The organism is Ahrensia kielensis DSM 5890, from assembly GCF_000374465.1.
GTDB classification, from domain to species: domain Bacteria; phylum Pseudomonadota; class Alphaproteobacteria; order Rhizobiales; family Rhizobiaceae; genus Ahrensia; species Ahrensia kielensis.
Map to the genome: position 1 here is coordinate 281,179 of NZ_KB894530.1, position 57,671 is coordinate 338,849.

Below are 57,671 nucleotides of genomic sequence, written 5' to 3' on the forward strand. Positions count from 1 at the left end.
GCGGTATGCGCAATCACCCGCTAACACCCATGACGGATGCAGATTTGCGGCGCTGGCTTAGCTACCAAACAAAATGGAATGTTGGGCATATCGCTCTGATGTCTTTTGTCAATGATTTATGCGCGTCAAAGCACCCGCTGGCGGGTTTCAACGTTACTGTGGCGCACATTGGTGGGAACGAGATCTGAAGACGTCGGTTAACAAACTCTGATACGCGGATTGGATACCGCATGACCGCATGTGCGTCTCGGGGCTATTCCTGTCTTACATCGGGCGTCAACTTATGTTGGCCACAAAGCGATGTCGGATATTCCCCTGCCGTGATCTCGTTCCCGCCAATAGGCGTGAAAGGTTGGACCGGCTAAGGCACTGGCATTGTCCTTCGGGCAATATCCCACATGAATGCTGACATTTCTCGGGCGATTGCCGTTGTTATCACTGTCTTCTTCTTACCGCGCTGGCTAAGCCGCCGATATCGCGCTGTCAGCCTTGATTGTGCCTTCCAAGCGATGTCCTGTATCTCAGGCGGTAGTTTTTGCAGGACGTAGAGCTTCCTTTCGCCGACTCGCGCTGGAAACCGATATGTCCAAGCTCCCTCCACCAGCGTGCGCCGGACCCTAGAATTGCCAGCTTTGGTGATCCCGCCACGTTTGGTCGTCTGACCCGTGGAATACTCACTGGGTACCAAGCCCAAATAGGCCATCAACTTGCGCGGATTTTCAAATCGGCGAACATCGCCAATCTCAGCCATAAATGTAACAGCACTGATCAGCGCAACACCGCGCAGTGCTTGTAATGCATCAACAACCGGTCCCAATTGCCAATTTGGAATTAACTGTTCGATACCGTCGGTTAGTCGGGCAACACGTTCGACAGCGTGACGCTCGGCCATAATCATTTCCTGTAAAGCGATCTGTTGCGCAGGGTGATCAAAGGACTGTTGTTGTAGCCACCGGCGATAACGCATTGTCCATGTCTTGGGTCGGTGATAAATTCGACCATGGCGCAGGAGAAAGGCCGAAATCAACTGGCGTTTGTGGCGCTGATCTTCAGCGGCACTTTCGCGTGCCCGCACCAAATCTCGCATGGCCTCGTGGGTCTCATCGGGTACCCAAACTGGTGTTAATTCCCCCGCCCTTAGAAGGCGCGCCAGACGCATCGCATCACGCCTGTCAGTTTTTATCCGTTCACCTGAACGCATCGGGATCAGGGACGGGGCAACCACGCAACAGGAAAACCCAAACGCCGTAATCTGCCGATACAGTCCATAACCTGTTGGCCCTGCCTCATAGCACATCTCAACTCGGTGGTATTGCGCGGCTAGCTTTTTGAGCAGCTTATCAACAGCATGGGGTGCAGTTGAAACAGTCCCCCAATCGCGTACTTCACCGTTCCGGCCTTCATCTGCAACTGAAACCGCCAGCGTATCCTTTGACGCATCAAGCCCAACGAAAACTACTTTTGATTTGTCTTCCATACCATGCCTCCAAGTTGAAGGGCAGCAGGATGCCAATCCCTCTCAAAGCCAGCATAAATCAATACAGCATCACGCCGCCGAAAAAAGACATGCAGTCTTACAGACCAAATACCATTGTCAGCGACAACGGCACGGAGTTCACCAGTATGGCTATCCTCAAATGGTCTCAGGAAACAAATGTCGAATGGCATTACATCCAGCCTGGCAAGCCAATGCAGAACGGCTTGGTCGAAAGCTTCAATGGCAGCTTCCGCGACGAGTGTCTCAATGAGACATTGTTTTCATCGCTCAGCCATGCCCGTCATCTCATCACCGAATGGAAGGAGGATTACAACCGGAACAGACCACGCTCATCACTGGGCAATCTCACGCCTCAAGAATACGCAACGAAAGTGACATTGCAAAAACAGGCCGCTTAAGGTCTAAGACAAACCGACGGATTCTCCAATAAATTGGAGGGGAAACGGGTCTCAGGTCAGACTCAAAAAGATCTTTGGCGCAATTTGTTGATCAAAACTCTGACTACAGCCTTGAATTGAGTGGCGTCTAACAGAATAACATAGCTCTTTGTGGTTTCCTGCGCATATGGAGAAACGTTCGTCGAAAACCAATCACCAAGTTCCTTTGCCGAAAGGCCGTTTTGAACAGCGAGATAGATTTCATAATAAATTGGATCGATCTGCTCATAGACTTTAGGTTTCAGATCGACGTCAAACTTCTTAAATTTCTCAATCATCCGTCCAAAGTAAATATCACGTGCAGTATTATTACTTAAGAAGCTTTCACGGGCCTTAACAAGAAGATATCCAATTTCACATATGGACCGTGCAACAAAATACGGCTTTATCCTTCTCCACCTAGGATGTGACTTCAAAATTTCTTCGGCTGCATCTACAGCCGTAAAAACGTCGTCTACGAGAGAAAGACTACCAGTGAGTGAGGCTTTTCGAACTCGGTAATAGAAATAAGGCGTCCAAACAGTTCCTATCTTTTGTGCCTGCACCAAAGTGTTCCAACTGAAAGGAATGTCTTCAGCGCCAGTCTCAATAAAACGAATAGCATTTTTAATAAGGAATTCTTTACTGTAAATTTTATCCCACACAGGGGTTCTAGAAAGAAGAACAATTGGCTTCTTGGTCCAGTGAAACCCTTTTGTATATTCAGCAAGCTCTCTTGGAAGGCCGCGTTCGGCCTTAACCAGATCATTAGCAGAAACCTCATAATACGTGCTAATTATTACATCTGCATTCAAGGCATAAGCGCGAGACACCATAGCATCAAGGAAGTTTGGCCCCATATAATCGTCGCCGTCCATAAAATGGATAAATCGGCCTCTCGCTTGATCAATAACATCGTTTCGCGATGCGCCAAGCCCACTATTCAGTTTTTGATAAAGCCTAACACGATCGTCTCGTTTCGCTATGGCTTCAACAAGTTCAGCAGTGTTATCTTTCGAACCATCGTCGATAACTATTACTTCGAAGGAGCGACCTTCCTGTGAAAGAACGCTCTCTACTGCTTGCTCAATAAATTCGGCTGAGTTGTATGCCGAAATGCCAACTGTTATATCAATCATGAAATCCTCAATAAGGCTTGTAGTATGTGAAAGATATACCAAAGGCCTTCACATAGACGCCGCGGCGAATTTTCTTATATTCAAAGAGGCGCGTGAAAAACTTCGAAACCGCGAGCCGTAGATTGAGCTTCTTCTTCGTGGATACTGCCGCATAACCAAATACACGAGAAACATGAGCAACGTCCACACCTTGCTTCTTTTTGATTGTTAAAAATACGTTAAATAGACGCTCGCCGAGAAATCCAAGTGCGCGCGATTGTAATTGGCCCTTACCGTATATTGGTTCTGAAAGTGCAATTTGGGGTCTGACCGCTTCAAGTATACTAAATGCCCACTCCATATACTCTTCGAATAGGTCCCACTTCATAACGTACATATGATTAAAGGTCGCGTAATGGCTCTGGAATGCTTCGTCAATTTCTCTTGGGTTATCCGATTTCTTTTTTGTTTCTTCTAACACTAGGTCAATATCACGACCTACATGGTAACAAAGGTATTGCTCGTAGAGACTGGTGCTCGACTTATAGCCATCTTGTGGATTACCAATTTCATCTAAAGGCGGCGCAATTATATCATGCTTGGCTACAGAGGATCGAATATTTTCATCCAACCAACCATAACGGACCCGAGTAACCAAATTAGCATCAGAGAAAGAATAATCTGAGTTTCCAATGGGCGGCCTCCCACTGAAATCCAAATATCTGCGATAGTGAAAGAATCCGACATAGTCTGTTTTTTGAGCGTTCTTCCACACCCAATACATAGCGGTCATTTCAGCGTATATCGCATTGAGATCAGAGATATTGTCGCCAGTGTTATCACCAAGTACCTCGAACTGGTCCAAACTTTTACTCTTACCGGCTTGGATTGGTACAAAAATATCAGATGGTGGAGCCCCAAAACGGTCGAAGCCAACAACATATATCTTGACTGATGGCATAGATGACATTTCAGATTGTCCCATTGTAAATTCACGATTCGTTAAAAATGAAATTCTAAACCGACCTCAAAAACAAAAGAGCAACTGCCATATCCATAGGGGGGAATTGTCTTGATGTAATTAGCAATCGCAAGGTCGGCATTCAATTTAGAGGAATTTTACTTTATCATTCAAGACAACAGATTTATAATACTTTCAAAACACGAGTCCAACAGTTTATTACAATTTCGAATTTATAGTTATTCTAATTGGTCGAAATTATGCAAGTACATTCTTGAATTATGTGACAAACCTCCCCAAAGGCAGCGTTCTAAGCAGTAAATGGTTGAGCATTTCCCATGCATATAAATATTTAGATCAATCGAAATAAGCAGTAGCGACCTCTTCAGCAGGGCCGTCCATCCGAATTGAACCATGCTCAAGCCAGATCAAACGCTCGCAATTATTTAATAGTAGATCACGAGAGTGGCTAGCAAGTATAAGAATATGAGCATTGCTTACGAGTTCAGACATTCTCTGTTCAGCTTTGGCTTTAAAGTCTTCATCTCCAGTAGATAACCATTCATCCATAATAAGAATTTCCGGTTTTATGGAAGTTGAAACCGAAAATGCCAAGCGCATTTGCATGCCGCTGGAATAAGTTCTGAACGGCATATCGAGAAACTCACCAAGACCAGAAAACTCAGCAATATTGTCATATTCTTGCTCTAATTGATGCCGACTAACGCCCATCATGGCAGCGCGAAGCCTTATGTTATCTCTGCCGGTCGCTTCTTGATCAATACCTAGTGATATGTTAATCAAAGAGACACATTCGCCCGATATAGTCGCTAAACCGCTATTAGGTATATATATACCCGATAAAACGCGAAGCAAAGTGGTCTTACCTGATCCATTATGTCCGATCAGCCCAACTCTCTCCCCATCATGTATCGACAACGTTATGTTATTCAAACCATTAATAACTAAACGTCCATCCTGCTCCTCATTTATGAAGCCGCCAGTTGTTGCTTGCAGAAATTTATTTTTTAGTGAGCGAGTTTTCGCATTATATATAGGAAATTGGACGCTCGCAGCATTGAGTTCGATATGGGGCATTGCACCTCCCTTAAAGCCAGTAGGTTATACGTTGTTGATAACGGTCAAAAAACACGAGAGCGAGAATCCAACCGAAAAAGGCCATAGATATACATACAATCCAGTTCACCATATCCGGTGTCTCACTTAGCATTGGCATGCGTACTACTTGAAGCAGATGATAAAACGGATTGAATTGTATAAGCAGTTGAGGCATACCGTCTGGTAATATGGAAGGCGCCCACATTATAGGTGTGGCGTAAAAACAGATTTGCATCACATTCTGGACGATCATTGGCACATCGCGAAAACGAGTGCAAACTATCGACAAGAAGATCGCCATCCATAAAACATTTACGATACCTATTATCATTCCTAGCGGAAGTAGAAAAACAGACATTGTCATTGGTTTCATAAAGAAGATTAAAATGAATGGGATAATAATTATATTGTGAGCCATAATGATGAGGTTACGCCATAATACACGAATGATATGAGTGCTAAATGGCATTTTAACTTGCAAAATCGTTGCACTAGCCTCTATGTAGCTCGCCCCTCCCTCCATGATAACACTCATAAAAAAGGTCCAAACAATTAAACCAGCAGCAACCTGCGGGAGAAACTCCTCCATCGGCATTCGAAACAAAGTTCCAAAAATGATGCCAAGAGCTACGATCATCACCGCCATATTTATAGTAATCCAAAAAGCACCTATACGCGATCGCCTGTACCTTTGCGATACATCTTGCCAACCGAAAACCAGCGCAATGTCTATTTTTTTTAAAGCATCACTTATATCGTTTATTGCTATTTTCATAAATTGTCCGCATACTGAATTTCATTAAAATTTCCTACACACCCTTCTCGCAAAACTCCTCAAAAAAAGTATAAATTCATTTTTATTACCCCTCGATAGAAGGCTGTATTTTCAATACTAATCTTCCCTTCCAAATGGATTATGAAAAATCAACAGAACATGATTCGTGTGGGATTTTTATCATGATGCGATCCTACTGCTGAAAATCTACATCTAATCCTCCTTGCCGGCATCAAACCGCTTACTTCAACCTATCTGGATCTTCTGTAAAAACATCGGCACTTTGGAAATCTTTTGCCATATGGTCTTTCCTGGAAACAATGGGCGCTAAATCGGATGGCCAGTTAATTTGAATTGTAGGGTCATCCCATCTAATTGTACGTTCAAATTCGGGAGCGTAATAATTTGTAGTTTTGTATAAAAACTCCGCTGTATCCGAAAGCGTTAAAAATCCATGCGCGAAACCCTCTGGTATCCAAACTTGTTTTTTGTTTTCACTTGACAATATTTGGCCAAACCAACTGCCAAAAGTAGGTGAAAATTTTCTGATGTCTACTACAACATCGTAAACCTCGCCTTGAATAACACGGACAAGTTTGCCCTGCGCTTTGGGACCGAGCTGATAATGAAGCCCCCTTAAAACGCCTTTTGTCGACTTTGAGTGATTATCTTGTACGAAGCGAACAGAGCCACCCACAGCCGATTCAAAATTTTGTTGGTTAAAGCTTTCAAAAAAAAAGCCTCGCTCATCGCCATATACACTAGGTTCAATAATCTTCACACCTGCCAACTCAGAATTAGTGAATCTCACGTTGAAACTCCTCGACAACTCGCAAGAGATATTTTCCATAAGCGTTTTTAAGCATCGGCTGAGCTAATTTCTCCAATTGAGCCGAGGTGATCCAACCTTGCTTAAATGCGATTTCCTCGGGACAAGCTATTTTTAAACCTTGACGATGCTCTATTGTTTGCACGAATTGCGATGCTTCGAGTAGGCTTTCATGGGTACCAGTATCAAGCCAAGCATAACCACGACTCATCTGCTCGACTGATAGCTGTCCTTGATCAAGGTATATTCTGTTAAGGTCAGTTATTTCGAGCTCCCCTCGGGATGAAGGCTTAACACGCTTTGCATATTCAGGCGCATGTTCGTCATAAAAATAAAGACCGGTAATAGCATAATTTGACTTGGGCTCTTCAGGCTTCTCTTCTAAGCTGATAGCTTGACCCATTTTATTGAAATCCACAACGCCATAGCGTTCGGGATCGAGGACACGGTAGGCAAAAATCGTTGCCCCACTCTTTTGGTTACTAGCGGCAGCGAGCCTGTCAGGTAATCTGTCACCGTAATAAACATTATCGCCTAGGATAAGTGTGGATGGAGATCCGCCTAAAAAACTTTCCCCAATTATCAATGCTTGAGCAAGTCCATCTGGTGATGGCTGAACAGCATATTGAATGTTAAGACCCCAATTAGTACCATCACCTAATAAATCTTTAAACATAGGTGTGTCTCTAGGAGTAGAAATCACTAAGATTTCACGTATGCCTGCAAGCATCAAAGTTGAAATTGGATAATAAATCATAGGCTTATCAAACACTGGGAGCAGCTGTTTTGAAACTGCTTGTGTCGCAGGATACAATCGAGTGCCGGACCCACCGGCAAGTATAATACCTTTACGCTTCATGTCGATTTAAAACTCCTTATAATTTGGTTGGCTACATCATAAAAGTCATCCGACCATTGAGGCAGATCGAAGCTAAGCGCTCGATCTAATTTTGATGTATTGAGCAAAGAGTTTGCAGGACGCGCAGCTAGCATGGGGTATTGAGAAGTCAGGATCGGATACACTGAATTTTCATTAGTCGCCAATGTTATATTTTCTGCGCTCGCAATCTGAATAAGTTTTATAGCGATCCCATACCAAGTAGTTTGTCCTTTAGGAACTAAATGATAAATACCTGAAGGCCAAGCATTTTTGTTTGTCGACTTTATGGCCTCAACGGTTACTTTCGAGATCAAATCGGTGCTTGTTGGAACACCATATTGATCATTAATAACATTAAGCGTTTCGCGTTCTCTTGCTAATCGTAAAATTGTTCTAGCGAAGTTTCCACCATCCGGACCAATAACCCATGATGTGCGAAAAATGAAGTGCCTGCAACCACTAGCTAATATGGTGTTTTCTCCGGCTAATTTGGATCGCCCATAAACATTTATAGGGTTTCTAAAATCTATTTCTGTATATGGTACCTTTTTCCTACCATCAAAGACATAATCCGTCGAAAAATGGATATACAATGCGTCCAGTCGCCTAGCTTCTTGTGATATAGTAGAAACTGCTTCTGCATTCACTGCAAAAGCAAGATCCTGCTCATTCTCAGCTTTATCAACGTCTGTATAGGCCGCCGCATTTACAATACAGTCCGGATTATAAACTTCAATAGCTTGCTTGATTGAGGCATTATCGGATAAATCCACCTCAGCGCGTGCGCATGCTTTGACATCACCCACACAAAGCAACTTACGCTTTAGTGTACAGCCAAGTTGTCCATTTGCGCCGAGCAGAAGAATTCTCATTTGTACTGCTTCTGGATCCAGCTTTGGTATTCTCCACTTCTAATATCTTCAACCCACTCTTGATTGCTGATATACCATTTCACTGTCTTTAGAATCCCGCTTTCAAACGTTTCTGATGGCCTCCACCCTAATTCATGTTCAATTTTACTTGCATCAATGGCATAACGGCGATCGTGACCAGGCCTATCTTTTACAAATTTGATAAGATCTTTATAGCTCTTTAGGGGAGTGTCCGCAGCGCAGGGGACTAATTCGTCCAGAATACCGCACAGAGAATGAACGATATCTATGTTAGATTTTTCATTAAGCCCACCAATATTGTAAACTTCCCCAAGTCTTCCTTTATCCAAAACAGAACATATCGCACTACAATGATCTTTTACATATAACCAGTCGCGAATCTGCAAACCGTCACCGTAAATTGGCAACGGTTGATGCCTCAGCGCGTTGTGTATGACCAGCGGTATTAGCTTTTCTGGGAACTGATAAGGACCATAATTATTTGAGCAATTTGTTGTCAAAACGGGCAATCCATAAGTATGATGGTATGCACGCACTAAATGATCAGAGGAGGCTTTACTTGCGCTATAAGGACTATTGGGTTCGTAACGACTTGTCTCTACAAATGGCGGCGCATTAGGCGTTAAAGAGCCATAAACCTCATCCGTTGAAACATGAAGAAATCGAAACTTGTCTTTTTCTTGTTCGGCTAAATTTTTCCAGTGGTTTCGCGAGGCCTCTAACAAACGCAAAGTACCAATTACGTTCGTCTGCATGAACACTTCGGGCCCATCTATAGAACGATCAACATGCGATTCGGCTGCAAAATTAATAACTGCACGTGGTGCGTGTTCAAGAAATATCTTTTGCAACAGTGATTGGTCTTCAATATCACCATGTATAAATATATGACGACCATCATCTTGCAGAGCAGAGATATTACCCATATTGCCAGCATAGGTTAATTTATCAAGATTAACGATCGTCTCGTCTGATTGGTCTAGCCAATTTATAGCGAAATTTGATCCAATGAAACCAGCCCCACCTGTTATTAATACGGTCATTTTTTCCCCTTAAGTGCCTACTTATAATTTATTAAATAATAACGCGAATAAAAGACCACAATTCCCTAGAAAACTCTGCCGGTGAATACCAGCTCTTTTTGCTAAGAATAGCCGTTTAAAAAACATGGAGCGGCGAGCCTCAATAAAATCTAACAGTCGCGTTTGGTTCACTTCAGTCAAGTACGCTTGATTGCACTCCAAGGCTTTTAAATTAACATCATTCCACAGCTTAAAGCGTCCACGGAAGACAGCGAAAGCACGCTGAATGCCTGCGCGCACGCCAACATTACTACCAACTATATTTTTTTCATGCTGCCTATATTTCACGTGTGAGGTTGAATCATAATAAACAATGCCGCCAGCTCCGCTAATAACTTGATAGCACCACCAATCGTGTGAAACAATTTTGTGCCCTTCCGAAAAAGTAACAATCAAATCACGAGCAGCCCTATTAAAAACCATCGTATTGCCACCGCTTATACTCTGCACCAACGCATTAGAAAAACTTGGACTTTTTTTATAAAGAGGAGATAAGACATTCATATTATTACCGGCACTATCCACACTTTCCGTACGTGAACAATAAAGCACAGGAATATCCGATTGGAACGTTTCGATTACTTCAACTGCTTTAGCAAGTTTATCCTCATCCCATATGTCATCTTGATCACTAAACGCAAAATATTTGACGCCATGGTATTTCCTGCGGAGTGCGCGAAGAAAATTTTGAGAGAAACCAACATTTGATTGTCTATTGTGGATCTTTAACATTTGCATTTGATCCCTCGTCAAATCTAAATCATCAATGACTAGAGGATTTCTTGAGCTATCATCGAAAATATGCAACTTAATATTTTTATATTTTTGTTTAACTATTGACTTAACTTGGTCTGATATAAAATCTGATCCTTCATAATAACCAAGTATAACAACCAAAGAAACATCATCTGTAGTCTCTCGTTCAATAGCCACATCTTCCAATTTAGTAGAACCTTACAAAAAATTACAATATGTGAGCGAATAACATATACAAGATGAGGCGTGATGTCATATTGTCTTTTGAACTTCAATAGAGAAATGAGCTGCCCCCAACTTTGGACCTCCCGGCTGGAGTATTTTCCGGGGTTAGTGCTCAAGCGTGAATTGGTTCGTTTGAGCGATTTATAAGCGAAATCGACGTTATATCGCCGATTAGACAGTATGGCCGAACATTTCTGGGGCCTGCACGCCAAGTCTCTAGTTTTTTGCGTGCGTCGTTAACAAAAGCATTCCATCCAGCCCGCTTCAAAATAAATGCGATTTGCGCTTCTGAAGACTTCGATGCGCTCATAGAATTCTCTATCTCGCTAAGCGGCGATTATAAATAAAAATATGTAGCTTTAAATGGTTCGATTAGGTGGAGACAAATCACGATTATCTTTCCATCCTAAAATAGTGGACACCAGAATTCTGAAATCTAACGGGAGTGTACGTAATTTAATGTACTCTTCATCTACTTTGGCTAGTAGCTCTGGATTTGACATATCAATATTCTGTACCTGTGCGTAGCCTGTAATTCCTGGAAGAACATCAAAAACGCCACGCTTCCAACGAGCACTTACAAGCTCCTGTTGAACCATTAAGCATGGCCTTGGTCCAATTAAACTCATATTTCCGCGCAAAATATTAAATATTTGCGGAAGCTCGTCAATTTTAGTTTTACGTAGAAATTTGCCAATCTTAGTCAGCGAGGAACCATTAATTTCGTGTGAGCCAACTTGTTTTGTGCCCTTGACCATCGTTCGAAATTTATAAAGTGAAAAAACTTTACCGCAACGACCAACGCGCTGCTGTACAAATATTCCCGTTCCCTCAGAGGTTAGCTTGACCGCTAGCCAGACGACTATCAATAACCACCAGAAAACAACGATAATACTAATAGAAAACCCAACATCAACGAAGCGACATACAATTGCGTAAAACAAATTTCCATCCTGCTGATCTGTCAGCAAAATCTCATTAGAGGCTTTTGAGTTTAATTCAGCATCGATACAATTAGCCAATTTGGTAATGTGAAGCGTTACCTTAAAACTAGCTAAAACGGAGACGATATAGCGGGCTAAGGGATACGGCAACGCATTCAAGAGGCTTAGCTTGCCCGCGAACCTCTCGCCGTGCACTATTGGCAAACGTATAATTGTGACACGCATCACATTTAAATCATTCAAAAAACGTTCAGCTTCATTTTTCGAGTGTGCATAATTGGATTTATCAGCTTGTTGATGAATTGTAGCTGTATAAATAATCTTGTCTACTTTTGCGGTTTTTGCTTTTAAAATAATATTTTTCAGCAAATCAATATTGGCAATTTCAAATTCTTCCGCTGTCGCAACAACATTATTATTGAGTACCGCAAGGTGGAGAATCGCATCTACACCGCTAAAAGCGACATCTAAATCGTCATAATCAAAGACGCGCCGATTAGGGAATACTGCCGCAAGTCTGGCTTTATGGCGACCGATAAGGACCAGTTCATATCCTTTAGCCTCCAATAGAGGCACTATCTGCCTGCCAACAAAACCACTTGCACCTGGAATGGCAATTTTTATGGCCATGGGCGGATATGAACCTTCTAATTATACGTCGGATTGCTATTAACTTGCTGAGTACATTACCAATAAGTAAACTGTCCACCACTACACAAATATGATGTGGATAATTTTTCAACTGAACAATATAAGTTGTCCTACCTTTTCGCTTCACCTTCGCAATGTAGTCATTAAATAGCGCAATTTTCTATCAAACCGGCATCTCAAACAAGCTCACATTCATTTAAAGCCGAAAATCCCATTTACGGCTCTGCCACGTGGCGAACGCGGGGGGCAAAGCTGCAATTTGGTATTGACCAGGTGGTGCGGGCGCAAGAGCTTCAGCGATGAGCCACGGCTGGTCGATTGCTACTTGCAGCGGCGTTGGGGGCAGCGCCCCCAGTCTTTCTGGTTTGGTACGGAATCAAAATCTTGGCGCAGGCGAATCTATGACTTCATCATTGGATTGGGGATCAGACGCTTCAGATGGATGAATTGGCTCTGAATCTCTCATCAAGCACCAATGGTCCCAATCCTTATTAACGAGCGTGATGCCATGCGCCTCTGCAAGCTCATACGCTAATTCGTATATCCAGTTTTCATGAGCACGGATTGCAAACACTGTGGCGCCAGAGCTTACGGCTGCTGCAATGGCGATTTCGACAGCTTTTGCCGTTGGATTGGCACATTTGATGCTTGCGCGACTTACTCTGATCTTTGAGCGATCTTTCAGTTCAATGATCTTTTTGTCTACGGAGACCTTATGAACAAAGTGAATGTCGCTGCCATAATGCCTGTCAACATTGGCAAGCATTGCTTTGTAAGTGTCTTTGCTGGTGGGTACATCAATCGAGATATCGGGCGCTTCCGCCTCTATTTCTTGGACCTCAGAGGTCGATAAATACTGATCTTTGGGTTTCTGAACTGCCCGCTTTGCTGTCAACACTGCTTCATTTGCTTCTAATCCTGCCACCTCTTCAGGGGTCGGAATTGGTGTATCCATTAAGTGTTCGAGCGCGTTATTGCCAATCTCTTTCATACCTTCATCGAAAGCTTGTCTGAGCATCCGGCGCGTATGAGCATCTAGGGCTATGGCTGGCTCGGCAGATAGCTGTGATAAGTTTGTACTCAACTGCGACTCTAAATGTTCGAGCTGTTCAAGAGCTTCGTTTCCAATCTCTTGCATACCTGCATCAAAGGCTGCGTTCAGCATCTGTCTTGCGCCCTCATCCAGCACAATTTCTGGTTCGGATAGCATTTGATGCGGGGTAGTAGAGCGCGGCACTTCATGTGCTCTTGTTGGTAACGCATTAGAACTCAGCTGTGGCTCTAAATATTCGAGCTGTTCAAGCGCTTCGTTCCCAATCTCCTGCATACCTGCATCAAAGGCTGCATTCAGCATCTGCCGTGCGCCATCATCCAGCTTGATGGCTGGTTCTCTTGGCTTGCTGATCGTCCCTTTATTAGTGGGCACCCTCTTCCGCTCTAATCTTTGAGCAGGACTTGGTATGTTTGGTTTATTGGCATTGGCAATAATTGGGGTTTTCTCAGCTTTTAGGGCCCGCTCAAGACGGGTAAGGCCAGTGGCCTTTGCTGCGCTATTTGTTGGTTCTGTTTGAACATTGAGGCCAGCGAGAACTTCAGTGTGAGACGGCAGCGTCATATCACCAATCATTTTGACGATATCAGCCTTCTTTGGAGCCTTCGCGCTTCTGGCTCTAGCGACCAATGACATCATGCGGCGAAGGTCATGAAAGACGCCCCGTTCGGTTATGACACCAATTACCTTGGTTCCAGTGCACAGGTGTAATCCCCGCTCTTTCAGCCTTTCTTCAAAAGCTGTTCCGTTTTGAACCAATTGCCACGCTTCAAAAGCAAGACGCCCTACTTCGTCCGCTGCAATATCATTGGCCCGTTCTGTCTTTTGCCTATCATTTGATGAGACAGCTTCTGGCCGTCTGCTCTCTAATAATCCAAGTCGCTGCATCTGAGCAGCGACTGCGCTGTAGCCGGTCTTATTTAGTTGGTCATGTATGGCGCGATTATGGCTTCCGCTAACCATTGGCTCAGATGTTTGATATTCGCAGATACGAGCAACCTTTTGCGCACGAATGGCACAATAATCATCCCGTATCACTTTGCCGTCTAAATCTATCCAAAGATAAAGGCGGTGCTCATGGGCAGCCAAACGGCCCCCATTGCCACGTTTCATATGCCGTGCAGAGACAAAAGGCTGGCCTTCAATGCCGAACTCTTTTTCATATTCATACCAAGCATCATGCCACTCATCCTCGGTATAGTTCATCGAAGGGTTCATGATGACATGCACAAACGGTTTTTCTGTTTGCGTATCAAAAACCAGATCATTCAGCTCATCAAAGGCGGAATGCATATCGCTTGCCATAAGCGCAGGGGCGCTGATCTTGATCCACTCATTGACATCAGTGCGCAGTAAATGAGTGGCAAGCCATTTGCTGCCCGTATGCCGTTTCATATTTATGATCATGGCGACTGATCCGTTGATTGGCAGATTTCCTCTATCTTTAGCTCAACCAGAGATTTGGCATGGCTCAAGACTTTGCGTAAATCAGCCAGCAGCTGCTCGGTCTGTTTGCGCGTTTCGCTATCAGCACCAGATGTGCGCAGATCTCGGCATAGCGCTACCTGCCTGCCGTTAAGGCCGTACATATCGCGGTGCAAAACCTTCAGAATATCCAGATCGCTTGCGCTCCATCTGATGGTTTTATTATTCGACGACGCGTCTATTTTAATCTTTTTCGTGCCGGTGCCGCGCTGGTTCAGATCATCCTCAATCAAACCGCGCACATATTGAGAACGTTGTTTTTGGCCGCCAGCCATTCTTACAAGTCTTTGATTCAAGCTTGAAGGTAGCCGGAGTTTGAGCTGCTCCGCCATTTGCCGCGTTTCACTACCGCTGCGATTTGCCTCTATTTTCTTCTCATTTTCGTTCGGCATCAAAAAAACTTCTCTGGGGTGCACGGGGATGAAATCCCCTGCCCAGCTGCTGCGCGGGTACCGCGCTGCACGGCTGGCTAAGATAAAATCGTCGTCAAAATGATCATCTCAAAGAAGGCTGAAAATATCAAATTGTGTTTGCGCTATTACTGCACGCCAAAAAAACAATTTGGAATTTTCATACTTATGTCATTGATAGGACGGGTCTCATAAAAAAATATTGGAGCCCACTATGCCGAACTTTGATCTCGAACATCTAGAAGATGATTTTCTCGCTGAGCCACAAGCACAGCCTGATATGCCCGCCCCGACATTTGCACGTCTCATTCGCTTACTACGCGAGGAGCTAAGCGATTTGTCTCAGATGAAAGAGCAACTTGAAGAGTTTAGGAAAGATATCAAGCTCATGATCAATCTCGACCCTCGAACTCTTAATGCCCTGCTAACAGCCGTCTTAGACAAGAATCTGGGCACTGAGCTGAGTGAGGCAGAGATTGATCGTGCTCACAAAATATTCGACAACCATAAACACGACAGCATCAATGATGCTTTACGGCTTGTCGCACACGAGATCTCAGTCATCAAAAATGCGGCCCGTTTGCTTGCTGTTCTTGATTCATGCGCCATTGAGATGCCCGCCAAATGGTCGAACTTACCCACTGGCAATCTGGCACGCTCTATAGCCCAACTAGCCCATGCTTCAAGAGTAGCCCCGATAGAGACTGCATAGCTTGTTAACCGTGTTTATAAAGCGTGGATTGATTTTTTAGAATCGCTGGTCATTTTAAGGTGGCTGGCGATTTCACGTCAGCATCTAGGCGCAGCACCGCTAAAAGCGGTGCACCTCGGACGGCAATCCAAGGGCACCTGGCCAACATCAACTCCAATCGCGTGGAGCTAAATATGGTTGCGTTCAGCAATAACGATCGACGCACGTCGGTCAATACTGGCATTTGCCAAAACATCCTTCCAACCCAACAATTAGGTTATTGTAATACGATTACTATCCGTCGTCTTCCATGTCATTGGAGGGCTGCATCATGAAGCTTATTACTGTGATCAGCACGATCGAAGACATAATCGTACTAACGCCGACCTGTGCCCCCGACTTAGTGCGCAGGGATTACGTCAAGAACTTTGGCTCGGGCTATTTAATCGGCTGCTTCGTTCCACCTGCACATACCCGCATATGCGATATTCTCGCGCGCGCTGAGCTTCGCTTTTCTAAATCCAGAGTGTCGCCCTATGCCTACAGAATATCGCGCTGCAAAATCATTCGGTGGTTGCTCTGGGAGATTTATGGCCGCCCCAACATCATCAAGGCATATCGGCGCATGAAGCGCCCAATTAATAAATTGATTAGCTTGTTGAGGCATAGCTTCTTGGGAAGGCCGAAGGAATAGTGAAGATGGTTAGCAAGCCAAGTGAACTGACTTTTTCGGGGCCGATATCGCAGGACTCGATAACCCTGCAAATGTCAAATTCAAAAAAGTTGAAAATCCCCAGCCAGTTTTCCAAAAATACAAAATATTTTTGCATCATCGACAGCCATTTTAGACCTGAAGGAAAAAGTACAGGTTCTAAAGTGCAGCACAAACGGCCAAATGTTCGACCGATTCTATACAAGCGCATCAGCGCTGCGGCTGCGCTCGACATATCACCAGCCACGTTCGATCTATGGGTTGAACAAGGCTTGGTACCCAAAGGCCAAAAGATTGGAGGGTTAAGGATGTGGCGAATTAGCGAACTCGAAGCCGCCGTGGATGATCTTATTGAAGGCTTGAGCAACAAGAACGAACACCTTGATCATGGAGCAGCTTTTGAAGACTTTGAAGGCTAAAATTGGTCGTAAATATGTAATTTGTGACAAAGACCGGCATGGTAATTTGCGTTGGTATCTGCGCCTACGAGGCCGTCCTAAACATCGTTTCAAGGAACTACCGTTCAACGAAGATGGTCAAATACGCACAGAATTCCTTCAGGAGTATGATGCAGCGTTCACCAACGCTATCATTTCAAATGGTGTGGAGGAAGTGCCCGCAGATGATAAATATAGTCTAAACTTTTTACTGAAGCAGTATTTTGCTTCGCAAAAATTCCGTAAGCAGAAAGCGGTTACTCAAAGAGACAAACGTAGTGTTTTGGAAAAGTACGCCGCTGAGCACGGTCATCGTCCCTATCGAGGTTTCACGCGTAAGCACTTGCAAATGAGCGTATCGAAGCGGGCTGATACACCAGCAGCAGCAGACAAACTGATAAAATACCTAAAGGCAGTTTTTAACTGGGCAATTATAGAGGACTTGGCTGAAAAGAATCCGGCTATCGGCATCGAAAAGATAAATAAGACTCAAGGCCACCATGCTTGGAGTATGGAGGAAATTGAAAAATTCAGATCGGTTCATCCGATCGGCACAATGGCTCGTGCAGCCTTAGAGCTGGCATTAAATACGGGTGCGCGAAGGGAAGATTTAATAAACTTAGGTCCGAAGAATTTGGTTGTGGATAAAATTACCTATACCCCTAGCAAGAGCACAAATAGTTCGAGCCAGAATAAAGTTACTAATCCAATGTTTAGGAGCACATTTATGGCGATTGAAGCCACACGTCAAAAGGGACTGACGTTCCTTTTGAACGAGTATAATCGCGGCTTTACTGGCAACGGGTTTGGAAACCGTATGCGAAAGTGGTGCGATGAAGCTGAGCTACCCCATTGTTCAACGCATGGGCTAAGAAAATCCGCGGCCATACGCCTTGCTTATGCAGGAGTAAGCGAGAGAGAACTCATGGCGGCCTTTGGTTGGAGCGATTCAAAGACTGCGCACTATTATATAAAACAGGCTGATAATGACCGCCTGTCAGATAGTGCGTTTGCCAAACTAATGGCAAAAGAAGTGACATAAAGTGAACAAAAATGTCCCACCTAAATTTACGAAATCTCGAAAGTGGGATTAAAGCTTCAAATAACGCAATAAAATCAATGCAAACAAGGGGGAATGGTGGGCCCGGAGGGACTCGAACCCCCGACCAAGCGGTTATGAGCCGCCGGCTCTAACCAACTGAGCTACAGGCCCCACCTTGAAGTGTGCTGCATATTCCCTCAAACATTTTAGTCAATACTTATCTTAAAAAGAAAAGCACCCAACTTGCGAAAAGGTTCAATGCTATTGCGGTTGGTTAGCCTATTCTTTTTGCTACGACAAGCGCCCAATTTATATCTTGGAAATATTTTATTCTCGTCACAATCCTAGCACATATCCAATAGATAAGCTTTTTCAGGGATGAAACTTTAGAGGCGAATTTACTATGAAATTTTTGATGACACCCGCAATTGCTAGTCTAGCGGTACTTGGAGCCAGTGTTATGTCTTTGCCAGCCATGGCCGATGAATCACAAAAACCGACGATCTCTGTTACTGGCAACGGAACCGCCAATGTTGCGCCAGATATGGCCATCATCTCAATGGGCGTGACCAAAGAAGCCGAAACGGCCCGCGAAGCATTGAACGCGAATACCGAGGCTATGAAAAAAGTGCTCGAAGAAATGCAAAGTGCAGGTATTGAAGCCCGCGATCTTCAGACATCTGATTTTTCCATTCAGCCGCAATATGTTTACCCAAATAACAGCAATGATGAGCAAAAGCCTCGTATTACCGGCTATGTTGTTCGCAACAGCTTGAGTGTGCGGGTGCGCGACCTTGAAAAAGTTGGCGATGTCTTGGATGCATCGGTCTCGCTTGGCGTTAATGATGGCGGTAATCTTGTTTTCACCAATGACAATCCTGACGAAGTCATCAAGCAAGCACGCTCAAACGCTGTGAAAGACGCCATCGCTAAAGCCAAGACTTTGGCAGAAGCTGCAGGTGTGGAGCTTGGAGCGATTAAAACAATCAGCGAGCAAGCTCAAAACGATGCGCCGCGCCCGATGGCTAAAATGCGCAGCATGGAAATGGTGGCATCGAGTGCGCCAGTGCCTATCGCTGCAGGCGAAAATAGCTATGATGTAACCGTCAATATTACATTCGAAATCGCACAATAATTCTATTGTGAAAGCGAAGGCCAATTGCGATCACCAGCGACGATATTGCCGCTGGTATCACGTAGCCAGCGATTGCGAATATCTTTCGACAGGTTGAGATATAGCCTGTTGTTCACCACCGTAAATGCTTCTGGATCAATTGGAGCCAACGCACCGTTGGCGACGGCAAAAGCACAATAACCACCATATTGCGGCATATATTTGGATGGGTTAGCGAGAAATAAATCGCGATTTTCCGCATTTGAAAACAGGTATGTTGAACCAGTGAACTCTACTGAAATCGAAGCATCACCTTTTACAGCCATATTCTGTGTGAAGTACGCAACAGGGTCATAACCTTGAATGGCAACGCCATTTGAAAGATTTATTTTCGCAGCTTTTGCTGATTGTGCCATCAGAGCACCTGCCCCGAGCATTACTGAGAAAAACGAACGGCGGCAGAGTTTGTTTTTATAATTTTTCATAAATCAGCTCCATTCGTTTCATTGTCGCAAGCATGATCAATAAGTATCGAAAAATCAAAACACAGCTTTTGCCGACACCTCAATTTTATGTGAGCCTACCGTAGGTTTTTCACCCAGAAAGCCATCGACTTTTCTGTTTCTTCTATATCGCCAAGGTCTTTCCACGGAAAACTGGCTTTGATATCAGCAAGTTGCCCATACCCTATACGCTGCCAAAATGCGTCAAGTGGCACATAGTCTTGAGGCTTTTCCGGTGCGTCAGCATTCCTGATAACCGCGCTGAACACAGTCTGATGAAACCCTTGCCGCGCGGCCTCTGCTTCCCTTAAATCGAAAAACTGTCTGCCTGCGCCTAGGCCTCGAAAGTCAGGCAGAAGAACCGATTCTGCAAGATAGAAAATTTGAGAGACATCATAACCAGCCAATTGCAAGGGCGCTGCAAAGGCCTCATCATGATCGGCAAGCGGCATTGCTGTTGAAGCACCAACAATATCGCCGGCATTAAAAGCGCCGACCATGAAAGTGCGCTCATTGTCCACATATGAGCGCAAATAGCTGCGCTCATAATCCATATCGCCATCATATAAATATGGCCATTCGCGAAACACTCTCATGCGCAAATATGCAAGATCATCAATGTAATGATGAAAATCCGAATGTGTTATCGGACGAATTTCTAGTTTCGCGTCCACCAGATCAAGAAACCTGTGCGATCCAATCGTTCAAATTATAATAGGTCGTAACGCGGGTAATTAATCCGTCATCAACCTCAAAGAATATACCCGCAGGTAGATCATAAGTTTGACCATTGGCTGCCGGCAAGCCTTCTGCTGTTGAAATATATTTGCCATGCACGGTAAATTCAGCAGCGGCGCGCACGCCGCCTTCATCAACCATAATAGCGATATCTGTGAGCTCTTCTTTGTAATGGCATGCCATCTCGCCATTGAACCAACGGAATTTATCTTTGCCAATCTGGCGTTCACCCTGATTGATGTCATGCGCGACATCATCATGCAGCAGCGCAAGCATAGCTTCGCTATCGCTGTCATTGAAGGCTGCGAAGTATTTTGAAATAATTTCGTGGGTTGTGTTCTGGCTCATGAAATGTCCAATCCGCTAAGCTGTGTTGTGCGCAAAGTTAAATCCTGCGCGAGGTGATCATGCAAGCTTAAAGCGAACCATCGACCAAGTGTTCCAAATATTCTCCGTCATGGGTCATATCTTGCTCAAAGGCTGTCACCGCGCGTTGCATAGAAATATCGGCTTTATGAACACTGCTTGCATCGCCACTAATCAAAGGGTGCCAATCAAAAAGAGGTTTCCCCTCATTGAGCAAACGATAGGCACAAGTGGTTGGCAACCAAGCAATTTCACCAACATTTTGCGGTGTCAATTTCACGCAATCAGAGACTTTTTGTTGACGGTTTTCATAATCTGAGCAGCGGCAACTATCTGCATCAAACAAGCGGCAAGCAACCGTCGTGTAATAAATCTCATCGGTATCATCATCGATAAGTTTAGACATGCAGCATTTACCACAGCCATCGCATAGGGCTTCCCACTCGCCAGCCGTCATTTCAGCCAGTGTTTTTTCTTCCCAGTAAGGTTTCTCTACAGTCACTTTATTTGCTCAGTTTTTTTAGTGGGTGATGCGATTACTTCTTATCGCGCATGACGCTTTGTCCAAACCGCTTGAGAGATTCTTTTAAGGCTTCGTCCTCAATCCCGTCTGCCAGTCTATCTATCTTGCGTTTCTCACCCTCAGTGATGGGTTTCAAGCGCTTTTTCGGTTTTTTCTTTTCGATAGGTTTTTGCATGAGCTTAATGCGTCCGATTGCACGATATCCCATGAAAGCGTTCACGCGGTCTATGACTTCACCTGTCTGGTGCTGAATGTGCAATGCGGCCATGCCTTCTGCAGCGACGAGAAGTGTGCCGGGCTGAAAGGCATCGTCCTCGCTTGCTCGGCTTGGCCAACGCACTTTGATCGGCATCGACATGTCAGCCAAATCACGGCCTACGATTTCACTCCAAGCGGTAATCAACGCTGTTGATACCCCTGCCCGCTTGGCCAACAAAGGATCAAGAATTTTATTGATATATCCGGCTGCCGATTTCGACATCGTGATTTCCTTTGATTTGGCCTTTTCAATAGCCCTCAAGCAGCAATTGCGCAAATTAGAGTTGATCTTTGTCCAACGCTTTCGATACACCGCAGCATGGATGACACTCATAACATAAGCGCGAAACTGCTTGACTGGTACGATGTACACGCACGCGAATTGCCTTGGCGCATATCGCCGCAAGATCGTGCACGCGGTGTTTTGCCAGATCCCTATCGTGTTTGGATGTCTGAAATCATGCTGCAGCAAACAACTGTCGCCACCGTGAAGGACTATTTTTTAAAGTTCACGGCGAAATGGCCAAATGTTGAAGCTTTATCAAAAGCCAGCGAAGATGATGTTCTACGCGCTTGGGCTGGTCTTGGTTACTATTCACGGGCACGCAATTTAAAGAAATGCGCCGATATGGTGGTTGCCGAACATGGTGGCAATTTCCCTGCAGATGTTAAGGCGCTGAAAGCCTTGCCCGGTATTGGCGATTATACCGCCGCAGCCATCGCATCCATTGCCTTCGATATTCCAGCGCCTGTTGTGGATGGTAATGTGGAGCGTGTTTTTTCACGCCTTTTCGCCATTGATACGCCTCTGCCTGCAGCAAAATCGCTTATTAAGATCAAGGTTGAAGATGCTTTGTGCTCAAAGAGGGCTGGTGATTTTGCTCAAGCGACGATGGATTTAGGCGCAACGATCTGCACCCCTAAGAAACCAGCCTGCACGCACTGCCCTATCCGTGATAATTGCCGCGCGCTGGCTGATTTTGATCCGGAATTATTTCCTTATAAGCTTGCCAAGAAAGAAAAGCCCAAACGCAAAGGGGCAGCCTTTGTTGCCGTTTCGCCATCTGGTGATGTTTTATTGGAGCAGCGCCCTTCAAGCGGACTTTTAGCGTCCATGGCACAGGTGCCAACAACCGAGTGGAACTCACGACAAGACGGTGTGACAGACATCAATGGCGCACCATTTTCTGCTGACTGGAAACATCGCGGCACAATCCGCCATGTTTTTACGCATTTTGAACTCGAACTCATTGTATGGCATGCGGAAAATGTACATTCTGACGGTGAAAACTATTGGTGGTCAACGCGCGAAAATTTGCCTGATGAAGCGCTGCCCACTGTCATGAAAAAAGTAATTTCATGTGCCATACCTGACCTCTTTTAAAACAATGATTGAGTAATAATGACTGAGATAAAACACATCGTTTTCGATATTGGACAAATCCTGATCCATTATGATCCGAATATTCCTTTCTCAAACCTCATTCCAGATGAAGAAAAGCGTCAATTTTTCTTTGACAAAATATGTACGAGCGCATGGAATATTGAGCAAGATCGTGGCCGCACATGGCCAGAGGCTGAAGCGTTGTTGATTGCAGAATACCCTGATTGGGAAACTGAAATTCGCGCTTTTCGCAAGCATTGGCACGAAATGGTTTCCCACGCTTTGGATGAGCGTGTCGGCCATTTATTGCGCCTTCAAGACGAAGGCCATGATGTAACGCTGCTTACCAATTTTGCATCCGACACTTTTCGCCAAGCGCAAGAAATGTATCCATTCTTGAAAACAGGGCGCGGCGTTACGGTTTCTGGTGATGTCAAACTCATCAAACCTGACCCAGCCATTTATGAACTACATGTAGAAACATTTGATCTTGAACCATCAAAAACACTGTTCATTGATGATAGCCTGCCCAACATTGAAGCCTGCCGCGCACTAGGCTGGCATGGCATTCATCTAACACCAGATATGGACCTTGCCCCTGAGCTTCACAAACTCGGTCTTTAAAACTGAAAACGCTCCGGCATTTCTGACGGAGCGTTCTCTCAGTAGGCTTGGTACGAGATACTGGAGGCCAAGCTAAGTTCTATATTCTTTTAAGCGCCTGCTTTTGACATTTGATCGCGCACAATCTGGCGCAAGCTATCAATCGGCAAAAGCTTTTTGGTTTTCGAGCACTCAAAATGCCAGAACGTCCAACCATTACAGGCATCGAGTTCTTGAACTGTCGCGCCCATTTTATGAATTGAGGCTTGAACACCGTCGCGTGACAATGAGCCATCGGCCTGCACAGTTGCTGTCCAGCGGCGTTTTGTATCGGTTAATTCCATGCCTGAATTGATGAGCCCGGCGTCAATCAAAGCGGAAAATGCGACACGCGGTTCGGCGCGTTTGCTTGTTACAATCTTCAAGTCATGCGCTGGCAGTTCTTCAACAGCATCAATACGTGCAGTTGCTGCATCAATATAATCCTGTTCACGTTCAATGCCGATAAAATTGCGGCCCAAACGCTTTGCAACGGCACCGGTTGTACCTGTGCCAAAGAATGGATCAAGGATCACGTCACCCGGCTTAGACGCACTCATGAGAACGCGAGCGAGCAATGCTTCCGGTTTCTGCGTTGGGTGAACCTTATTGCCGTCTTCGCCTTTGAGACGTTCGCCGCCATTACAGATTGGAAACAACCAATCGGAACGCATTTGAACATCATCATTCGCTGCTTTCATCGATTCATAATTGAAGGTGTAACCTTTGCCTTTTTGATCTTTCGATGCCCAAATCATTGTTTCATGCGCATTGGCAAAACGACGGCCACGAAAGTTTGGCATTGGATTGGTTTTGCGCCAAATAACATCGTTCAAAATCCAAAAGCCCAAATCTTGCATCTTCGCGCCAACGCGGAAAATGTTATGATATGAGCCAATGACCCAGATCGTACCATTTGGTTTCAAAACACGGCGCGCCGCTAAAAGCCAAGCACGGGTGAAATCATCGTAAGCTTGAAATGAATCAAACTGATCCCAATGATCATCAACCGCATCGACTTTTGATTGGTCAGGGCGCTGGAGGTCGCCCTGAAGTTGTAGGTTATAGGGTGGGTCGGCAAAGATCATATCGACGGAGTTATCCGGCAATTTATCCATTGCTGCCACGCAGTCCCCTTTCATAATGGTATTCACATATGATGGGACTGCTGTGACAGTTGTTTTGGCCGATCTGGCCAGGTGTACGCGAGACATGAAGCACCTGATTACAAAATTACTCTATGTGCCTATGGTTACTGATCAGGGTAAACGTCTGGTGAACGTTTATGGTTAATGACAATTAAATTGTGTTAATTTGAATTTACATATGCCCTTGAACTTCAATGACTTGTCGCTCAGTGCCTAAAATTTAAGCAGACATGAAAACATTTGTGCAGCGCAATGGCTGGACAGTTTGCGACCTCTGCCCCCAAATACATATTTGATAGATTCAGTGACGGAGTTGTTCGTGCTAAAAACGCAATCTGAAAAAGTATCCCAGCGTTTAATGAACAATCTGGCTCAGCTCATTGCGGCCGTTTACCCAGAACATGATACCGATACGCTCAGCCAAAATGTGATTGATCGCTTCTGGCAAAATGGCAAACGGCCCCGCATGCGCGGACGCGTTGCTGGAAATGCGCAATGGAGCGAAAAAGACAATTATCTGATCGCCTATGGCAATACGATTATTGATGGCGAACACAAGCCGCTTGATCTATTGCGTGACTTTGCAGAACAGCACTTGGAAGGCACGATAAACGGGATCCACATTTTACCGTTTTTCCCTTTTACTTCCGATGATGGCTTTGCTGTAACAGACTACCGACAGGTCAATAGCGAGCTTGGTGCTTGGGAAGACATTACAAGAATTAGCGAGCATTTTCGCCTAATGTCGGATCTTGTTTTGAACCATGGCTCAAGCCAAAGCGTATGGTTTAACGACTATCTGCAAGGGCACGCACCCTATGATAAATATTTTTTCGAAGCATCACCTGACGATGATTTGAGCGACGTTGTTCGCCCAAGAGCGCACCCTCTTCTGCGCGAAGTTGAAACAGCCAATGGCACCAAGCATGTGTGGTGTACATTTAGTCACGACCAAGTGGACTTCGATTTTCGCAACCCCGATGTGTTGTTAGAATTTCTAGAAATTCTACGATTTCATATCGATATGGGCGTGCGCACCGTGCGCCTTGATGCTGTTGCTTTTCTTTGGAAACAAGCAGGTACAAGCAGCATTCATTTAAAGCAAACACATGATATCGTGAAAATAATGCGCCTGCTTTGCGATTACTGCGAAGAACGCGTCATATTGATTACCGAGACCAATGTACCGCGCGCTGAAAATCTTAGTTATTTCGGCAATCGCAATGAAGCACATATGGTTTATAATTTTTCATTACCGCCATTGGTGCTTCACGCGCTTCTTAAAGGGACGTCAAAATATTTAAAAGCATGGCAAATGAGTATGCCGCCCGCCCAACTTGGATGTACCTATTTCAATTTTACCGCCTCTCATGACGGCATAGGATTGCGCCCAGCAGAGGGCATTATTCCAAACGATCAACTCACGGAAATGCTTAACACTGTGCAAAGTTTCGGTGCGCGCGTTTCAATGCGCGAGACGAAAGACGGGCCTAAACCATATGAGCTTAATGTTGCGCTTTTCGATGCGTTTAAAGGCACTGTGGATGGCGTTGACGAGTACCAAGAAGAGAGATTTATTTGCAGTCAAACAATCGCTATGGGCTTAGAAGGCATACCAGCTTTCTACTTCCATTCGCTTGTGGCTGCAGGCAACGATAGCGAAGGCGTTGAGCGTCTAGGGTATAACCGCGCAATCAACCGCGCACGCTTTGATTATTCTGATCTACGGGCCGAATTAAGCAACCCGCAAAACCCTCAAGCTATTGTATTTAATGAACTTAAGCGCAGAATAAGAATCCGCAGTAAACAGCCAGCATTCCACCCAAATGCAACTCAATTTACATTGCATCTTGGCGACGAAATTTTCGGATTTTGGCGGCAAAGCCTTGATCGGGCGCAATCTATTTTCGCCATTTCAAACCTTACAAAAGATGAAATTTCTCTACCAGCTGTTTCACTCAATCTCATTGATGGCAATGACTGGATGGACTTGTTGACCGGCGCTTCCATCCAATCTCTTGAGGGAGATTTAACGCTTGCTCCATACCAAACCATGTGGATCACGAACCGGATGGCCAATTAATGGCAGGCCGTAAACTTCTCATCTTTACTGATCTTGATGGCACTTTACTGGACCATGAAACTTATAGCTATGAAGCGGCACTCCCAGCTATTGAGAGGCTACGGCAGCTAGACATCGGACTTGTGCTGGCATCCTCCAAAACTGCTGCTGAAATAGCGCCTCTTCGTGCCGAGTTAGGGTTTTCACATTGTCCTGCAATTGTTGAAAATGGCGCAGGGCTTTTGGCCCCCCATATACAGGCGGGTGAAGCATCTGGAGATTACGCGAAAATTCAATCAGCCCTCAATACGCTACCCGATGAACTGCGCTCGCAATTTACAGGTTTTTCGCAAATGAGCGTTGAGGATGTTATTGCTATGACAGGCCTAACACGCGAAGCCTCGCAACTTGCCAAAAACCGGCAGTTTTCTGAACCCGGCATCTTTCATGGTACTTCGCAACAACGAGAAATGTTTTTGAAAGCTGCAAAAGGCGCAGGATTAATTGCCAAACAAGGCGGCCGCTTTCTGACATTTTCATTCGGCGGCGACAAAGCCGAACAGATGCAAGCAATTCTAGCAAAACAAAACAATGAAACATTCTCAATAGCGCTTGGCGATGCACCCAACGACATTGCTATGCTTGAGGCGGCAGATATTGGGATCATTATTCCGAACCCAGCACATGATAAAATTAAGCACCTTGCCGGGGAAGATAATGGGAAAATCATACGCGCGTTCAAAAAAGGTCCTGAAGGTTGGAACCTAAACGTACTCAAACTCGTTGAAGATCATAGCGCTTTAGAATTAACTAAAAATAAGGATTAGAGAATGGGTGACTTCCACCAGAATGGAAGTGTTGCGACACTTCATAATCTGTCAAAAATGCCTGTTGGCGACATTGAAAACCAACTACGTTCATTTGCACAAAACCGGAAGATTACACTCATATTACCATCGCTCTTTTCAGAACTACAAACGCCTGCGCTAGCAGGTATCGTCGATGAATTATGTAGTGCAGACTATATCAGTAATATCGTTATTGGGTTGGACCAAGCGAATGAAGAAGAGTTCAAGTTTGCAAAACAGTACTTTTCTATTTTGCCTCAAAATCACGATATTTTATGGAATGATGGGCCGCGCTTACGTGCAATTCATAACCGCTTAGCATACGCAGATATCGCCCCTAAAGAAGTTGGCAAAGGCCGCAATGTCTGGTATTGCATTGGGTATACACTTGCCTCACAAAATTCAGACGTGGTCGCACTGCATGACTGCGATATTGTAACCTATAAACGCGAGATGCTGGCGCGGCTTGTCTATCCTGTTACAAATCCCAACTTCCCTTATCAGTTTTGCAAAGGTTATTATCCCCGTATCGCTGATGGTAAGTTGAATGGACGCGTAACCCGCCTTCTCGTCACGCCCTTGCTGCTCGCATTACAAAAAACATGTGGCCACAGTGACTATGTCGAATATTTACAAGGCTTTAGATATCCGCTTGCTGGCGAATTCGCTATGCGTACATCGATCTTACCCAATATGCGTATTCCATCCGATTGGGGTTTAGAGGTTGGTGTTCTTTCTGAAGCGTGGCGCAACTTGAACCGCAACTCGGTCTGCCAAGTCGACATTTCAGATGCTTACGACCACAAACACCAACCGCTTTCAAAAGAAGATGCGAATAAGGGCCTGTCGCGCATGTCAGCAGATATTGCAAAGGCACTCTTTCGCAAGCTCGCCACCGACGGCGTTACATTTAGCAATGAACGATTCCGCACTTTAAAGGCAACGTATTACCGCACCGCTCTCGATTTGATTGAAATGTACTACAACGATGCGATATTCAACGGATTGCACGTTGATCGCCATACGGAAGAAGAAGCGGTGGAGCTATTTGCGGCCAACATCGTCGAGGCTGGCCACACCTTCCTTGAGAACCCGATGGAAACACCCTTCATTCCAAATTGGAGCCGTGTCCAATCTGCAGATCCTGATATTTTACCGGATATTCTTTCTGCCGTTAGTGCAGATAAAGAAGTCTAAGCGTTAATTACGGCGTACCGTATGGGCCTTCGTCAAAACCAACCAAGATTTGCAAATTACGCACACTTGGTTCCGGCAAGACAATCTGGTCATCTTTATAAATGAACTGAGATGCACCAGCACCTGGCGTCACCGTAACATCGAATTTGCCAAGGCGCGAATAAGGCAAGCCTTCGCCTGATTTAACCGCCACACGAATTGGCATATTAATATTGCCGCCCGTGCCTTTTGGACCATTCACAACACGGCCAGCTGCCGCAACAGTGATGAAGAGCTGCCCGTTGCGATATTTACAAGTGCGCGTGACATCTGAAATCAGCGCCTGATAAATAACCTCATCGGCGTTACCGTCATTACCTTTTGTATAGGTTCTGAAATAAGCGGTGCCATCATTGAGGGTCACCCGCGGACAATAAGCTCGCAGATCATCTTCCGTGACCTTGTCCTCAGCCACATCCAATGTGTCTTGCGTTGTTGCTGTTTGGCAAGAAGCCAAAGCTATTGCCGAGATAGCCAATACACCAGCACGAACGAACTTACCTAAATCCAAGCTCTTATCACTTGCTAACAATGCCATTTTTCACCCTTTGCCTACACTCGCAACGCTTTTCAGCGGATATGAATTCACATTTCTCTTCTATGCGCAATTGGGCAGCAATAGGTCAACTCTTGATCTATTTATAGCCACAAGGCATTTCCGTCTTATTTTTACGTGCAATCCTTTGCAGCGCAAAGAAATTACGCTAATGAGCGGCAGACTTTAAAGCGAAAGCATAATTATGCTTCCTCATATCTTAAAGGTTTTTTAGAGCAGTGAAATATGTTTCGACACGTGGACAAGCCACGGCCCTTAGTTTCCGAGACACGATGCTGGCAGGTCTTGCCTCTGATGGTGGGCTTTTTGTTCCTGAAAGCTGGCCGCAATTCTCCCATGATGAAATCGCCAAACTGGCTGGAAAATCATATTCTGATGTGGCTATTGAAATCATGTGGCCTTTTGTTGAAGGCGAGATAGAACGCGCAGCTTTTGAAAGCATTGTTCGCGAAAGCTATGCGACATTTAGGCATGACGCCGTTTGCCCTTTGGTCCAAACGGGCGACAACGAGTTTCTACTAGAGCTTTTTCATGGGCCAACGTTGGCTTTCAAAGATGTCGCAATGCAGCTTATCGGCCGTTTAATGGACCACGTTCTAACAGAGCGTGACCAACGTGCGACGATTGTTGGTGCAACGTCAGGTGATACTGGCGGCGCGGCAATTGACGCCTTTGCTGGCCGTGATCGCACGGACATGTTTATCCTGTTTCCAGAAGGGCGTGTTTCGCCTGTTCAGCAGCGCCAGATGACATCATCAACGGCCATAAACGTTCACGCATTAGCGATTGACGGTAATTTTGACGACTGCCAAGCGCATGTAAAATCAATGTTTAACCATGCTGACTTCCGCAATAGTGTTAGTCTTTCAGGCATCAATTCGATCAACTGGGCACGGATCATGGCCCAAATCGTTTATTATTTCACAAGCGCTGTCTCATTGGGTGCACCACACCGCACCGTTTCGTTCTGCGTACCGACAGGCAATTTTGGCGATATATTTGCAGGCTATGCTGCAAAACAAATGGGCCTTCCCATCGACAAATTGATCATTGCAACAAATGACAATGATATTTTGGCGCGCACATTGGAAACCGGCTCATATTCCATGTCCGGCGTTGTTGAAACAACATCTCCTTCTATGGACATTCAGATTTCATCAAATTTTGAACGCCTTCTTTATAAGGCTTCTGATGATGATGACCGTGAAGTTACAGCCTATATGGGAACGCTCAAACAATCTGGTGAGTTCACAATCAAACCGGAAACACTCAAAGCAATCCGTTCAGATTTTTTAGCGGGTCGGGCGGATGTTGGGCAAGCTAAACAAACAATCAAAGATGTTGCCGAGCAGTGCAGCTATACGCTTGACCCACATAGCGCCATCGGCGTTCATGTGGCGCGCAATCACAAGCGCGATGGCGTGCCTATGATTGTTCTTGGAACGGCACATCCGGCCAAATTTCCAGATGCTGTCAAGCAGGCGACAGGCGTTGAACCTGACCTGCCTGCATGGTTGGGAGATCTTATGTCTCGTAAAGAAAACTTTACCCCCCTTTCATCTGACCTAAAAATAATAGAAGATTACATTTCAAAGCACACACGTGCTTAAAATAATAACAAGTCGGCGTTTCTGAAACTAACATGACCGGCACGGGAGCATATTGATGACGGTGGAGACAACCGTATTGGCAAACGGAATTACCGTTGCCACTCAACATTTTGTACATGTCGAAAGTATTTCTCTTGGCATGTGGGTAAAAGCTGGCTCCCGCAACGAGTTGATTGATGAGCATGGCATTGCTCATTTGCTCGAGCATATGGCTTTTAAAGGCACAACAAATCGAACGGCTCAAAAGCTTGTGGAGTCGGTGGAGAATGTAGGCGGCGATATCAATGCCGCAACGAGCGTAGAAACCACATCCTATTATCTGCGGATGCTCAAAGAAGACACAGAACTTGGTGTCGATATTCTTGCTGATATTTTGCAAAACGCAAAATTTGATGAAGGTGAACTTGCCCGTGAGAAACACGTTATTCTTCAAGAATTAGGCGCTGCAAATGATACGCCTGATGATTGTGTATTTGATCGCTTTACAGAAGCAGCATACCGCCATCAGACATTGGGACGCTCTATCTTAGGCACCCGCGAAACACTTAAATCTTTCACTCCGGATATGATACGCGGTTATATTGACCGCGAATATTCAGGCGAGCGCATGGTTTTCGCAGCAACAGGTGCTGTCGATCATGATGAAATTGTAAAGCTGGTTGAATCTCGTTTTTCTACCATTCAGAAAAAATCTAATTATTCGACATCACCCGTTGCCCATTATGTGGGCGGTGATTACCGCGAACCGCGTGCTTTGGAAGACACGCAGCTGGTTCTAGGGTTTGAAGGACGCGCCTACCATGTGCGTGATTATTACGCGAGCCAAGTCCTTGCGATGCTGCTTGGCGGCGGCATGTCTTCACGCCTGTTCCAAGAAATCAGAGAAAAACGCGGGCTGTGCTACTCCATTTATGCGTTCCATTGGGGATTTTCTGACACTGGTATTTTTGGCGTTCATGCTGCCACTGAGCCTGGCGATCTACCCGAGCTTGTTGAGTTGATTTTACGCGAACTCAAACGCGCATCTCAAGATATTAGCGATATTGAGTTGCACCGTGCACGAGCACAATTCCGTGCATCATTGTTGATGTCTGGCGAAAGCGCACCTGCGCGTGCAGGGCAAATCGCGCGGCAAATTCTCTTATTTGGGCGTCCTATTCCAAACGCTGAACTTTTATCGCGTCTCGACAATTTGGATAAAGGGCGTATCAACGATCTTGCAAACCGCTTGTTTACAGCCTCCAAGCCTACAATTTCAGCTGTTGGGCCAGTCGAAAATTTGTTGGACATGCGTGAGATTACAGAAAAACTCGCTCAGTTTGGCGATCAAGGAACGGTACATCATCGCGCTCCTTCTGCTGCAGAATAATACTGCAAAATGGGGTCGGCGTGATTTTTTCGATAATATCAGGCGCGACAGCTGATCCGGTTACTAGAGGAAAAACTGTCCAACTGCGCTTTCCCCATGCTTCGGATTACGCAGCATGGGCACGCCTTCGCGCTGCAAGTTCTGAATTTTTACAGCCTTGGGAGCCGCGTTGGCCAAGCGATGATTTGACGCGCGACTCCTATCGCAAGCGACTTAAGCGTTATAATCAAGAAATTAAGGCTCAAACCGGCTTTCCTTTTTTTATAGAGCGGCGGTCTGACAAAGCACTTTTGGGTGGGATAAGTCTGGGACATGTCCGGCGCGGTGTTTCCCAATCGGGTCAAATAGGCTATTGGATTGGCAAGGATTTTGCAGGCCAAGGACATATGCGTGAAGGACTGGAATTATTATGCAACTTTGCATTTTCCAGTTTAAATCTTCATCGTTTGGAGGCCGCCTGCGTCCCCTCTAATGAGCGTTCAATTGGACTCCTTGAAAAAGCCGGATTCGAGCGTGAAGGACACTTAAGGTCATACTTAAAAATTAACGGCAACTGGCAGGACCATATTTTGTATTCACGTATTAACCCATTTCATGGCGCGGACTTTGGCTCGCGAACTGACAAAAGGGAAGCGTGAAATGGCTTTTCATAGAACCCATTGCTTGAAAACGTGTATGCACATGCTGCTTGTTTGCAGTGCATTGCTTTTATCTGCGCTCAGCGCCTTCAGTGCAGAAACAATTTCCATCAACCGCGATGATACTGCGCTTGATCTGACGAAGGCGATTTCAATATTTAGAGATCGAGGCGAAACCTTTCAGGTTTCCACGGCGCCTGATTCTGAAGGCATTGTGCGCACGATTGAAGTGCAAGCAAGCAATCGCGAAACAGCTGGCGATTGGGCTGTGATGGTGTTGGCCAATACAACCGATCAACAGATTGACCGCCTGATTGTTGCACCACATTTTAGAATGGCAGGCTCTGGGCTCCTATGGCCTGATTTGGGGTCAGACCGCATTGTTGCGATGACGCCGAGCTCTGGTTTCTCTCTTGATCGCCTTGACAATAATGATGCAGATATCTTTTCGATCACGCTGAACCCAGGTTCCGTTGTTACTCTTGTCGCAGAGCTTTCCTCGCCCCACTTGCCGCAAGTTTATTTGTGGGAAGAAAGTGCCTATAAGGAAATCGAGAACTCCTACACATTCTATCGCGGTATTGTACTGGGCATTTCAGGGCTTTTAGCCTTGTTTCTCACTATTTTATTCGTGGTTCGGGGCACCTCCACTTTTCCGGCAGCGGCGGCTCTTGCTTGGGCTGTTCTTGCCTATATCACCATTGATTTCGGCTTTATCGAACAACTTATTCCACTATCTAACGACGATCTACGCACATGGCGCGCGCTTTCAGAAGTGGCGATTAGTGCAACGCTAGCACTGTTTTTGTTCACCCATTTAAGCCTCAACAGGTGGAATGACTCGCTTCACTATGGAGCCATCGCATGGGTTATCGCCATCGTTCTGCTCTCAAGCATCGTGCTTTATGATGCGACTATTGCTGCAGGCATTGCGCGCTTGGCGATGGCCTTAACCGCTGCGTTTGGCTTTGCATTGATCATCGTTCTCAGCCTTCGCGGTTTTGACCGCGCTATTATGCTCATACCAGCTTGGGCTTTGTTAATGGCTTGGATTTTTGGTGGATGGATGACCGTCACCGGCCAAGTGGACAACGATATCATTCAGCCGGCTTTAGCGGGCGGGTTGGTTCTGATCGTTTTGCTTATCGGCTTTACCGTTATGCAGCATGCGTTTTCTGGCGGTACATTCCAACAAAACCTGTTCTCCAATGTCGAGTTACAAGCGCTTGCGGTCACCGGCTCTGGAGGCATTGTTTGGGACTGGGATGTTGGCCGAGATCGCTTGACCACAACACCAGACTTGGGCCGAAAATTAGGCATTGGCGTTGGCGCGCTACAAGGCCCAGCAAAAAACTGGCTAAAGCATATTCATTCCGATGACCGTGATAGTTTCCGCACTGCCCTTGATGCCGTGGTCGAGCAGCGCCGAGGAAAAATCAATCTCGATATACGCCTTATGACGCAAGAGAACCATTTTACTTGGTACAAAATCAAAGCGCGCCCTGTCGCTGGTGCCAATGGTGAAGTTATACGCTGTATTGGTACGGCCAGTGATGTCAGCGGCCAAAAGCGTGCAGAAGAGCGCCTTTTGCATGATGCCGTACACGATAATCTGACCGGTCTGCCTAACCGAGAATTGTTCTTTGACCGCATTCGTAGTGTGATGGCATTATCAGCAGTCGATACTGAAATTCGCCCAACTGTTTTCATTGTAGATTTGGACCGCTTCAAAGAAATCAATGATAACGTTGGCATTTCGGCTGGTGATACGCTGCTCATAACTGTTGCGCGCCGCCTTCGCCGTTTACTGCGTCCGCACGACACATTGGCCCGAATTGGCGGCGATGTATTTGGCATTTTGCTTCTGTCAGAAACAGACCCAACAGAAATCGCCAACCTTGCTGATCAGCTTAAAAAGACAATCAAGGCCCCTATTTCTTTTGCCGAGCGTGAATTCGTCATTACACCATCAGTTGGTTTGGCAACTTGGGCACCATCACGCGTGCAAGGCGATGATTTGTTTAAGGATGCAGAACTCGCGCTACACCAAGCCAAACGTTTTGGTGGTGACCGTGTAGAGCCTTTCCGTCCAGCTTTTCGTGATACTGCTGGAAACGAAGTGCAGCTTGTTGCTGATTTAAGACGTGCGATTGAACGCTCTGAACTCACACTGGCCTATCAACCGATCGTAAAAGCGGCAACAGGTCACGTATCTGGCTTTGAAGCACTGCTTCGTTGGAACCACCCGCGCCGCGGCGAAGTATCACCATCTGAATTTGTACCCTTGGCAGAAAAGAATGGCCTCATAAGTGATTTGGGTCGTTATGCACTAGAGCTCGCAGCCATGCAGTTGATGGACTGGGATGCAATTATGGCTGACACGCCCATCTTCGTGTCAGTGAATGTATCTGCACAACAGGTCGGCCAACGCGATTTTGTGAATATGGTCGACGGTATTTTGGCCCGTTATCCTGTGCGTAATCACACTTTGAGATTAGAGATTACTGAAACGACATTAATGCAGAATCCGGAACAGAACTGCCGCGTTCTGGAAAACATCAAGAAGTCAGGCATTAAGCTTGCTATTGATGATTTTGGCACTGGATATTCGTCGCTTTCCTATCTGACACGCTTTCCGTTTGATACGCTGAAAATTGATCAGTCGTTTATGAGAAGCCAACCAACGAACCGCGATGTGATGCTGCGTTCAATTGTCGATATGGCTCACTCGCTCAATCTGGATGTTGTGTGTGAAGGTGTTGAGGACGATGAAGAGGTGACATTGCTGCGTGGTCTGGGTGTTGACTACATACAGGGATTTGTCGCTGGTGCAGCAATGAGTTCAACGGATGCAGCTGAAATTGTTATTCGTCAAAACCCGCTCATTATAACGGACGCTGCGGCTGAATAGATTTTAGCGCTCAGGCACTTCCGGCTTGAGCAATAAAATGCGCAGGCGTTATACCCATTGCAACGAGCATGCGTTCATATTTTCCTTCGTGCCGTGGGTCAAACACGACATCAATATCTGCATCTAAAGTCAGCCATGCATTATCGGCGACCTCTTGCTCCAATTGCCCAGGGCCCCATCCAGCATAACCAAGCGACACAGCTAAACGCGATGGCCCTTCTCCATGTATAATAGAGCGTAGAATTTCGACATTTGAAGTCAGGTAGACATGTTCACAAATCGGGATTGTTGTATCGCAGTGGTAATCACCTGAATGTAAAACAAAGCCGCGGTGCTCATCGACAGGCCCGCCATAGCGTACCAAATTCGACGTTACGGCCGAGCTTTTAGAGATAGACTTTGTTTCTTGGCCAATATCTGTCTTGCTGATCAACTCTTTAATTGTCATATCGCACGGCTTATTGACCTGAAATCCCATAGCGCCATCATGTGAATGGGCGCACATATAGATGATTGACCGATCAAATATGGACGCCTCAAGCGTGGGCATAGCGAGCAGAAACTTGCCTTCGAATTGGCCTGTTTCCTCCCCATTATCACTCACCAAATTGTCCATGCCATATATGCTCATTCGAAAATCGTAACATTCTGCCAAGAAATTGATAGCCTTAAACTGGAAGAGGACTTTCGCACCGATGGCTCCAAGAAAATGCAAATGTGTATTTTCACGAAGAAATGATTGATTTTTAAAGATGGTGATTTGCGATTTTCACACCGCATGCGAATAAGAAAATATGAGATTATTTACGAAAATAGCGATTTTTACAGCATCATCACTCTGGTTGAGCAGCCAAGTTTCTTTGGCAGCCCAAACCGGTTGGCTCAAAACTGAAGGTGGTAATATTCGCATTATCACAGAGCCTTATATGCAAGGTGCAAGTGAAATACGCGGCGTCATTGACATTGACCTATTGGATGGTTGGAAAACCTATTGGCGCGATCCTGGTGCTGGCGGAATTCCACCGAGTTTTGATTTTTCAAATACGACGCTCGTAAATGCGGCCGATATACATTTCCCTGCGCCTACATGGGTGAAAAGCAACTATGGCGATTTTGCTGGCTATAAACAGCCAATCCAAATCCCATTCACACTAGCGCTATCTAGCCCCGCAAAAGAAACGACTGTGAATGCGCGCTTGATGGTCGGTATCTGTGCTGAAATTTGCATACCGGCCTTTGATAACTTCTCAATTAAACTTGAAAAAGCGACCGGCTCTACACGCGATAGCGCGATTGTTATGAATGCCTTCTCTGCCCTGCCCAAAACGGCTGCCGACCTTGGTGTTGCAGTTAATCTAGAACAGCTAAGCGACGTTGGTACATATGATCTGCAACTCAATGGAAACCTTGATCAGCTCCAATTATTCGTTTCGAGCAAAAACGGAATTCAATTTAAAAAACCGCTCTTGTTAAGCGAGACAAATGATCAAAAAACCTACCGCATTGAGCCGTTGCATGCGCTTGATCAAGACGTGAGTGTCGACCTCATCATTACCGGAACAACGCCTCGAGGCTCATTTGAAATTAGCGGGCAATAGATTCCAGTGATTATTGGAAGATTGTTGCCTTAACCGCCCTTCTTATTTGCCTTAATGTGCTTATCTAACGATATAAACATACATATATTATTCGGAGAATTTCATGATTTCGACTGGCGATAAACTACCTTCTATGGACCTGATGGTTATGACGAGTGACGGCCCTGCAAAACAAGCCTCGTCGGAAATTTTCGACGGTAAAAAAGTGGTTCTGTTTGCTGTACCTGGCGCATTTACACCAACCTGCACGCTCAATCACTTGCCTGGTTATGTGGAAAATGCAGAAGCGATCAAAGCCAAGGGCGTTGATGATATTGCTGTGATTGCCGTAAACGACCCATTTGTAACCAAAGCTTGGGCAGATCAGGCGAACGCCAAAGGAAAAGTCACATTCCTATCTGATTGGGATGCAGGCTTTACCAAAGCTCTTGGTATGGAGACAGATCTTTCTGCCGCTGGCCTTGGCCAACGCTCAAAGCGTTTTTCTATGGTCGTCGACAACGGTGTCGTGACAGCGCTAAATGTTGAAGATTCACCGGGTGAAGCAACATTGTCAGGCGCAGCGAAAATGCTTGAAATTTTGTAATTAAATTAAGCCAACGCTCTTAGTGCCGGTTATTTAAACAATGATCGGCATTATTTTTTCTTGTAAGGCTCCATGCCCGCACGCGCGAGCTCATCGGCACGTTCATTTTCCGGATGACCGGCGTGACCTTTAACCCAGTGCCATGTCACTTTGTGTAATTTGGTTGCTGCATCAAGCGCTTGCCATAATTCCGCATTCTTGACCGGTTTTTTCGCAGCCGTCTTCCATCCGTTTTTCTTCCAGCCATGTATCCAGCTGGAAATGCCGTCTTTCACATAGGACGAGTCCGTATAAAGCGCGACATCGTGAGGCCCACCTTTAAGTGCGTTAAGAGCACTGATAGCAGCCATAAGCTCCATTCGATTATTGGTTGTGTCGGCTTCGCCGCCCTTAAGTTCTTTTTCATTATCACTGGCTTTAAGGATTGCACCCCAACCGCCAGGCCCCGGATTGCCAGAACAGGCACCGTCTGTAAAAATCGATACGTTAGCCATCAGTGCGTTAATCCATAAATTGAAATGTCGCTTACCTGTGCATGGAACCGCATTTTTGTAATATACTCTTCTGGGTCTTTTTTAACGACGAGAGAGCCTTCCGGTGTCGTGACCCAATCATATAGGCGCGTCAGCATGAAACGCAGCGCTGCCCCTTCACAAAGCATTGGCATGGCTTGGCGTTCTTCATCAGATAGCTTGCGCGAAGCATTATATGCTTCCAGCAACGCCGCCCCTTTAGCAGCATTGAAACTATGATCAGCCTCAAAGCACCATGCATTGATGCAAACAGCAATGTCGTAAGCCAGCGCATCACTGCAGGCGAAATAAAAGTCGATGATACCGGAAAGCTCACCGCCAAGGAAAAACACATTATCGGGGAACAAATCCGCATGAATGATACCGCGCTCTAGCTTTTCAGGCCAATTGGCTTCGAACTTATTGAGCGCTGCTTCAACCGCAACACGCAGCGTATCTTCCATATTAGGATGGGCTTCCACGCATTTATTCCAAAGTGGACGCCAGTCGCTCACAGTCAGTGAATTTTTGCGCTGCATGTTAAAGCCTTTTCCGGCTTCGTGCATTTTTGCAAGCGTCGTGCCCAAAGCTTTACAGTGCTCTACCGTTGGCTCACGCATCCACACACCTTCAAGAAAGGTGATCATTGCTGCCGGACGGCCAGCGAGCTGCCCAAGCACGTTTCCATCCTTGCGCACAACCGGCAGAGGACAGTTGATGCCGCTTTGCGCTAAATGTTCCATCAAGTTCAAGAAAAACGGTAGATCATCAGGGTTCACGCGTTTTTCGTAAAGCGTCAGAATGAAGTTAGCCTTCTCGCAATGGACGAGGAAATTTGTGTTCTCAACACCTTCCGCAATGCCTTTATAGGAGAGCAAATCTCCAACATCATACTGCGCAATAAAAGCGGTTAGTTCGGCTTCAGTAATATCAGTGTAGACGGCCAATTATGCACCCGGTCCATTTAAAAACGCCATATCAGATGGCAAAAGTTCGGTTTCACGCAGATCCCGCATTACAGGAAAATTCTCATTTTCCTCAGCCGTCAGTGCTATTTCAATTGTCACATCGAAGTGTTGGCGAAAAGCATCAATGATTTCATCAACAACGATTTCAGGGGCCGATGCGCCTGCAGACATGCCTAAGGTGCGCACGTCTTTTAAAAGGTTAAAATCGAGCTCTGATGCGCGCTGTACTAGCATGGAGCCTTTTGCCCCATGGCGCTTGGCAACCTCAACGAGACGCATCGAATTGGATGAGTTCGGCGCGCCTACGATGATAAACATATCCGTTCCAACGGCAGCATGTTTTACCGCCTCTTGGCGGTTTGTGGTTGCATAACAAATGCTCTCAGATGACGGTGCCGTGAGATTCTTAAATCGTGCTTCCAGCGCTGCGACCACATCGGCCGTATCATCAACAGACAAAGTGGTCTGCGTTACATAGCCAACATTGTTTTCATCTGGCACTTTCAATTCAGCCACCTGCTCTGGTGTCTCCACGAGCGTTACATCTTGCGGTTCAAGCTGGCCCATCGTGCCGATGACTTCGGGATGACCTGCATGGCCAATAAGCAGCACATGACGGCCGAGCCGCTGATGCCGCATGGCTTGCTTATGAACTTTTGAAACCAAGGGGCATGTTGCATCCAAATAGAAGAAATTGCGCGCTGCTGCGTCTTCAGGAACAGATTGCGGCACGCCATGCGCTGAGAACACAACCGGACGATCTTTATGTTCAGCAGGGATATCATCTAGCTCTTTAACAAAAATTGCGCCCCTATCCTTCAGCCCATCAACGACAAATTTGTTATGGACAATTTCATGACGGACATAGACTGGCGTGCCGTATTTTTTAAGCGCTAAAACGACGATCTGGATTGCACGGTCGACGCCTGCGCAAAAACCGCGAGGGGCACACAGGCGTATAGTCAAAGGTGTTTTAGAGGATTGAGCCATTAGAGTTTACTGCCTTGGCAAGCTAGTGTTGTAAAGACCTAAGAACCTCTGCGGTATCTTATCAAATAGTAACCCAAGACACCAAGAAGTGTCAGCGCTAAACCAAACCATGTAATCGCATATTGCAAATGATTATTGGGCAAGTTGATCATTGTCACGCCGCCAAAAGGCAAGAGTGAACGATTAGAATTGCGGTTTTGGTCAATAAAGAACGGCAGAAATTGATCAGCAGGTTTACCGGTGCGCGCAATCATTGCGTCCATGTCTTTCCAGTGGAAAACATTTTTCTCAATATCGTTTTCTGGAACAACCCAACCCGCTTTTTTTTCAGGAGCTTTACGCGCTAAACCTGTGACATCTTGGGCGAACGAGACCAGCGTTTCAGGACGTGCTTTGGCATCCTTTAGCGCATAAGGCACAAACCCACGATTGACGAAAACATAGCGGTCTTTCTCAAGGTTGAGCGGCGTATAAATATAATAGCCTGACAAGCCGTCAAAAGTTGCAAAGAAATGCTGTTCATTATCGTGGTCGAAATAGCCCTGCGTTTTAACGGGCACATATTCGATATCATCACCGGATTCAAAACGCTTCAGCAAATCAGCTAACGCAATTGGTTCGTCCGCAGTACGCGCTTCAATTGTCGCTAAAAGTTCTTCTTTCCATATAAGCCGCTTCACTTGCCAAGTGCCGAGCGACACCAGAACGGCCAGCGTAATTGTACCAAAGAATAAAGCCAGCAAGAGCCATTTCTTTTTATTGGTAGGTGAAGCTGTTTCTGCTGTCATTTTTGTAGCCTTAAATGCAAACGGGCGACCATGTTTCCATGCCCGCCCGCTTAGCAATATTCAGATCATAATTAGCCGTGGTAAATCGGCGCGCCCCATGATCCCCAGATGTAAATCACGAAGAACAGGAAGAGCCATACAACGTCAACAAAATGCCAGTACCAAGCAGCGGCTTCAAAACCAAAATGCTGTTTAGCTGTGAAATGACCAGCCATGGCACGTAGCAAACAAACGATCAGGAAGATTGTACCGACGAGAACATGGAAGCCATGGAAGCCTGTCGCCATGAAGAATGTCGCGCCATAAAGTGAATCAGAGAATGAATATGGCGCATGCGCATATTCATAAGCCTGAACACCGGTAAACACGACGCCGAGACCAATAGTTAGCGCGAGGCCCCATTTGAGACCAGAGCGATCATTGTGAAGCAGTGCGTGGTGCGCCCAAGTGATTGTTGTGCCAGATAGTAGCAAAAGCAAAGTGTTATAAAGCGGCAAATGTAGAGGGTCGAGAACCTCCATGCCTGCAGGTGGCCACTGACCGCCTGTGTAGCTCATACGGCTTACTTGAATTGCTTCATCATAGAAAATGCTGGCATCAAAAACAGCCCAGAACCATGCCACAAAGAACATAACTTCTGATGCAATAAACATGATCATGCCATAACGAAGATGTATGGACACAACACGTGTATGATGACCTTCATGTGCTTCTTTGACGGTGTCAGACCACCAGCCAAACATTGTATAAAGCACAATTGCGAGGCCAATAAAGAACAGCCACGGATTTGCAAGCGGTAAGCCGAGCAAAGAGAAGTCGTTGCCCTTTCCTGCTTGCATCCAGCCAACTGCGCCAATCATCATTACCAATGCGCCGAATGAGCCGAGAAATGGCCAAGGGCTTGGGTCGATGATGTGATAATCGTGATTTTTTGCGTGTGCGTCAGCCATAAAGACTACCCCCGGTTTCCAGCGATGTCAGATTTTTCATCGCCAAGCTTTGGTGTTTTTGTACTCAATTTTTCTGTTGGTGCAAGTGTTTCAACAGATTGAATTTTGTTGCCGCTTACCGCGCTTATTTGTGCAGGCGCATCGGCTTCATAAAAAGTGTATGACAGAGTGATGGTGCCAATGTTTTTTGTTTCTATAGCGTTGACGATTTCTGGATCAACAAAGAACACAACAGGCATTTCCATGCTTTCGCCTGGCTGCAATGTTGTTTCAGTAAAACAAAAACATTCCATCTTGTTAAAATAGGCGCCTGCGGCTTGCGGCGTTACATTAAAGGTTGCTGTGCCTGTGGTTGGCACTGAAAGCATATTTTGCGCGCTATAAGCAATTTTCGTTTGCTCGCCGATTTTAATCGTAACTTCGCGCTGCAATGGTTTGAACTTCCAACCAAGAGCACTGTCACCAATGTTCGAATCAAAGCGAACATTGATCGTTTTATCAAGAATCGTCTGTGAAGCTGCTTCAGTACGCTGCGTTGTTCCACCATAGCCTGTCACCTTGCAGAACAGGCTGTAAAGCGGAACAGAAGCATAGGCCAAACAAATCATGCCCGTAAAAAATGCGAAGCATGAAAAAGCAAGGCGCGCATTTTTATGCTTGCTGCTTTGGTCTGAAACTGTCTTTTGAACTGTCTCGCTCATTGCTGGTTAAAGCCTCGATTTTGCATAATTGCTGGACCAAATTTTACGACAGTGGCCACATAAAATACACCAACAAAAGCTACTAAACATAGCGCGATCGCAATGTTTCGCGCTTTGCGTGATTTAACTTGCTTGTCGGTCAAGCTCACAAGCTCGATTATTTCACCCTCTTTGTGACGTGCTTCGGCCATTAGAAAATATCTCCTAGAGTGAAGGCAAGACCAAAAGTGCGAAACACAACTGCTTCAACGAGCAATGTGGCAAACACAGCGAACAAAAAGAATATGGAGAAGCCGAACAGATATTTTTCAGCTTTCAAACTTTCATCGGCACCAGCAATCGCCCAGACCTTATAAGTCAGCCACAGAAAGGTGCCCGCGAGCAGCGTTGAAATGACGGCATAGGTAACGCCGCCAAATCCAAGAAATGCAGGCGCAACTGTTACAGGCAACAATAGCGCTGCATAAATGAGCATCTGATCGCGCGTTTTCTTTTCGCCAACAACATTCGGCAACATCGGCACACCGGCATTATCGTAGTCACGCATTTTCCATAGTGCTAGCGCCCAGAAATGCGGCGGGGTCCAAAGGAAGATGATCGCGAAGAGTACCGCACTATCGATAGTCAACGTGCCAGTCACGCAAGCCCAACCGATCATCGGCGGAAAAGCACCAGCAGCGCCGCCAATAACTATATTTTGCGGCGTCGAACGTTTTAGCCAGACGGTATAGATCACGGCATAGAAGAAGATTGTAAAGGCAAGCAGTCCGCCAGCGACCCAATTGGCCACAAGGCCAAGTGTTAGCACAGATAGAACCGATAGAATCACACCGAAGATCAGCGCTTCTGTTGGCGTAACACGGCCCGAAGGAACGGGGCGTTTAACAGTACGGGTCATGACGCCATCAATGTCGGAATCATACCACATGTTTAAAGCGCCAGATGCGCCTGCACCAACAGCAATTGCCAAAACAGAGAAGACGGCGAGGAATGGGTTGATTGCGCCGGGCGCTGCGAGCATGCCAACGAGCGCGGTAAAAACAACAAGGCGCATGACTCTTGGTTTAAGCAGCTCAAAATAATCCGCAGGTGTCGCTTCAGACACACGCGCATCATTTAAAACTATGTCTTCAACCATTGCCATTTAGCTTTGCTCTTTTAAAAAATATCTTGTTTCTTTTGCTACTGCCCGAACCATTTGCATGATCCGGGCAGTGGAAAGTTTTAAATTGCCAATTTGCTTATTTAATGCGCGGCAATTGTTCCCACTGGTGGAACGGCGGCGGTGAAGGCAACTGCCATTCGAGTGTTGTTGCACCCTCGCCCCATGGGTTTGCGCCAGCTTCACGTTTGCGGGCAAATGCCTCAAACACACCCCAAAGGAAGATCAAGACACCAAAGGCAGACAGATAAGAACCATATGATGACACGAGGTTCCAGCCAGCAAAGGCGTCAGGATAATCGATATAACGGCGAGGCATGCCTGCAAGACCAAGGAAGTGCTGCGGGAAGAACAACAAGTTCACGCCAATGAACGTAACCCAGAAGTGAATACGGGCGATCATTGATGAGTACATGTAACCAGTCATTTTAGGGAACCAGTAGTACCATGCGGCAAAGATAGCGAACACAGCGCCCAGTGACAGAACATAGTGGAAGTGAGCAACCACGTAGTATGTGTCATGAAGCGAGCGATCGAGACCAGCATTGGCAAGCTGCACGCCCGTTACACCACCAACGGTGAACAGGAAGATGAAGCCGATTGCCCAAAGCATTGGTGAACGCATCTCAATAGAGCCGCCCCACATTGTGGCGATCCAAGAGAAGATTTTCACGCCTGTTGGCACGGCAATAACCATTGTTGCGAATACGAAGTAACGCTGAGTATCGAGTGAAAGGCCAACTGTGTACATGTGGTGCGCCCACACGATGAAGCCGACAACACCGATAGCAACCATCGCGTAAGCCATGCCCAAATAGCCAAATACTGGCTTCTTAGAGAATGTTGAAACGATGTGGCTGACAATACCGAATGCAGGCAAAATCAAAATATACACTTCAGGGTGACCAAAGAACCAGAACAAGTGCTGGAACAAGATCGGATCACCACCGCCATCTGGTGCAAAGAATGCTGTACCAAAGTTACGGTCTGTCAAAAGCATTGTGATCGCGCCAGCAAGTACCGGCAACGAAAGAAGAAGCAAGAAAGCTGTGATCAATACAGACCATGCAAACAACGGCATTTTGTGCAGGGTCATGCCCGGCGCACGCATGTTGAAGATTGTCGTAATGAAGTTGATTGCACCAAGGATAGATGATGCACCAGCGATATGAAGCGACAGGATAGCAAAATCGACCGCAGGACCAGGCTGACCTGACGTTGAAAGCGGCGGATACATTGTCCAGCCACCGCCAACACCAAAGGCACCAGGTGCAGAAGGCATAAACATTGAAATCAGAAGCAAGATGAATGCCGGAGGCAACAACCAGAACGAGATATTGTTCATGCGAGGGAATGCCATGTCCGGCGCACCGATCATGATCGGCACCATCCAGTTAGCAAAACCACCAATAAGCGCTGGCATAACCATGAAGAAGATCATGACCAGACCATGGCCGGTGGTGAACACATTATACATGTGCTTACCGGCATCGAGTGCAGCATCGCCCTCTACACCATAAACCATTGAAGCAAGACCATGGAAGATCTGAATGCCCGGTTCAGCGAGTTCCCAGCGCATCATAACGGAAAGGAAACCACCGAATACGCCTGCACAGATCGCGAAGATCAAATAGAGCGTGCCGATATCTTTATGGTTTGTCGAGAATACCCAGCGGCGAATAAAGCCCTGTGGTTTGTGATCGTCATGTGCACCATGTGCTACTGCGTCAGCCATGTAATTGTGCTCCTAAAAGGTCTTTAAAACTAATCTTATTCAGCGCTTGCGAGCTTATTTTTTGCTTCGAGCGAAGCCATGAGGTTTTTATTTGCCTCATCAAGGCTTGCCTTTGCTGTACCTGCCCAAGCTTCATAATCCGCTTTTGAAACAGCACGAACGGCGATTGGCATAAACGCGTGGTCTTTGCCGCAAAGCTCTGAACACTGGCCATAATAAAGGCCTTCTTTTTCCACGTTAAACCAAGTCTCGTTCAAACGGCCAGGAACCGCGTCCATTTTAATGCCAAAAGAAGGCATTGCCCAGTTATGCAAAACATCACCAGCAGTCACGAGAATACGAACGGTTGTATTAACAGGCACGACAACTTCGTTATCAACAGCTAGCAAGCGCGGATATACAGAAAGGTCTTCTTTACCTGCAGGGCGACCATCTTCTGGCAACAGAAGTGCGTCAAAAGAGATCGCATCTTCTTCTGTTTCGCCAATCTGGTACTCATAGCCCCAATACCACTGGTATCCGGTTGCTTTGATGGTCAGCTCGGCTTCACTTGGCGGCGTGAACTGACGCTCAAGAAGCTGAAATGATGGAACAGCCAAGAACAAGAGAATGATAACTGGCGCAACAGTCCAGACGACCTCAATCATTGTATGGTGGCTTGTACGTGATGGAATTGGATTAGCTTTGGCGCTAAACTTCACGATTACATAGATCAGAAGTGCCAATACCAACAAGGTGATCGGAATGATGAACCACAATGTGTATTCTTCAAACCAAATGATTTCACGCATAATGTCTGTCGCAGGCTCCTGAAAACGATACTGCCAAGGAGTTGGCTGATCGGCATAGGCCGCAACAGGCGCAAAAAGCCCTGTTAAAGATGTAAGTGCCAGTGCGGCACGGCGAGTCGTAGAATTGAACACGCTTTATTCTCCCGAATTGGACGGAATCGGATTCCGGCCACGTTTACTCGATTTATGGTAGGTCTTTACACTCTAAAGCAATCCAATCGCAACCATATGTGTGGCCAAATTGTGCGTCATTTGATCGCTACGCACCAGTTTTCCCACAGAGTCACACTATAACCGCCCACACAAATGCGGCAACAATCACTTTTTAACGCTTTACGCCATCTTTTTGCCGTGCTCAGGACCGCATAACAACGCCATCGGGGGGATCAATTGAAGACGCTATCAACTTGCGGTTTCTTTTAATCGCCTGTCGTCGTAAAAATAACCGTGGCGATTCGTGACGATTGCCTATTGGTCAATACCAACACATTAGATGGTTTATTCGCTTAATGATAAAATCGCTTACCAGTTTCAAATCTTCCCTCACGGCTTTTGCAGCAAGTGCTGTCATTTTAATGACTGCATTGGCACCTCAAAGTGCTAGCGCTCAACAAGGTATTGTTCGCTCTACACATGGCGCTTGGTCAATCATTTGCGATACACCGGCAGGTGCTTCAAGCGAACAATGCGTATTGATGCAAAATGTCATCGCGGAAGATCGTCCAGAGCTTGGCCTATCTGTCATCGTTGTCAAAACCGCCGATAAGAAAGCCCGCATCTTGCGCGTTCTAGCGCCATTAGGGGTTTTGCTTCCAAACGGCCTTGGCCTCAACATTGATGGCAAAGACATCGGACGTGCATATTTTGTACGCTGTTTTGCAGATGGATGTTACGCGGAAGTCATCTTGGAAGATTCACTTCTCAGCAATTTCCAAGGCGGAACAGGCGCTACATTCATCGTGTTCCAAACACCTGAAGAAGGCATCGGCATACCTGTGGACCTGTCCGGGTTTACAGAAGGCTTTAATGCGCTGCCTTAAAGTGACAAAACCTTGGCTGATCTATTTATCAGCCTTCGTTTTCTCGCCAGCTCTGGGGTAATAGGCTTTCAATGCGAGTGACAAAGCGCTTGGAAAATTCTGCCCCACGCCCTTCTGCATACAAACCAAAGGTTCTACTGGCCACTCGAAATTAACATTCATCCGGCCTATGTACGTTTATATTATACAACTAGCCGGAGTGCTTCATGTCAGCCGTACCTAACCTGCTCGATCAGTTTGATATTTCAGAAGAACGCGTAAGAGCACTGGTCTCTAACGCACTTACCAAAGCTGATGACGGCGAACTCTTTATGGAATATTCCGAAGGAGAAGTGCTTGGCTTTGATAATGGGCGTTTAAAAACCGGCTCATTCAACACATCGTCCGGCTTCGGGCTGCGCACTGTCGCTGGTGAGGCTGTCGGTTATGCTGAAAGTGATAATTTTTCAGAAGGTGCCCTTCTGCGTGCCGCAGATGCTGTAAGCGCTGTTACAGCCAATCATTCAGGCACTTATTCCGACGCTCCGCAGCGCACAAACAAAAAGCTTTATGTTGATGGCAACCCAATTGGTGAGCCTTCATTCGAAACCAAAGTAAAGCTGCTACAAGACATTGATGCTTATGTTCGCGGCAAAGACGAACGTGTACGGCAGGTTTCTGCATCGCTTGCCGCCTCTTGGCAGGTTATCGAAATTCTGCGCGCCGATGGGCATTTGGCAAAAGACATACGCCCAATGGTGCGCGTTAATGTGTCAGTTATTGTTGGTGAAGGTGACCGGCAAGAAACCGGTTCGCATGGTATGGGCGGGCGGCAATTATTCGGTGATTTTATCGCAACCGATACATGGCAACAAGCATCAGATAATGCGCTGCGCCAAGCGCTGGTTAATCTTGAAGCGCGCCCTGCTCCAGCTGGTACAATGGATGTGGTGCTGGCCAATGGGTGGCCAGGTGTGATGCTGCATGAAGCTGTGGGCCATGGACTTGAAGGTGATTTCAATCGCAAAGGCACATCTGCTTTTGCAGGTCTTATGGGGCAGCAAGTTGCCGCTAAAGGCGTGACAGTGGTAGATGATGGCACGATTGATAATCGTCGCGGCTCATTATCCATTGATGATGAAGGCACTCCATCTGGTTATAATGTCCTGATTGAGGACGGCAAACTTGTTGGCTATATGCAAGACAGGCAAAATGCCCGCCTAATGGGCATGAAACCGACGGGCAATGGCCGCCGTCAATCTTATGCTCATGTGCCAATGCCGCGCATGACTAATACTTACATGCTTGCTGGCGACAAAACTTCTGAAGAGATCATCTCATCGGTAAAGCGCGGCTTATATGCTGTGTCATTTGGAGGCGGACAGGTGGATATCACATCTGGTAAATTCGTCTTCGGCGCTACCGAAGCCTATATGATCGAGGATGGTAAAATCACTTATCCGGTCAAAGGTGCGATGATGATTGGTAACGGTCCTGATGCCATGCACCGCGTTTCAATGGTCGGCAATGATCTTGCACTCGATAATGGCGTTGGCACTTGTGGTAAAGCTGGACAAGGTGTTCCCGTTGGCATTGGCCAGCCACATTTGCGCATGGACCAGATGACGATTGGTGGCACCGAGGCTTAAGCCTTGGACCACACATTTGATAAGAGCGGCTTACCTAGCGACGTATAAAAGGCGTTGAGCTTTTTGCGCCTTCTTTTAGCTGGCCATTCTCATCAAAATCATCGTCTGCGTTAAACGTAATCATTGGAAGCGTATCGAAATTGGTGACTAACTCAGCTTGAGCTTTAAGTGTTTTCTGCAATCGAGTTTCAAGCTCAACGAGACGGTCGCCGCGGTTATACCCATGTACCCGATGCGCAAAGACCGGTTTCAAAACATCAAAACCACAATAGCGCAGCGTATATGCCGATGGCCAAAGCAACATATTGGCATCAGCCTCTTTGCCATGCGGAGCGCTTTCAAGTTCACTTGATCCGGTGGTCACGCAGAACAGCGCTTTCTTGCCAAGACACATGCCATTGTCGAAACGCTCTTGGACATTATGAAGCGCGCCATGTGCCAAAACTCTATCAAACCACCCCTTTAGAATTGCAGGCGGCCCGAACCACCACATTGGGAAATGGAAAATGAGGCGATCGGCTTTTTTGATTTTTTCAATCTCAGCAGCAATTTGCGGTCGCAATTTGTTTTGTGCTGCAGCTTGCTCCTGCGCTTTTAGCGGATCAAAAGGGCCATCGTGATCAATGTAAAAATCAGCTCGCTCCGCAGGATCAAATCCCATGCGGTATAAATCCGACCATAGAACTTCATCACCAAGTGCCTGAGCAGCGCTAGCAGATGCTGCGGCCCAATTGGCATTAAAGGATGTGACTTCTGGATGAGCAAGAATAATGAGTGTGGTTGTCAAACGGCTCTCCTATCGAGCCGTTATTAACACTCGCCTATTCAAATGCAAATTTTCCTCACATTTATTCAGCCCCTTATGGGGTGATTTTAGCGATTTGCTATAACGTACTCAAACATAGCATCTATAAAGTGAGATAGTGCACGCCCGACGAACGGACGCGCGACCTAATTATCTACTTCTTTTTCGGCTGTGCATTCATCGGGGATGCAGCGCCTATCTTCAAACCGCCGCTTACAGGTGCTGCCGCAGCAGTCACTTTTTCCTTTTTAGGCTTTCGAGCTTCTTTGTTGCCGCGTATTTGACCTTTGGCCATGGCAATATTCCTTTAAAAAACACCCGGATCGGGCACGCGAGAGCTTACACCCTGTCGTTGCCTCAAATATGGAGGAATTGCGGCGAAGAAAAATATATGTAATTCGACATATCTGTTTCAAAGTGATGCTCAACCATGACCTATGCTATACCGGCTCCAAGCCAACCAACTCTTGTGATCAACGGTTCAGATGATCTGTTTCCAGCCAGACGCATTTATTGTATCGGCCGCAACTATGCCGAACATGCGCGCGAAATGGGCCATGACCCTGATAAGGCCCCACCATTTTTCTTTGAAAAACACCCCTCTTGCCTGCTTACAGGTGAAGGCCAACTGATTTTTCCATACCCTTCTGCGACACAAGATGTTCACCATGAGATCGAGCTTGTTGTTGCTTTAAAAGCAGGCGGAAAAGATTTGAGTGCAGAAGAAGCCGATAAAGCGATCTTTGGTTATGCGGTTGGCGTTGATCTCACCCGCCGCGATCTTCAAGCGGAAGCCAAGAAGCAAGGACGCCCATGGGCGGTCGCAAAATCTTTTGATTATTCTGCGCCCTGCTCCGCACTTACCTGCATCGACAATCCTAATGATATTGCAAACGCAAAAATCTGGCTCGATAGAAACGGCGAACGCGTACAGACAGGCACACTCGATCAGATGATCTGGTCTGTGCGCGATGCAATTGCCTATCTGTCGACTTTGTTTGAGTTGTTCCCTGGCGATCTTATTATGACCGGAACACCTGCTGGCGTTGGGCCTGTGGTGAGCGGTGATATATTGCAAGGCGGCGTAGAGGGCGTTGGAGAAGTTCAGTTCTTGGTCAAATAGGTCAACACTACAGCGCTAGCCCAATAGAAAATGGCCGCATAAGAGCGGCCATTATTTGTTTCAGCATTCACTTGGCGAACAAAGCCGCATCAAGCGATGGCTTTAAGTGTCACCACATTCGTTTTTGCTGCTTCCTCGAAATAGTCAGTCCAAAGGCCATCACGAATTTGCTGCGCTAAAAGGTCTACAAACATATTGTTTGGCATTGGCTTTCCAAACAGGAACCCTTGAACCAACTGACAGCCTTCATTGCTCAAAGCAGACAAATGCGCCTCTGTTTCAACACCTTCGGCAAGCACAGGTATTTTCAAGCTGTTGCCCAAAATCATTGTTGATTTCAAAATCGCTGCAGAATGTTCGTTATGATCAATGTCTTTGATAAACTCGCGGTCAATCTTGATCTTATCGAATGGAAAATTGTGCAATGTAGCCAGTGTGGAATAGCCAGTACCATAATCATCCATAGCAATCAGCACGCCGAGTGCCTTCAATTTCTTGATGATTTTTAGTGCTTGTGAAGCATCTCCAATAATACCGCTTTCTGTCACTTCTAGTTCAAGACGTGATGGCTCCAAGCCTGTTTCGTCCAGAACGTCCTTTACGATATCTGCGAATGAAGGATCGGCAAGTTGTTTGGCTGCAACATTGACCGCGACTTTAATCGGCACACTCCATTTTGAGGCAACAGTACACGCTTCTCTTAGCACCCAAGTGCCAAGCTCATTGATGAAACCTGTTTCTTCCGCAATTGGAATGAACACATCGGGCGTAACGTTGCCGCGCGCAGGGTTATGCCAACGCAGCAGCGCTTCAACACCGGTAATTTTACGTGTTTTAGCGTCATTTTGAAGCTGATAATGAACCGTTAGCTCTTCATTCTCGATTGCAGAGGCAAGCGCTGTCGCCAAGGTTGCACGCTCTCTATTGGCGCTATCCATAGCTTTGTTATACCCAACAACACAATCTTTACCGCTGCTCTTGGCGTGATACATCGCCAAATCAGCCTGCTCGAGCAATTTGATCGGGTTTTCACTATCCCAAGGGAACATTGAAAAGCCGAGGCTGGCTTTTGTTGAAATATCGGCATCATTCCACATAATGGGCTGACGTATCGCCCTCAAAATACGTTCTGCAAATTCGGAAGCATCATTTTTGTCAGAGACGCCCGACTTGAGTGCAACAAACTCATCACCGCCAAAGCGACCAATCATTTCACCGGGCTGAAGATTTTGTGAGACATTCGTGCTGATAGTTTTAAGTAAGTGGTCGCCTGCGGCATGGCCATGAACATCATTGATGCTCTTAAAGCGGTCCAAATCAATACCTACCACTGCAACGCCATGATTTTCTGGCAATGGCGCCAAGATAAAATCTTTCAGGTATTTTTCGCATCCGTGGCGGTTTGGAATGCCCGTCAAAGGATCATGTAGCGCAAGGTATTTATAATGCTCAGATGTTGCGCTTTCATTCTTCATATCAATCATGCTGGTAATGAATGTCGTTAGGTACAAACATCCCATTAGAACGATAATACCTGAACCAAGCGCAGCATCAGAAACGAGCTTTTCAACTTCAATGTTCATATTGGCAGGTATGAGCGTTAAACCGCTCATACTCGTAAAATGCATCGAAGCAACAGCAACAACAAAGGCGGCTGCGCTCCAGTAATTGTAGTGTTTTGTGATTTTTCTAGCCGTTATGGATACGCAAGCTACGCCGACAAATACACCAAGCACAATCGAAGCGATCACAGTGGCAGTGTCCCATTGTATGCCGCCTTGGATCTTCATTGCGGACATACCTGTATAGTGCATCACACTAACACCTAAGCCTAAGACAGCACCGCCAAGTTCAATAAGCACAGAATTTGATTTTCGTGATGCAATCGCAAAACCAAGCATTGTTGTGCAAACGACAATAATCAAAGAGGCAATTGTGAGCGTCAGATCATAGCCGAGAATAAGATCACTCTTATAGGCCAGCATGGCAACGAAATGCGTACTCCAAATGGTGCCGCCACCAATCATGCCGGCCAATATCAACCAAAGCCGCTGGATTTCATTTCTGGTATCTCGTGCCCGTTCAAACAGGCGTACAGTCACAATCGATCCAATCAATAGGATAACGACTGCACACGCCAATAAAATTGGATCATGAAGGTATACGACACAGTTGAAAAGTTTTTGCATAAATCCACCGCTTTGTTTCGTGTGCTGTGGAGTGTTTCTAGTAAATTCAATGTTAAAAACGGACGCAAGTTCTTCTAAACTGTGCACAGATGGCACTCAAAAGGGCCGGATAAAGAATACTATAGTTGATGAACGTTTAAGAGAACCACTCAAATACAAGACAATGGTGCTAAGCCCGCGCTTTCTCTGCAATGCATCATAATATTTTAAAATGTCAGTAGAATTGCCGCTTTTATATAACGTGTAATTGTTTTGTGGCCTTAAGCACCTAAATAAGCAGCTCTAAGGGGACACGCATGAACAATAACGCTGATATTCTGATCGACATCAAAAATATTACAAAGAAATATGACAACGGCTTCACAGCGCTGGATGATGTGAGCCTGCAAATTAAGAAGGGCGAAATCATTGCCCTTCTCGGCCCAAATGGTGCGGGTAAGACAACGCTTATTTCTACCATTTGCGGCATTATAACACCGACATCCGGTAGCATTAGTGTGGGTGGTTTTGATACATTAAAAGATTACCGCGACACACGCAAAATGATTGGCCTTGTTCCGCAAGAACTAACGACCGATGCTTTTGAAACTGTGTTTGATACTGTGTCATTCACGCGCGGTCTTTTTGGCAAGCCGCGTGATAATTCAATCATTGAGAAAATACTGAAAGATCTTTCTCTTTGGGACAAAAAAGACAACAAGCTGCGCGAATTATCTGGCGGCATGAAGCGCCGCGTTTTGATTGCCAAAGCTTTGTCGCACGAACCAGACATTTTATTCCTTGATGAGCCAACAGCAGGTGTTGACGTCGAGCTGCGTAAAGATATGTGGAACGTTATGCGTGCGCTTTCAAAAACCGGCGTCACCATCATTTTGACCACCCACTATATTGAAGAAGCAGAAGAAATGGCGGACCGTATCGGCGTTATTTCCAAAGGGCGTATATTGCTGGTGGAGCAAACCTCAGAACTCATGCGCAAACTTGGTCATAAGGAAATGATCGTTGAGATTAGCGAACCGCTGGATACGCTACCTGCTTCGCTTCAAGCATTTGATTTGACTTTGTCTGATGATCGCAAATTTATTACTTATTCTTACAACGCCAACCAAGAGCATCCAGGGATTACACGCCTGCTCAAGGCTCTCATCGATGCAGACATACGTACAACCGACATATCAACGAAGCAAAGTTCGCTTGAAGATATTTTCGTCAACTTGGTGAGGGACGCAGCATGAACATTCACGCGATATCTTCAATTTACAGATTTGAAATGAACCGCATGTGGCGCACGATGGGCCAATCCATTGTTTCGCCAGTTATATCAACATCACTGTACTTCATTGTATTTGGGGCTGCTATTGGCCGTCAGATGGGCGAAATTGATGGCATTTCTTATGGTGCATTCCTCGTGCCGGGCTTAGTCATGCTCTCCTTGCTGACACAATCCGTATCGAATGCAGCATTCGGCATCTATTTTCCGAAATTCACCGGCACGATCTATGAAATACTTTCAGCGCCGGTTTCAGCATTGGAAATTGTCATCGGCTATGTTGGCGCCGCAGCAACCAAGTCGCTGATCCTTGGCGTAATCATCATGCTGACAGCAACATTATTCGTGGACTTGAAAATCGCACATCCATTTTGGATGCTGTTTTTCCTCGTGCTTACAGCAACTACATTTTCGCTGCTCGGCTTTATAATCGGAATCTGGGCTGATGGCTTTGATCAATTGCAAATCGTGCCGCTTTTAATCATTACGCCACTGACATTTCTGGGCGGAAGCTTTTATTCCATCAAAATGTTGCCGGAGTTTTGGCAAACTGTAACGCTTGCCAATCCCGTGCTTTATCTTGTTTCCGGTTTCCGGTGGAGCTTTTATGAGATTTCAGATGTGAGCCCAGGAATTTCAATCGCAATGATTTTAGTATTCCTGAGCCTGTGTGCCGGTATAGTCTATTGGATATTCAAAACCGGTTACCGTATCAAAAGTTAAGCTGCTTGCGCTTGGCCGTTGACCGCGTTTTCAACGGCCTTTCGTGCCCACTGCTTGATTTCTTCTTCAAGCTGCTCGTTATGTTTGCGAAGTTCTTCAACTTCACTATCAACTTTATCACGTTCTGCCTGATGGATTGCATCAAGCTCAGCTTTGAGTTTTTTGTTCTCTTCGATGAGAGATTCTTTATCGTTACCGCTCATCATGTCGATTGTATTTTCAAGCGAGGCAAAACGTGATGCGGTCTTGCTCTGAAACTGTGTAAATGCCGCGATAGCATCTTCACTGTTTCCAATAGATGCGCTGGCTCCAGCCTTAGGCATTGTGAAAATGGCTGCGATAGAAAAGATTGCAAAGGTTGCAACCGGAATAGCGGTGAGTGATCCGAGCATCGGTGCCAAGCCCATATGGCCGACATCAAAAGTTGCCGCAAACAAAACAGTTGCGCTCAAGACAGATGATACGCTGAAAACTTTATGAAGCAGTGGTCCCAGCCCACCCTTTTTCTTTTCATCTTTCGTTACAGTTTCTGCTTTTTTATTCGCGGTCATCTACGATTCCCCAGACAGTGCGGCACGATGGCCGACTGACAAAATCAATGTCGATTATTTAACATACCGCATATTGTTAGGCTTAGCGGTTATGAGCACGCATCATGCTTCTCTTCAGAGGCTCATCGTCAACTTAAGATAGTGGGGTTTATGAAGCGTTAACCATGGCTTTGATGAACGTTGAATTATGGATAAAAACGCGTTTTATCCCAAACTGCATTTGCATCCTGACGGCTAAAGATAATTCGGTCATGAAGCCTGAACATGCCGTCTTTCCAAAACTCAATATAGGTCGGAATAATACGAATGCCGCTCCAATGTTCTGGACGGGGAATTTCGCCAATGGCGAATTTGGCGGTGTATTTGGCGACTTCTTTTTCAAGAGCAAATCGGCTCTCCAGTGGACGTGACTGCTTGGATGCCCATGCACCGATGCGGCTGCCGCGCGCACGCGACTTATAATAATCGTCGGCCTCCTGGTCCGTAACGATTTCAATTTCGCCGCGCACCCTCACCTGCCTGCGCAAGCTTTTCCAATGAAAGCACATCGCTGCCTTTTTCTGACCAATGATTTCTTCGCCCTTTTGGCTTTCAAAGTTGGTATAGAAAACGAAACCGCGCTCATCGAACCCTTTGAGCAGAACCATACGCACATTCGGCAAACCATCGGCATCAACACTTGCAAGTGCGGTCGCATTTGGATCATTTGGTTCAGACTTTTCAGCCTCAGACAACCATTCTTGAAATGTCACAAAAGGATCGGTTGCCTCTGAAATGTCACGACTTGTTAACTTAGTATCAGTCATACTTAACCTTGGACTTATTATGGGTTATTGCGAGTAATGCTATCCACACATACATGTGATCTATTGTCGGCGAAGGTCAAGGTTTCGATTGTACCTGCGGCAATATTGTGCGTTGTGAGCATGCTCTCGGGATGCGCTATTGGCACCAATGCGATTGACGATGCGCTTACAACGTCCTCCATTTCCATCGCAGACAGCACGCCCACCATTTCAAACGATCCGTTCAGCAAAATCGACTCTCAAACAGATGCCGCAACATCCGATAAATTGCTGGATGAAGATACAATACGTTTAGCTGTGACAGCTGCAGACATGTCGAAGGTGAAAACCGAAGGACTATCTTGGGCCAATGAAGCGACAGGGTCTTCTGGCAACATTACGAATATTGCACAGCGCGAAGAATCTGGCCAAACTTGTCGCAGCTTTAATGCAACGCGCACCTCTTATGATGGGGTAACATTATACCGAGGTGCCGTTTGTCTTGACAAAAAATCGGGCTGGTGGACGCGTTCACTCGCACCGCTTAGTTAGTTGGATTTGTAAGATGCACTGGAATTTTATGCGGACTACCTCCATATAGAATGTGAAGTGTTTACAAAAAAGCGAGTAATTGTCGATGCGTGATCCATACGCAGTTCTAGGTGTGTCAAAAAGCGCAACAGCTGGCGAGATCAAATCCGCCTTCCGTACGCTTGCGAAAAAATACCATCCAGATGCCAATAAAGATGACCCAAAAGCAAAAGAGCGTTTTAGCGAAATCTCTTCGGCCTATGAAATTCTAGGCGATGAAAGCAAACGCAAGCAGTTTGATCGCGGTGAAATAGATAGTGACGGCAGAGAAACCCACGGCTTTGGCGGTGGCGGCGATCCTTTT

Annotated in this window: 59 protein-coding genes, 1 tRNA gene and 1 pseudogene (1 of these 61 running past the window's edge); 24 read left to right on the forward strand and 37 right to left on the reverse strand. The window is 46.0% G+C overall.

Annotated features, from left to right (window positions below):
- Positions 1–188, forward strand: a 188-nt coding sequence (locus tag C504_RS18870) for a four-carbon acid sugar kinase family protein (RefSeq protein ID WP_041951670.1), incomplete at its 5' end; no start/stop codon positions are given.
- Positions 189–361: 173 nt separating this feature from the next.
- Here C504_RS18870 and C504_RS0110725 read toward each other — a convergent pair.
- Positions 362–1,477 (reverse strand): IS110 family RNA-guided transposase, encoded by a 1,116-nt coding sequence (locus tag C504_RS0110725; protein ID WP_018687233.1) that lies wholly within the window; start codon positions 1,475–1,477, stop codon positions 362–364.
- A 101-nt stretch (positions 1,478–1,578) separates the two neighbouring features.
- On the opposite strand from C504_RS0110725, the pseudogene C504_RS17675 reads away from it, so the two are divergent.
- A pseudogene (locus C504_RS17675) lies at positions 1,579–1,896 on the forward strand (integrase core domain-containing protein); the annotation flags it as partial.
- 62 nt (positions 1,897–1,958) lie between these two features.
- On the opposite strand, the gene C504_RS0110735 reads toward C504_RS17675, so the two are convergent.
- From C504_RS0110735 to C504_RS0110795, 12 genes are all read right to left on the reverse strand, one after another.
- Positions 1,959–3,053, reverse strand: coding sequence for a glycosyltransferase family 2 protein (locus C504_RS0110735; RefSeq protein WP_018689342.1), 1,095 nt, complete (start codon positions 3,051–3,053; stop codon positions 1,959–1,961).
- A gap of 7 nt (positions 3,054–3,060) precedes the next feature.
- Positions 3,061–4,017 (reverse strand): DUF4422 domain-containing protein, encoded by a 957-nt coding sequence (locus C504_RS0110740; protein WP_083923169.1) that lies wholly within the window; start codon positions 4,015–4,017, stop codon positions 3,061–3,063.
- A gap of 333 nt (positions 4,018–4,350) precedes the next feature.
- A complete protein-coding gene (locus C504_RS0110745) occupies positions 4,351–5,091 on the reverse strand; it encodes an ABC transporter ATP-binding protein (protein WP_018689344.1) in 741 nt (246 codons plus the stop codon).
- Positions 5,092–5,101: 10 nt separating this feature from the next.
- A complete protein-coding gene (locus C504_RS0110750; protein WP_018689345.1) occupies positions 5,102–5,887 on the reverse strand; it encodes an ABC transporter permease in 786 nt (261 codons plus the stop codon).
- Between the two features lie 241 nt (positions 5,888–6,128).
- Positions 6,129–6,698, reverse strand: a complete 570-nt coding sequence (rfbC, locus tag C504_RS0110755) for a dTDP-4-dehydrorhamnose 3,5-epimerase (protein WP_026317399.1) — start codon at positions 6,696–6,698, stop codon at positions 6,129–6,131.
- Positions 6,685–7,575 carry a glucose-1-phosphate thymidylyltransferase RfbA gene (gene rfbA, locus C504_RS0110760; protein WP_018689347.1) on the reverse strand — a complete coding sequence of 297 codons (891 nt, stop codon included), beginning with the start codon at positions 7,573–7,575 and terminating at the stop codon, positions 6,685–6,687. The genes rfbC and rfbA overlap by 14 nt, the downstream gene beginning before the upstream one ends.
- On the reverse strand, positions 7,572–8,468 hold the full coding sequence (gene rfbD / locus C504_RS0110765) for a dTDP-4-dehydrorhamnose reductase (protein WP_018689348.1): 897 nt from the start codon (positions 8,466–8,468) through the stop codon (positions 7,572–7,574). The genes rfbA and rfbD overlap by 4 nt, the downstream gene beginning before the upstream one ends.
- Positions 8,465–9,532: a dTDP-glucose 4,6-dehydratase gene (rfbB, locus tag C504_RS0110770; RefSeq protein ID WP_018689349.1), complete on the reverse strand. Its 1,068-nt coding sequence runs from the start codon at positions 9,530–9,532 to the stop codon at positions 8,465–8,467. The genes rfbD and rfbB overlap by 4 nt, the downstream gene beginning before the upstream one ends.
- Before the next feature lie 21 nt (positions 9,533–9,553).
- On the reverse strand, positions 9,554–10,504 hold the full coding sequence (locus C504_RS0110775; protein ID WP_018689350.1) for a glycosyltransferase: 951 nt from the start codon (positions 10,502–10,504) through the stop codon (positions 9,554–9,556).
- Positions 10,505–10,911: 407 nt separating this feature from the next.
- Complete coding sequence (locus tag C504_RS17680) at positions 10,912–12,126, reverse strand: hybrid nucleoside-diphosphate sugar epimerase/sugar transferase (protein ID WP_018689352.1); 1,215 nt, start codon at positions 12,124–12,126, stop codon at positions 10,912–10,914.
- 397 nt (positions 12,127–12,523) lie between these two features.
- A complete protein-coding gene (locus C504_RS0110790; RefSeq protein ID WP_018689353.1) occupies positions 12,524–14,605 on the reverse strand; it encodes a relaxase/mobilization nuclease domain-containing protein in 2,082 nt (693 codons plus the stop codon).
- Entirely contained in the window at positions 14,602–15,075 is a 474-nt protein-coding gene (locus C504_RS0110795; protein ID WP_018689354.1) for a hypothetical protein, read from the reverse strand. Before C504_RS0110795 ends, C504_RS0110790 begins: the two co-directional genes overlap by 4 nt.
- Positions 15,076–15,307: 232 nt before the next feature.
- Between C504_RS0110795 and C504_RS0110800 the strand changes: the two genes are divergently transcribed.
- From C504_RS0110800 to C504_RS17690, 3 genes are all read left to right on the forward strand, one after another.
- Positions 15,308–15,805 (forward strand): hypothetical protein, encoded by a 498-nt coding sequence (locus tag C504_RS0110800; protein ID WP_018689355.1) that lies wholly within the window; start codon positions 15,308–15,310, stop codon positions 15,803–15,805.
- A gap of 678 nt (positions 15,806–16,483) precedes the next feature.
- Positions 16,484–16,915, forward strand: a complete 432-nt coding sequence (locus C504_RS18940; RefSeq protein WP_018689357.1) for a hypothetical protein — start codon at positions 16,484–16,486, stop codon at positions 16,913–16,915.
- Entirely contained in the window at positions 16,896–17,975 is a 1,080-nt protein-coding gene (locus C504_RS17690) for a tyrosine-type recombinase/integrase (protein WP_169385112.1), read from the forward strand. Before C504_RS18940 ends, C504_RS17690 begins: the two co-directional genes overlap by 20 nt.
- A 94-nt stretch (positions 17,976–18,069) precedes the next feature.
- Here C504_RS17690 and C504_RS0110820 read toward each other — a convergent pair.
- Positions 18,070–18,146: transfer RNA gene (locus C504_RS0110820), tRNA-Ile, on the reverse strand.
- Positions 18,147–18,378: 232 nt separating this feature from the next.
- On the opposite strand from C504_RS0110820, the gene C504_RS0110825 reads away from it, so the two are divergent.
- A complete protein-coding gene (locus tag C504_RS0110825; protein WP_018689359.1) occupies positions 18,379–19,110 on the forward strand; it encodes an SIMPL domain-containing protein in 732 nt (243 codons plus the stop codon).
- A 2-nt stretch (positions 19,111–19,112) separates the two neighbouring features.
- Here the strand turns inward: C504_RS0110825 and C504_RS0110830 are convergent, their stop codons facing one another.
- The 5 genes from C504_RS0110830 to C504_RS0110850 all read right to left on the reverse strand — a co-directional run bounded on the left by C504_RS0110830 (position 19,113) and on the right by C504_RS0110850 (position 21,700).
- A complete protein-coding gene (locus tag C504_RS0110830; RefSeq protein ID WP_018689360.1) occupies positions 19,113–19,574 on the reverse strand; it encodes a YHS domain-containing (seleno)protein in 462 nt (153 codons plus the stop codon).
- A 95-nt stretch (positions 19,575–19,669) separates the two neighbouring features.
- A complete protein-coding gene (locus C504_RS0110835) occupies positions 19,670–20,266 on the reverse strand; it encodes a GNAT family N-acetyltransferase (protein WP_018689361.1) in 597 nt (198 codons plus the stop codon).
- Between the two features lie 4 nt (positions 20,267–20,270).
- Complete coding sequence (locus tag C504_RS0110840; protein WP_018689362.1) at positions 20,271–20,678, reverse strand: ketosteroid isomerase-related protein; 408 nt, start codon at positions 20,676–20,678, stop codon at positions 20,271–20,273.
- Positions 20,679–20,745: 67 nt separating this feature from the next.
- Positions 20,746–21,198, reverse strand: coding sequence for a YcgN family cysteine cluster protein (locus tag C504_RS0110845; protein ID WP_018689363.1), 453 nt, complete (start codon positions 21,196–21,198; stop codon positions 20,746–20,748).
- 34 nt (positions 21,199–21,232) lie between these two features.
- Positions 21,233–21,700: a DUF721 domain-containing protein gene (locus tag C504_RS0110850; RefSeq protein ID WP_018689364.1), complete on the reverse strand. Its 468-nt coding sequence runs from the start codon at positions 21,698–21,700 to the stop codon at positions 21,233–21,235.
- Between the two features lie 96 nt (positions 21,701–21,796).
- Between C504_RS0110850 and mutY the strand changes: the two genes are divergently transcribed.
- Together mutY and C504_RS17695 are read left to right on the forward strand one after the other, a co-directional pair.
- Positions 21,797–22,861: an A/G-specific adenine glycosylase gene (gene mutY / locus C504_RS0110855; protein WP_018689365.1), complete on the forward strand. Its 1,065-nt coding sequence runs from the start codon at positions 21,797–21,799 to the stop codon at positions 22,859–22,861.
- A gap of 18 nt (positions 22,862–22,879) precedes the next feature.
- On the forward strand, positions 22,880–23,485 hold the full coding sequence (locus C504_RS17695; RefSeq protein WP_018689366.1) for an HAD family hydrolase: 606 nt from the start codon (positions 22,880–22,882) through the stop codon (positions 23,483–23,485).
- Positions 23,486–23,574: 89 nt separating this feature from the next.
- Here C504_RS17695 and C504_RS0110865 read toward each other — a convergent pair whose 3' ends face one another.
- On the reverse strand, positions 23,575–24,717 hold the full coding sequence (locus C504_RS0110865; RefSeq protein ID WP_041951672.1) for a site-specific DNA-methyltransferase: 1,143 nt from the start codon (positions 24,715–24,717) through the stop codon (positions 23,575–23,577).
- A gap of 253 nt (positions 24,718–24,970) precedes the next feature.
- Between C504_RS0110865 and C504_RS0110870 the strand changes: the two genes are divergently transcribed.
- The 3 genes from C504_RS0110870 to C504_RS0110880 are packed head-to-tail and all read left to right on the forward strand — an operon-like array spanning position 24,971 to position 28,758.
- Positions 24,971–26,734 (forward strand): sugar phosphorylase, encoded by a 1,764-nt coding sequence (locus C504_RS0110870; RefSeq protein WP_018689368.1) that lies wholly within the window; start codon positions 24,971–24,973, stop codon positions 26,732–26,734.
- Positions 26,734–27,540, forward strand: coding sequence for an HAD-IIB family hydrolase (locus tag C504_RS0110875; protein ID WP_018689369.1), 807 nt, complete (start codon positions 26,734–26,736; stop codon positions 27,538–27,540). Before C504_RS0110870 ends, C504_RS0110875 begins: the two co-directional genes overlap by 1 nt.
- 3 nt (positions 27,541–27,543) lie before the next feature.
- Entirely contained in the window at positions 27,544–28,758 is a 1,215-nt protein-coding gene (locus C504_RS0110880; RefSeq protein ID WP_026317404.1) for a glycosyltransferase family protein, read from the forward strand.
- Between the two features lie 7 nt (positions 28,759–28,765).
- Here C504_RS0110880 and C504_RS0110885 read toward each other — a convergent pair whose 3' ends face one another.
- Positions 28,766–29,335 (reverse strand): hypothetical protein, encoded by a 570-nt coding sequence (locus C504_RS0110885; RefSeq protein WP_018689371.1) that lies wholly within the window; start codon positions 29,333–29,335, stop codon positions 28,766–28,768.
- 236 nt (positions 29,336–29,571) lie between these two features.
- Between C504_RS0110885 and thrC the strand changes: the two genes are divergently transcribed.
- From thrC to C504_RS17705, 4 genes are read left to right on the forward strand one after another with little or no spacing between them, the layout of a single operon-like run.
- Positions 29,572–30,963, forward strand: a complete 1,392-nt coding sequence (gene thrC / locus C504_RS0110890) for a threonine synthase (RefSeq protein WP_026317405.1) — start codon at positions 29,572–29,574, stop codon at positions 30,961–30,963.
- A gap of 55 nt (positions 30,964–31,018) precedes the next feature.
- Positions 31,019–32,332: a M16 family metallopeptidase gene (locus C504_RS0110895; protein WP_018689373.1), complete on the forward strand. Its 1,314-nt coding sequence runs from the start codon at positions 31,019–31,021 to the stop codon at positions 32,330–32,332.
- A gap of 23 nt (positions 32,333–32,355) precedes the next feature.
- On the forward strand, positions 32,356–32,970 hold the full coding sequence (locus C504_RS17700; RefSeq protein WP_041951711.1) for a GNAT family N-acetyltransferase: 615 nt from the start codon (positions 32,356–32,358) through the stop codon (positions 32,968–32,970).
- Between the two features lie 37 nt (positions 32,971–33,007).
- The gene (locus C504_RS17705; protein ID WP_018689375.1) at positions 33,008–35,881 is read left to right on the forward strand and encodes a putative bifunctional diguanylate cyclase/phosphodiesterase; all 2,874 of its coding nucleotides are present in this window, start codon (positions 33,008–33,010) and stop codon (positions 35,879–35,881) included.
- Positions 35,882–35,891: 10 nt separating this feature from the next.
- Here C504_RS17705 and C504_RS0110910 read toward each other — a convergent pair whose 3' ends face one another.
- A complete protein-coding gene (locus C504_RS0110910; RefSeq protein ID WP_169385113.1) occupies positions 35,892–36,485 on the reverse strand; it encodes a YqgE/AlgH family protein in 594 nt (197 codons plus the stop codon).
- A gap of 190 nt (positions 36,486–36,675) precedes the next feature.
- On the opposite strand from C504_RS0110910, the gene C504_RS18355 reads away from it, so the two are divergent.
- Both C504_RS18355 and C504_RS0110920 read left to right on the forward strand, forming a co-directional pair.
- Complete coding sequence (locus tag C504_RS18355; RefSeq protein WP_018689377.1) at positions 36,676–37,479, forward strand: protein-disulfide reductase DsbD domain-containing protein; 804 nt, start codon at positions 36,676–36,678, stop codon at positions 37,477–37,479.
- A 103-nt stretch (positions 37,480–37,582) separates the two neighbouring features.
- Entirely contained in the window at positions 37,583–38,065 is a 483-nt protein-coding gene (locus C504_RS0110920) for a peroxiredoxin (protein WP_018689378.1), read from the forward strand.
- Positions 38,066–38,115: 50 nt separating this feature from the next.
- On the opposite strand, the gene rnhA is transcribed toward C504_RS0110920, so the two are convergent.
- The 10 genes from rnhA to coxB all read right to left on the reverse strand — a co-directional run bounded on the left by rnhA (position 38,116) and on the right by coxB (position 46,794).
- Complete coding sequence (rnhA, locus tag C504_RS0110925) at positions 38,116–38,559, reverse strand: ribonuclease HI (protein WP_018689379.1); 444 nt, start codon at positions 38,557–38,559, stop codon at positions 38,116–38,118.
- Positions 38,559–39,524, reverse strand: coding sequence for a homoserine kinase (locus C504_RS0110930; protein ID WP_018689380.1), 966 nt, complete (start codon positions 39,522–39,524; stop codon positions 38,559–38,561). The genes rnhA and C504_RS0110930 overlap by 1 nt, the downstream gene beginning before the upstream one ends.
- Positions 39,525–40,535 carry a 4-hydroxy-3-methylbut-2-enyl diphosphate reductase gene (ispH, locus tag C504_RS0110935; protein ID WP_018689381.1) on the reverse strand — a complete coding sequence of 337 codons (1,011 nt, stop codon included), beginning with the start codon at positions 40,533–40,535 and terminating at the stop codon, positions 39,525–39,527. It abuts the gene before it with no gap.
- Positions 40,536–40,573: 38 nt separating this feature from the next.
- The gene (locus C504_RS0110940) at positions 40,574–41,323 is read right to left on the reverse strand and encodes an SURF1 family protein (protein ID WP_018689382.1); all 750 of its coding nucleotides are present in this window, start codon (positions 41,321–41,323) and stop codon (positions 40,574–40,576) included.
- Positions 41,324–41,394: 71 nt separating this feature from the next.
- Positions 41,395–42,273, reverse strand: a complete 879-nt coding sequence (locus tag C504_RS0110945; RefSeq protein WP_018689383.1) for a cytochrome c oxidase subunit 3 — start codon at positions 42,271–42,273, stop codon at positions 41,395–41,397.
- Positions 42,274–42,278: 5 nt separating this feature from the next.
- Entirely contained in the window at positions 42,279–42,974 is a 696-nt protein-coding gene (locus C504_RS0110950; protein WP_018689384.1) for a cytochrome c oxidase assembly protein, read from the reverse strand.
- Positions 42,971–43,165: a PHD finger domain-containing protein gene (locus C504_RS17715; protein WP_018689385.1), complete on the reverse strand. Its 195-nt coding sequence runs from the start codon at positions 43,163–43,165 to the stop codon at positions 42,971–42,973. The genes C504_RS0110950 and C504_RS17715 overlap by 4 nt, the downstream gene beginning before the upstream one ends.
- On the reverse strand, positions 43,165–44,118 hold the full coding sequence (locus C504_RS0110960; RefSeq protein WP_018689386.1) for a heme o synthase: 954 nt from the start codon (positions 44,116–44,118) through the stop codon (positions 43,165–43,167). The genes C504_RS17715 and C504_RS0110960 overlap by 1 nt, the downstream gene beginning before the upstream one ends.
- Before the next feature lie 97 nt (positions 44,119–44,215).
- Positions 44,216–45,871 carry a cytochrome c oxidase subunit I gene (gene ctaD / locus C504_RS0110965; RefSeq protein ID WP_018689387.1) on the reverse strand — a complete coding sequence of 552 codons (1,656 nt, stop codon included), beginning with the start codon at positions 45,869–45,871 and terminating at the stop codon, positions 44,216–44,218.
- Positions 45,872–45,906: 35 nt separating this feature from the next.
- Positions 45,907–46,794 (reverse strand): cytochrome c oxidase subunit II, encoded by an 888-nt coding sequence (gene coxB / locus C504_RS0110970; RefSeq protein WP_018689388.1) that lies wholly within the window; start codon positions 46,792–46,794, stop codon positions 45,907–45,909.
- 377 nt (positions 46,795–47,171) lie between these two features.
- Between coxB and C504_RS0110975 the strand changes: the two genes are divergently transcribed.
- Both C504_RS0110975 and tldD read left to right on the forward strand, forming a co-directional pair.
- Positions 47,172–47,702 carry an invasion associated locus B family protein gene (locus tag C504_RS0110975; RefSeq protein WP_026317406.1) on the forward strand — a complete coding sequence of 177 codons (531 nt, stop codon included), beginning with the start codon at positions 47,172–47,174 and terminating at the stop codon, positions 47,700–47,702.
- A 206-nt stretch (positions 47,703–47,908) separates the two neighbouring features.
- Entirely contained in the window at positions 47,909–49,330 is a 1,422-nt protein-coding gene (gene tldD / locus C504_RS0110980; RefSeq protein ID WP_018689390.1) for a metalloprotease TldD, read from the forward strand.
- Positions 49,331–49,364: 34 nt separating this feature from the next.
- Here tldD and C504_RS0110985 read toward each other — a convergent pair whose 3' ends face one another.
- Both C504_RS0110985 and C504_RS18855 read right to left on the reverse strand, forming a co-directional pair.
- Entirely contained in the window at positions 49,365–50,117 is a 753-nt protein-coding gene (locus C504_RS0110985) for an NAD(P)H-dependent oxidoreductase (protein WP_018689391.1), read from the reverse strand.
- Between the two features lie 172 nt (positions 50,118–50,289).
- Positions 50,290–50,430, reverse strand: coding sequence for a hypothetical protein (locus C504_RS18855; protein ID WP_018689392.1), 141 nt, complete (start codon positions 50,428–50,430; stop codon positions 50,290–50,292).
- A 135-nt stretch (positions 50,431–50,565) separates the two neighbouring features.
- Between C504_RS18855 and C504_RS0110995 the strand changes: the two genes are divergently transcribed.
- Positions 50,566–51,258 carry a fumarylacetoacetate hydrolase family protein gene (locus C504_RS0110995; RefSeq protein WP_018689393.1) on the forward strand — a complete coding sequence of 231 codons (693 nt, stop codon included), beginning with the start codon at positions 50,566–50,568 and terminating at the stop codon, positions 51,256–51,258.
- Between the two features lie 89 nt (positions 51,259–51,347).
- Here the strand turns inward: C504_RS0110995 and C504_RS17720 are convergent, their stop codons facing one another.
- Positions 51,348–53,447 (reverse strand): putative bifunctional diguanylate cyclase/phosphodiesterase, encoded by a 2,100-nt coding sequence (locus C504_RS17720; RefSeq protein ID WP_018689394.1) that lies wholly within the window; start codon positions 53,445–53,447, stop codon positions 51,348–51,350.
- 296 nt (positions 53,448–53,743) lie between these two features.
- On the opposite strand from C504_RS17720, the gene C504_RS0111005 reads away from it, so the two are divergent.
- Both C504_RS0111005 and C504_RS0111010 read left to right on the forward strand, forming a co-directional pair.
- Positions 53,744–54,682 (forward strand): ABC transporter ATP-binding protein, encoded by a 939-nt coding sequence (locus C504_RS0111005; RefSeq protein ID WP_018689395.1) that lies wholly within the window; start codon positions 53,744–53,746, stop codon positions 54,680–54,682.
- The gene (locus C504_RS0111010; RefSeq protein WP_018689396.1) at positions 54,679–55,440 is read left to right on the forward strand and encodes an ABC transporter permease; all 762 of its coding nucleotides are present in this window, start codon (positions 54,679–54,681) and stop codon (positions 55,438–55,440) included. Before C504_RS0111005 ends, C504_RS0111010 begins: the two co-directional genes overlap by 4 nt.
- Here C504_RS0111010 and C504_RS0111015 read toward each other — a convergent pair.
- Both C504_RS0111015 and pdxH read right to left on the reverse strand, forming a co-directional pair.
- Positions 55,437–55,991, reverse strand: coding sequence for a hypothetical protein (locus C504_RS0111015; RefSeq protein ID WP_018689397.1), 555 nt, complete (start codon positions 55,989–55,991; stop codon positions 55,437–55,439). The genes C504_RS0111010 and C504_RS0111015 overlap by 4 nt on opposite strands.
- 185 nt (positions 55,992–56,176) lie before the next feature.
- Positions 56,177–56,797: a pyridoxamine 5'-phosphate oxidase gene (pdxH, locus tag C504_RS0111020; RefSeq protein ID WP_018689398.1), complete on the reverse strand. Its 621-nt coding sequence runs from the start codon at positions 56,795–56,797 to the stop codon at positions 56,177–56,179.
- A 36-nt stretch (positions 56,798–56,833) separates the two neighbouring features.
- Between pdxH and C504_RS18360 the strand changes: the two genes are divergently transcribed.
- Positions 56,834–57,328, forward strand: a complete 495-nt coding sequence (locus C504_RS18360) for an RT0821/Lpp0805 family surface protein (protein WP_018689399.1) — start codon at positions 56,834–56,836, stop codon at positions 57,326–57,328.
- 85 nt (positions 57,329–57,413) lie between these two features.
- On the forward strand, positions 57,414–57,671 hold the start of the coding sequence (locus C504_RS0111030) for a DnaJ C-terminal domain-containing protein (RefSeq protein WP_018689400.1). 663 nt of this gene lie beyond the right edge of the window; 258 of the gene's 921 nt are visible here — the first part of the coding sequence; the start codon lies at positions 57,414–57,416; its stop codon lies off the right edge, out of view.

Coding starts and splice junctions, on each gene's coding strand:
- tldD (WP_018689390.1), top strand. CDS start 47,909: ATGTCAGCCGTACCTAACCTGCTCGATCAGTTTGATATTTCAGAAGAA.
- C504_RS18355 (WP_018689377.1), top strand. CDS start 36,676: ATGAGATTATTTACGAAAATAGCGATTTTTACAGCATCATCACTCTGG.
- C504_RS0111010 (WP_018689396.1), top strand. CDS start 54,679: ATGAACATTCACGCGATATCTTCAATTTACAGATTTGAAATGAACCGC.
- C504_RS0110865 (WP_041951672.1), bottom strand. CDS start 24,717: ATGTCTCGCGTACACCTGGCCAGATCGGCCAAAACAACTGTCACAGCA.
- C504_RS0110740 (WP_083923169.1), bottom strand. CDS start 4,017: ATGGGACAATCTGAAATGTCATCTATGCCATCAGTCAAGATATATGTT.
- C504_RS0110880 (WP_026317404.1), top strand. CDS start 27,544: ATGGGTGACTTCCACCAGAATGGAAGTGTTGCGACACTTCATAATCTG.
- C504_RS0110885 (WP_018689371.1), bottom strand. CDS start 29,335: ATGGCATTGTTAGCAAGTGATAAGAGCTTGGATTTAGGTAAGTTCGTT.
- C504_RS17715 (WP_018689385.1), bottom strand. CDS start 43,165: ATGGCCGAAGCACGTCACAAAGAGGGTGAAATAATCGAGCTTGTGAGC.
- C504_RS0110975 (WP_026317406.1), top strand. CDS start 47,172: ATGATAAAATCGCTTACCAGTTTCAAATCTTCCCTCACGGCTTTTGCA.
- C504_RS0110940 (WP_018689382.1), bottom strand. CDS start 41,323: ATGACAGCAGAAACAGCTTCACCTACCAATAAAAAGAAATGGCTCTTG.
- C504_RS17680 (WP_018689352.1), bottom strand. CDS start 12,126: ATGGCCATAAAAATTGCCATTCCAGGTGCAAGTGGTTTTGTTGGCAGG.
- C504_RS0110895 (WP_018689373.1), top strand. CDS start 31,019: ATGACGGTGGAGACAACCGTATTGGCAAACGGAATTACCGTTGCCACT.
- C504_RS0110735 (WP_018689342.1), bottom strand. CDS start 3,053: ATGATTGATATAACAGTTGGCATTTCGGCATACAACTCAGCCGAATTT.
- rfbB (WP_018689349.1), bottom strand. CDS start 9,532: ATGACCGTATTAATAACAGGTGGGGCTGGTTTCATTGGATCAAATTTC.
- C504_RS0110750 (WP_018689345.1), bottom strand. CDS start 5,887: ATGAAAATAGCAATAAACGATATAAGTGATGCTTTAAAAAAAATAGAC.
- C504_RS0110995 (WP_018689393.1), top strand. CDS start 50,566: ATGACCTATGCTATACCGGCTCCAAGCCAACCAACTCTTGTGATCAAC.
- rnhA (WP_018689379.1), bottom strand. CDS start 38,559: ATGGCTAACGTATCGATTTTTACAGACGGTGCCTGTTCTGGCAATCCG.
- C504_RS0110850 (WP_018689364.1), bottom strand. CDS start 21,700: ATGTCGAAATCGGCAGCCGGATATATCAATAAAATTCTTGATCCTTTG.
- C504_RS0110875 (WP_018689369.1), top strand. CDS start 26,734: ATGGCAGGCCGTAAACTTCTCATCTTTACTGATCTTGATGGCACTTTA.
- C504_RS0111005 (WP_018689395.1), top strand. CDS start 53,744: ATGAACAATAACGCTGATATTCTGATCGACATCAAAAATATTACAAAG.
- ctaD (WP_018689387.1), bottom strand. CDS start 45,871: ATGGCTGACGCAGTAGCACATGGTGCACATGACGATCACAAACCACAG.
- mutY (WP_018689365.1), top strand. CDS start 21,797: ATGGATGACACTCATAACATAAGCGCGAAACTGCTTGACTGGTACGAT.
- C504_RS0110920 (WP_018689378.1), top strand. CDS start 37,583: ATGATTTCGACTGGCGATAAACTACCTTCTATGGACCTGATGGTTATG.
- C504_RS0111015 (WP_018689397.1), bottom strand. CDS start 55,991: ATGACCGCGAATAAAAAAGCAGAAACTGTAACGAAAGATGAAAAGAAA.
- C504_RS0110840 (WP_018689362.1), bottom strand. CDS start 20,678: ATGAGCCAGAACACAACCCACGAAATTATTTCAAAATACTTCGCAGCC.
- C504_RS0110830 (WP_018689360.1), bottom strand. CDS start 19,574: ATGAAAAATTATAAAAACAAACTCTGCCGCCGTTCGTTTTTCTCAGTA.
- C504_RS0110725 (WP_018687233.1), bottom strand. CDS start 1,477: ATGGAAGACAAATCAAAAGTAGTTTTCGTTGGGCTTGATGCGTCAAAG.
- C504_RS0110950 (WP_018689384.1), bottom strand. CDS start 42,974: ATGAGCGAGACAGTTCAAAAGACAGTTTCAGACCAAAGCAGCAAGCAT.
- C504_RS0110960 (WP_018689386.1), bottom strand. CDS start 44,118: ATGGCAATGGTTGAAGACATAGTTTTAAATGATGCGCGTGTGTCTGAA.
- C504_RS0110745 (WP_018689344.1), bottom strand. CDS start 5,091: ATGCCCCATATCGAACTCAATGCTGCGAGCGTCCAATTTCCTATATAT.
- C504_RS0110800 (WP_018689355.1), top strand. CDS start 15,308: ATGCCGAACTTTGATCTCGAACATCTAGAAGATGATTTTCTCGCTGAG.
- ispH (WP_018689381.1), bottom strand. CDS start 40,535: ATGGCTCAATCCTCTAAAACACCTTTGACTATACGCCTGTGTGCCCCT.
- rfbA (WP_018689347.1), bottom strand. CDS start 7,575: ATGAAGCGTAAAGGTATTATACTTGCCGGTGGGTCCGGCACTCGATTG.
- pdxH (WP_018689398.1), bottom strand. CDS start 56,797: ATGACTGATACTAAGTTAACAAGTCGTGACATTTCAGAGGCAACCGAT.
- rfbD (WP_018689348.1), bottom strand. CDS start 8,468: ATGAGAATTCTTCTGCTCGGCGCAAATGGACAACTTGGCTGTACACTA.
- C504_RS18360 (WP_018689399.1), top strand. CDS start 56,834: ATGCTATCCACACATACATGTGATCTATTGTCGGCGAAGGTCAAGGTT.
- C504_RS18855 (WP_018689392.1), bottom strand. CDS start 50,430: ATGGCCAAAGGTCAAATACGCGGCAACAAAGAAGCTCGAAAGCCTAAA.
- C504_RS18940 (WP_018689357.1), top strand. CDS start 16,484: ATGGTTAGCAAGCCAAGTGAACTGACTTTTTCGGGGCCGATATCGCAG.
- C504_RS17705 (WP_018689375.1), top strand. CDS start 33,008: ATGCACATGCTGCTTGTTTGCAGTGCATTGCTTTTATCTGCGCTCAGC.
- C504_RS17720 (WP_018689394.1), bottom strand. CDS start 53,447: ATGCAAAAACTTTTCAACTGTGTCGTATACCTTCATGATCCAATTTTA.
- C504_RS0110945 (WP_018689383.1), bottom strand. CDS start 42,273: ATGGCTGACGCACACGCAAAAAATCACGATTATCACATCATCGACCCA.
- C504_RS17695 (WP_018689366.1), top strand. CDS start 22,880: ATGACTGAGATAAAACACATCGTTTTCGATATTGGACAAATCCTGATC.
- C504_RS0110795 (WP_018689354.1), bottom strand. CDS start 15,075: ATGCCGAACGAAAATGAGAAGAAAATAGAGGCAAATCGCAGCGGTAGT.
- C504_RS0110825 (WP_018689359.1), top strand. CDS start 18,379: ATGAAATTTTTGATGACACCCGCAATTGCTAGTCTAGCGGTACTTGGA.
- C504_RS0110790 (WP_018689353.1), bottom strand. CDS start 14,605: ATGATCATAAATATGAAACGGCATACGGGCAGCAAATGGCTTGCCACT.